Here is a 57671-nt window from a genome sequence, read left to right as displayed (position 1 = left end):
GAACAGCATCAGGATCATGCCCAGGGCGCGATAAACGCAGGCAAAACGGCTCATGACCAGCGGGTTCACAGGAAGTGGAAGCCGACCTGGAACAGCTTTTCGACCTTCTTCACCAGTTTCTTGCGCGTACAGAAGATGATCACGTGGTCGTCCGGCTCGATCACCGTGTCGTGGTGGGCGATCACTACCTCGCCGTAGCGGGTGATCGCCGTCCAGTCGTCGGTCTGACCGACGACGATCGGCTCTTCGAAATTGCGCACCAAGGCAGCGACGGTGACGCCGCGCGGCCATTCGATCTCGTCGATGCGGCGGCCGACCACCTTGGACGTGTTGCGGTCGCCGTGGGCGACGATTTCCAGCGCCTCGGCGGCACCGCGGCGCAGCGAATGGACTTCGGCAACGTCGCCCTGGCGGACGTAGGCGAGCAGCGTGCCGATCGAGACCTGGGCCGGCGAGATGCCGATGTCGATCGGTCCGCCCTCGATCATCTCGGCGTAGGCGCGGCGGTTGATCAGGGCGACGACGCGCTTGCAGCCGAGCCGCTTGGCCAGGCTGCCGGCCATGATGTTGTCTTCGTCGTCGTTGGTCATGGCGAGGAAGAGGTCCATCTCGCCGATGTTTTCCTGTTCCAGCAATTCCTCGTCGGTGGCGTCGCCGCACAGCACCAGCGTGTCGTTGAGTTCGTTGGCGAGCAGTTCGGCGCGCGGCCGGCGGCCTTCGATCAGCTTGACCTCGTAATGCCCTTCCAGCGACTTGGCCAGACGCAGGCCGATGTTGCCGCCGCCGGCGATCATGATCCGTTCGACCCGGCTGACTTCGCGCCGCAACTGGTTGAGCACCGGGTGGATGTTCTCGGTGGCGGCGAGCAGGAAGACCTCGTCGCCGCTCTTGACGACGGTGTCGCCCTCCGGGAAGACCGGCTGGTTGTCGCGGAAGATGGCGGCGATGCGGGCGTCGATCTCCGGCGGCAGGAGGTCGCGCATCGCCTTGATCGGCTTGCCGACGAGCAGGCCGCCGTCGTAGGCGCGAACCGCCACCAGGCAGACCCGGGCGCGGGCGAAGTTGAGCACCTGCAGGGCGCGCGGGAACTCGATCAGGCGCCGGATGTAGTCGGTGATCACCTGTTCCGGGCAAAGTGCGAAATCGACCGCGAAGTTCTCGTCGGAGAGCAGCACCTCATCCTGGAGAAAATCGCGCGAACGCAGGCGGGCAACACGCGTCGGGATGTTGAAGACGGATTGCGCCAGCTTGCAGGCGACCAGGTTGGACTGGTCGCTCTGGGTGACGGCGATCACCATGTCGGCATCCTCGGCGCCGGCACTGCGCAGCACCGACGGCGTCGCCGCGTCGCCAACGACGGTGCGCAGGTCGAGGCGGTCCTGCAACTGGGCGAGACGTTGCGGGTCCTGGTTGACGATGGTGATGTCGTTCTCTTCCGAGACCAGGCCCTCGGCAACGCTGGCGCCGACCTGGCCGGCGCCGAGAATGACGATCTTCATGGCGCCGCCCCCATCCTCATTCGTCGTTGCGTTTGCCGAGCCGGATGTCGAGCTGCTTCAGCTTGCGGTACAGGTGCGTGCGTTCGAGCCCGGAACGTTCCGCCAGCCGGGTCATGTTGCCGCCCTCCTGGCGCAGGTGGTGCTCGAAATAGAGCTTCTCGAAGGCGTCGCGCGCTTCGCGCAGCGGCTGCTCGAACAAGGGCAGGAAGGAAGGCGCGGTGCCCGTGTCCTCGTCCTGCTCGGGCATCACCCGAGCCACGTCGTCGGCGTCGATCTCCTCGTCGAGCGCGGTCAGCGCCAGATTGCGCACCAACCCGTAGAGGACGTTCCAACTGGCGTCGGCGTGGCGCTTCCAGGGCAGCGTGCGCAGCGCGTTGAGCGCCGCGGTCGAGAACCGCCGGTGCGGCACTTCGCCGCGCTCGACAAAATTGCCGAGCAGCAGGCTGGCGATTTCCGGCAGATCGTCAACGTGACCGGCCAGCGCCGGCAGGGCAACCCAGATTTCGCCGAGCCGGGCGATCAGCTTGCTGTCCCAGCCGTGCTCGGCGAGCACGGAAAGCGGCGTGGTGCTGGCGGCGATCAACTGCAGGTTGAGTTTGTCGGCGCGATCGACGGCAAAGGCCAGGTTCATCTGCTGCATCTTGCCCAAGGCGGCAAGATCGGGAACGAAGAGGATGCCGCCACTGGTCTTTTCCAGCACTTCCTGAGTCAACGCGCTGCTCGTCATCGACAGGTCGAGCCACGGCGCGCGCGGCGCCAGCAGCGTGCGCGCGGCAATCTCCGCCATGCCGGCGGTGGCGCCCTTGATCAGCACGACCGAGGCCTTGGCCGCCGCCTGCTCCAGCCGGCGGCGGAATTCCTTGACGAAGGACAGCCGCGAAAAAGCTTCCAGCGTCAGCGGCGGGCGCGCCGGCGGGGCGTCGTGCTTGAGCGCCTTCTGCACGCTGCCGAGCAGTTTCTGCAGGGCAATCGGCTTCTCCAGGAAATCGAAAGCGCCGAAGCGCGTCGCCTCGACCGCGGTATCGATCGTCCCGTGACCGGACATCATCACCACCGGCATGTTGAGGTGACCGCCGGCATGCCACTCCTTGAGCAGCGAAATGCCGTCGGTGTCCGGCATCCAGATGTCGAGCAGCACCAGGTCCGGGCGCAGCTCGCCACGCACGCGGCGTGCCGCCGTGGCGTTCTCGGCAAGGCGCACGTCGTAGCCCTCGTCGATCAGGATTTCTGAAAGCAGTTCGCGGATGCCGACTTCGTCATCAACGACCAGAATGATTGCCATGCTTGGCCTCCTTGTCCCGTACCAGCGGCAGGCGGATTTCGATCCGCGCACCGCCGGCCGGCGCATTGCTGATTTCTATACTACCCTGATGCTCATCGACGATCTTCCTGACGATGGGCAGGCCGAGCCCGGTACCCCGGGCCTTGGTCGTCACATAGGGTTCGAAGATGCGCGGCAGCAACTCGACCGGGAACCCCGGACCGTTGTCGGTGATGCGCAGGCGGACGCAGCGCCCGGCCTGTTCGGTGACGATCTCGACCCGACCGTCGCTGCGCGCTTCGAGCGCATCCTCGGCGTTGCGCAGCAGGTTGTGGATGATCTGCCGCAACTGCGTCGCATCGCCGCATACCGGCGGCAGATCCTCACCCAGCCGAGTGTCGAAGCGCACCGACGAGCTTTCGTACAGCCCGAGTACTTCGCGCAGCAGACCGTTGAGGTCGAGCGGCGCAACTTCCAGCACCGGCTTGCGCGCGTAGTCGCGGAAATCGTCGACCATGCGTTTCATCGCCTGCACCTGGGCGATGATCGTCTGCGTGCCGCGCGAGAGCATCTCGGCGTCGCCGTTGCTCAGGCGGTCGGCCAGCTTGAACTGCAGGCGCTCGGCGGAAAGCTGGATCGGCGTCAGCGGATTCTTGATTTCGTGCGCCAGACGCCGCGCCACTTCGCCCCAGGCGGCAGTGCGCTGGGCGGCGATCAGGTTGGTGACGTCATCGAAGACGACGACATCGCCACCGCCGCTGCTCTCCGGCAGGCGCGAGGCGCGCAGCAACAGCACCTGCGGCGCGCTGTTCAGGCGCTCGATTTCCAGTTGCGCCCGCCACTCCGGTTCGTCGGTAGCGGCGAAATGCTGCTCGATGAAGGCAGCGAGAACCTGCTGGCGCGGCCAGTCGGCGGGGGCCAGGCCGATCAGGCCGGAGAAATCGTCGGCCAGGATGCTGACCGCGCCGCCATTGACCGTGCGCAGCAGGAAATCGCGATCGAAAACCAGCACCCCCGCCGACAGATTGGCGAGGATCGACTCCAGGTAGGCACGGTGACGGTCGTTTTCGCGGCGGACGTCGGCCAGTTGGCGGGTCATCCGGTTGAACGACTGGGTCAGCACACCGAGTTCGTCGCCGCTGTAGATCGCCTGGCGTTGCGAGAAATCGCCCTGCGCCACGGCCTGCGTGCCCTCGGCCAGGATGTGCATCGGCGCCACCAGGCGGCGGGCCATCCAGAACGCCAGCGCAAAGGCGCTGAACAGCGCGACGAGCACGGTCAGGGTCAGGGTCAGCGCATAAATCCTGGTCAGGCCCTGGCGCGCCAGTTGCAATTCCTGGTAGTCGCGATAGACCTCCTGGACCGCTTCGGCATCGAGCGCCAGGGTTGCCGGCACCCGTTGAGTCACCTGCAGGATGCGCGGCTCGGCAAAGAGTTCAAGCGAAGTCACCGGCACCAGCACGCGCATGAACATCCGCTCGTTCTCCCCTTCGACTCCGCTCAGGCCCTGCGCCGCGCGGGCCTGGCGCAGTTGGGTCTGAGTCGGCGAATTCGGCAGCTGGTTGCCGAGATCGCCGGTGGCGCTGGACAGCAATTGTCCGCCGAGGGAGAAAAGGGCCGCCGTATGGACGCCCCGTTCCTCGCGCAGGCGGAACAACGCTGAACGCTGCGCGGTTTCCGGCACCACCGATAATTCGTCGGCCATATCCCGCGCACCTTGGGAGAGGTTTTCCAGCAACGATTCAAGCGAGGAGCGCCCGAGCTGCAGCCCGGATTCAAGCGCTTTCTCGACCCGCACGTCGAACCAGCTTTCGATCGAACGCGTCACGAACTGCACCGACACGCCATACACCAGCGCCCCCGGCAGCACCGCGATGACACCGAACATCAGCATCAGGCGCAGCTTGAGGCGGGCGCCGAAGACCTGCGCCCGGTAATCGCGCCACAAGGTGCTCAATTGCCAGCCGACCAGGGCCAGCATGGCCAGCGCCAGCACGACGTTGAGCCCGACCAGCAGCGGATAGTTGCGCGAAAAGACGACCGTGTCGGCTTCCGTCGCCATCAGCAGCAAGAGCCAGAGAATGCCGCCAACGGCAGCAGCCAGCGCGCCAGCGGCAGCGAGGAATCGCTTCACTTGTCCTCCGGCGCGGGCAGGGTCGGCAAGGTCGCCGACCAGATTTTCCAGTCCGAGTCGAGATTCCAGTCCTTGCTGCCGAGCGCGCTGATCTGGAACGGACGCGGCAGCTGGGCGATGTCCAGCCGCAGGCGCAATGCCGCCTGATAGCTGCTGCCGGGGAGCACCGCCGGATCGTTGCGCTCGATCACCTGCCAGTTGCGCAAGCGGCGCAACATGCCCAGGGCCTCGCCGAGCGTCGCGAATGACTGGTGCAGGCCGCCGGTGCTCAGGCGGTACTGGCGAGTCAGCGCGTGGTAGGAGAGACGGTAGGTCTGCTGCTTGCTCACCAGCTTCTGATCGAACCAGTACCAGCGCTCGCGAGCAAGCTCGAACTCGGCGAGGAAATAGAGGACGACGCCGCGATTGACCGCTTCCTCAAGCCGGGAATTCAGCTCGAAACGAAAATCGGCGGACAGCACGTAAGCGTCCTCACCCGCCGCCAGACGCGGATCGCGCACCTCGATCTCCGCCGCCCAGCCCAACAACGGCAGGAAAAGCAGCAGCAGCAGCCAGGCACGGCAGCGCTCAAGGACGCTTTTCGAGCAGGCAGTAGAAAAAGCCATCGCGCTCCGCATCGGGAATTAGCTGTTCTTCTTGAATGACCCTCGCAGCCGCTTGGCGGGCGAGGAACCCCCTGATCTGCTGCTGGTTTTCCCGGGGGAATACCGAGCAGGTCGCATAAAGCAGTTTACCGCCCGGCCTGAGTACCTGCCACAAAGCATCGAGAATCCGCGACTGCGTTGCAGCAAAGCTGGCGATGTCCTCCGGACGGCGCAACCATTTGGCATCCGGATTGCGGCGGACGACACCACTGGCGGTACAGGGGACGTCGGCCAGCACGGCATCGAACGGAAGGCCGTCCCACCATTGCTCAAGCCGCGTGCAGTCGGCGGCGAGCACCTTCGCCGACAGGTGCAGGCGGCCGAGACCGTCCTCGATGCGGCGGCAGCGCGCTGGTTTGAGATCGAGCGCCAACAGGTCGAGATCGGCACGCTCCAGCAGATGCGCCGTCTTGCCACCGGGCGCCGCGCAGGCATCAAGCACCCGGCTACCCGGTTGCGGTGCCAGCAGTTCGGCAGCGCGCTGCGCGCCGGGGTCCTGGACCGATACCAGGCCATCGAAGAAGCCGGGCAGGCGATCGACCGGCACCGCTTGCGCCAGCGTCAGCCCATCCTCGCCGAGCGGACCGGCGGCAATCCCCGCCGCCGCCAGTTGCGCCTGGTAGTCGGCGCGGCTGCAACGCCGGCGATTGACCCGCAACGCCATCGGCGGCGCCGTGTTGCCGGCGGCAACAATCGCCGGCCATTGTTCCGGCCAGGCCGCCTGCAACTCGCCCAGCCACCACGCCGGATGCTGGGCCAGAGCCACCGGATCGGCCTGCAGCGCCTCTTCCAGCGCCGGCCGCTGGCGCAGAAAACTGCGCAGCACACCATTGACCAGAGCGCGGAACTTGCCGTGGGCGATTTCACCGGCAGCCGAAACCGCCTGGTCGACGACCGTATGCGCAGCCTCCGGACGCGTCTCGAGCCGGTACAGGGCAACCAGCAGCAAGGCCCGCACCTCGTCCACCGCCAGCGGACGTTCGAGCAAGCGGGCAAGGAAGAAGTCGCCCCGGCCGTAGGCGCGCAGACTGCCGTAAACCAGGTCCTGGACGGCCGGGCGCGCCACCGCCTCGACCCGCCCGAGCAGGTTGTCGGCGAGGCTCTGGCCGGCAAAAACCGCAGCATCGATGCGGGCAGCCTGACGCAGGGCGTAGGCCAGTGAATTGAAAGGCAAACGTGACATGGCCGGGATTATCGCACGGGGCATAATTCCGGCATGCGTCCTTTGATTATCTTCCTGCTTGCCGTTTTCGCCAGCGCCGATGCGCTCGCCTGGAACGCCGCCGGCCACCGCCTGAGCGCCATCGTCGCCTGGCAACGGATGGAGCCGGAGACCCGCAGCTTCGTCGCCGAGGCGCTGCGCCGTCACCCCGACCATGGCCGCTGGCTTGAGAAAGCCGGCGCCGACGATGCGGCGCTGATCTTCGCCGAGGCCAGCACCTGGCCCGACAGCATCCGCCGCGATCCGCGCTTTGCCGATAACGCCGCCTCTCCGCTGCCGGGCTTTCCCGACATGCAAAGACACGGCGACTGGCATTACGTCGATTTCGACCGCCGGGAAAAACGCGGCCGCGGACAACTCGACCGCCAGATCGTCGCCTTGAGCGAAACCCTGAAAACGACGACCGACGTCGAGCGGGCCGCCTGGGCCCTGCCCTGGCTGGCGCATCTGGTGGCCGACCTGCACCAGCCCTTCCATGCCGGTTATCCGGAAGACGGCGGCGGCAACAGCCTGCTGGTGGAAGACCCCGACGACACGCGCCGCCCCTTCGTCAACCTGCACACATGGTGGGACGACCTGCCCGGCAAATCCGGACTGCGCGGCAAGCGCCTGCGGCAAAAGGCCGGCGCCCTGCTCGCCAGTCAGCCACCACCGCGCCAGGGCGATGAACAGCTATGGCTGCGCGAGAGCCGAGGCCTGCTGAGCACGCTCACCCCGGAGCGCGCAGGCAGCGTTACGCTGCTGATCGACGCCGAATACCGGGAGCGAGCCAGAAACATCGCCGAACGACGGATCGGCGATGCCGGCTGGCGACTCGGCGGCCTGCTCGACACCATCCGCCGGCAACGGGTTTCACATGGAACGGCGATGGAATTCAGGCGGCAGGACTGAAGAAGTCGCCCACGCGCAGCGGATTCCCAGCCAGGAACTGCTGTACCGGCAGGCGCTTGCCGCCGGCCTTCTGCAGCTCCCGGATCGCCAGTGCCCCTTCGCCGCAGGCAACAACCAGGGTCTGGCGGTCGATCGCCAGGATCTCGCCGGGGCGACCGCTGGCAGCAAACGGGCTGGCCGCCCACAGCTTCACGGTCTGTCCGGCCAGTTGGGCCTGGGCGCCGGGAAAAGGGTTGAAAGCACGGATGTGGCGATCCAGTTCGGCGGCCGGCTTCGTCCAGTCGATCGCGGCTTCCGCCTTTTCGATCTTGTGCGCATAGGTGACACCGTCTTCCGGCTGCGGCGTTGCCGGCAAGGGCAGACGGCCGAGCGCCTCGACGACCAGCCGGGCGCCACAGTCGGCCAGCTTGTCGTGCAGGGTCGCCGTGGTGTCGTCGCCGGCAATCGGGAAAGCTTCGCGCAGCAGGACCGGCCCGGTGTCCAGACCGGCCTCCATCTGCATGATGCAGACCCCGGTCTGCACATCGCCTGCCAGCAGGGCGCGCTGAATCGGCGCCGCGCCGCGCCAGCGCGGCAACAACGAGGCATGAATGTTGAGGCAACCGTAGCGCGGCAGGTCGAGCACCGCCTGCGGCAGAATCAGCCCGTAGGCCGCGACGACCATCGCCTCCGCTCCGCACGCCGCCAGCCGTGCCTGAGCGTCAGCATCCTTCAGCGTCGCCGGCTGGAAAACCTCGATGCCATGCGCCAGCGCCACCTGTTTCACCGCCGACGGCTGCAAGGCCATGCCGCGACCGGCGGGCCGATCGGGCTGGGTAAGCACCAGGAGCACCTGATGCCCGGCGGCTACGATTGCCTGCAAGGCCTGTGCCGCGAAGTCCGGCGTCCCGGCGAAGATCAGCCTCATGCCGTGACGCGCGCCTGCTTGGCAAGCTTGCTCTTGATTCGGGCCTGCTTGAGTTGGGAAAGATGATCGACGAAAACCTTGCCATCCAGATGATCGATTTCGTGCTGAATGCAAACCGCAAGCAGGCCTTCGGCGGTCAACACCTGAACCTTGCCCTCGAGGTCCAGATAGCGGACCCGCACCCGCTCGGCACGCTCGACCTTGTCGTAGATCCCCGGTACCGAAAGACAGCCCTCCTCGCCAAGCGTGAAGCCTTCCACACTTTCGATCTCGGGATTGACGAAAACCTGCAACTGGCTCTTGTCTTCGGAAATATCGATCACCACCAGCCGTTTATGGATGTTGACCTGTGTCGCGGCCAGACCGATGCCCGGTGCCTCATACATGGTCTCCGCCATGTCGGCAGCAAGTCGGCGGATGCGATCGTCAATTTTCGTGACCGGTGCCGCGACTTTTCGCAAGCGGGAATCGGGAAAACGCAAAATGGGTAAGAGTGCCATGGAAAACAGGGTGAAAATGCTTGCTTGCTTAGAGGATTACATGCAGAATCTAAAGCAATTCTCGAGATATGAACGTGACTTACAGACGTCAGTTGGACCGACGATTCTGCGGCACGTTCCACCGGTACGTGAGGGATTACCCATGCTTCGCATTATATCCGCGCTGATCCTGGCTGTAACAGCTATCTGTGCCACGGCCGCCGAGCCGCTGGAACTGGTTGCCAACCCGCCGGACCGCCATGTTGTCGTCAAGGGCGACACGCTCTGGCACATTTCGGGAAAATTCCTGAAAAAACCCTGGCGCTGGCCCGAAATCTGGCGCCTCAACAAGGACCAGATCAAGAACCCGCACCTGATTTATCCCGGCGACATCGTTTGGCTTGACATGTCCGACGGCAATCCGCGACTGCGCCTGGGCAAGCCGCATTCCGGCCGTCTCCAGCCCAAGGTTTACGAAAGCGCGGCGACCGGCAACATCTCCAGCATTCCGGCAAACGCCATCGAGCCCTTCATCTCGCAACCGCTGATCATCTCGGAAGAGGACGAAAAGTCCGCTGCCCGCATCGTCGCCACCGAGGAGGACCGCGTCGTGCTGGGCAACGGCGATACCGCCTACGTCAGCGGCATCCCCGACGCCAGCATCGAGAAATGGCATGTCTTCCGTCCGGGCAAGCCGCTCACCGATCCGGAAACCGGCAAGGTCGTCGCCCACGAAGCCTTCTTCCTCGGCAACGCACGCCTGGTTCGCCCAGGAGAGCCGGCAACGCTGCGCATCACCATGGCCAAGGAAGAAGTCACGCGCGGCGACTGGCTGAAGCCGGCACCCGAGCAGAACATCGTCGCCTACGTACCGCACTCGCCGGAAGTCGAAGTGCGCGCCCAGATCATGTCGATCTACGGCGCCGTCAACGAGGGCGGCGCCGGCTCGGTGATCACGCTCAACCGTGGCGAAGCCGACGGCATCGAACACGGTCATGTCGTTGCCCTGTATCGCAAGCGCACCGCGATGCACCTGGATGAAGACATCAAACGCCAGGAAACGACGATTCCGGAAGAACGTTATGGCCTCGCCTTTGTCTTCCGTACTTTCGATCGTGTCGCCTACGCTTTGGTCATCGAATCGTCGAAGTCGGTGATCGTCGGCGACGCCGCCCGCAATCCGTGATTGACCCTCAGGGATTGGCCGCCTGGTTGCGGCTGACCCTGATTCCAGGCATCGGCGGCGAGACGCAACGCAAGCTTCTCGCCGCTTTCGGTTTACCCGAAGCCATCTTCGCCGCCAGCCCGAACAGCCTGCGCGGCCTCATCGGCAACAAGGCCGACCTGCTTCTGGATTTCCCGCTTGGCGACGCCATCGAACGCCACCTCGACTGGGCCGGACTGCCGAATCACCACATCCTGACCCTGGCCGACCCTGGCTACCCCAAAAACCTGCTCAACATTGCCGACCCGCCGACCCTGCTCTTCGTGCGCGGCAACCCGGCCCTGCTCCAACGCCCCGCCTTGGGCATCGTCGGCAGCCGTAACGCAACCCCGCAGGGGCTGCGCAATGCGACGCAGTTTGCCGCTGCGCTGGCGGAAAACGGCCTGTGCATCGTCAGCGGGCTGGCCCTGGGCATCGATACCGCCGCCCACCGCGGCGCGCTGGCGGCGGACGGGGCCACCGTCGCCATCATCGGCACCGGTGCCGACCGGGTCTACCCGGCGCGCAATCGCGACCTGGCGCTGAGCATCGCCGAGCGCGGCGCCATCGTTTCCGAATTCCCGCTCGGAACACCGCCGATCGCCGCCAATTTTCCGCGCCGCAACCGCATCATCGCCGGCCTATCGCTCGGCGTTCTGGTCGTCGAAGCCGCCGTCGAGAGCGGTTCATTGATCACCGCCCGCCAGGCCGGCGAGCAGGGGCGCGAAGTCTTCGCCATCCCGGGGTCAATTCACGCGCCGCAGTCGCGCGGTTGCCATCGCCTGATCCGCGAAGGCGCCAAACTCGTCGAAACCGCCCGCGACATCCTCGAGGAACTGGGCGCCCCGCCCGGCGCAGCAGCAGCGCCGCTTGCCGACGAGGCGGCGCCGGCGCTGCTGGCAATGATCGGCCACGACCCCTGCAGCTTCGACCAATTGATCGAACGCAGCGCCCTGACGGCCGATGCATTGCACGGCGAACTGCTGGCGCTGGAACTCGCGGGGCGCATCGGCGTTCTGCCGGGCAATCGCTACCAGCGTCTTGACTGATCCGGCGTTGAATCGTAACCGCCCTTGCCAATCCGTCCGGCGCCCACTTATCATGCCCGGCACCTGACAGGCAGACCCCATGAGCAAAAAACTGATCATCGCCGAGAAACCCTCCGTCGCCAGCGACATCGCCAAGGCGCTCGGTGGTTTCACCAAGCACGACGAATACTTCGAAAACGACGAATACGTCGTCTCGTCGGCCGTCGGCCATTTGCTCGAACTGGCCTGTCCGGAAGAATTCGAGGTCAAGCGCGGCAAGTGGTCCTTCGCCCACCTGCCGGTGATTCCGCCGCACTTTGCGCTGAATCCGATCGAGAAAAGCGCGCCACGCCTCAGGGTGCTCAACAAACTGATCAAGCGCAAGGACGTCAGCGCCCTGATCAACGCCTGTGACGCGGGGCGCGAGGGCGAGCTGATCTTCAATTACATCGCCCAGCACGCCAAGGCCGGCAAGCCGGTACAACGCCTGTGGCTGCAGTCGATGACGCCGCAGGCGATCCGCGACGGCTTCGCACGGCTGCGCCCGGGCAGCGAAATGCAGGGCCTGGCCGATGCCGCCGTCTGCCGTTCCGAATCCGACTGGCTGGTCGGCATCAACGGCACCCGGGCGATGACCGCCTTCAATTCGAAGACCGGCGGCTTCCACCTGACCACGGTCGGCCGCGTGCAAACACCGACGCTGGCGATCGTCGTCGAGCGCGAACGCAGAATCCGCGACTTCAAGTCTCGCGATTACTGGGAAGTCGAGGCCGAATTCGCCGCCAAGGCCGGCAACTACACCGGCAAGTGGTTCGACGAAGGCTTCAAGGGCAAGCAGGACGACGAGCACGCCCGTGCCGACCGGCTGTGGGAAGTTGCCCGTGCCGAAGCGATCAAGGCCGCCACCTCGGGCAAGCCCGGCATCGTCAGCGAAGAAGCCAAGCCGGAAACCCGCCTGTCACCCCTGCTTTTCGACCTGACCAGCCTGCAGCGCGAAGCCAACGGCCGTTTCGGCTTCTCGGCCAAGACCACGCTCGGCCTGGCGCAGGCGCTCTATGAAAAGCACAAGGTGCTGACCTATCCGCGGACCGATTCGCGCTGCCTGCCGGAAGACTACATCGCCACGGTCAAGGAGACGATGCGCGTGCTCACCGGCGAAGGTGCCGGCAAGGGGCACGACGAAGTGCTGCTCGCCCGTTACTCGCCGTTCGCGCACCAGATCCTGGCGCGCAACTGGGTGATGCCGAACAAGCGCATCTTCAACAACGCGAAGGTGAGCGATCACTTCGCTATCATCCCCACGCCGCAGGCGCCGAAGAACCTCAACGAAGCCGAGCAGAAGCTCTATGACTTCGTCGTCCGCCGCTTCCTGTCGGTGTTCTTCCCGGCCGCCGAGTACCTGGTGACCACCCGCATCACCCGCGTCGAAAATCATCCGTTCAAGACCGAAGGCAAGGTCCTGGTCAATCCGGGCTGGCTGGCGGTACATGGCAAGGAAGGCCAGAGCGGCGACGAAGGCAATCTGGTGGCGGTCGACAAGGATGAAAAGGTAAAAACCGAGGAAGTCACGGTCAAGCCCAACGTCACCAAGCCGCCGCCGCGCTATTCTGAAGCCACCCTGCTCTCCGCGATGGAAGGCGCCGGCAAGATGGTCGACGACGAGGAACTGAAGGCGGCGATGGCCGGCCGCGGCCTCGGCACACCGGCGACGCGCGCCCAGATCATCGAGAACCTGATCGGCGAACAGTACATGTTGCGCGAAGGCCGCGAGCTGATCCCGACCGCCAAGGCCTTCAACCTGATGACGCTGTTGAACGGTCTCGGCGTCGAGGAACTGACCCAGCCGGAACTGACCGGCGACTGGGAATGGAAGCTCGGCCGCATCGAGAAGGGCGAATTCACGCGCGACGAGTTCATGCGCGAGATCGCCGAAATGACCCGCCACATCGTCGAGCGCGCCAAGTCCTACGACAGCGACACCATCCCCGGCGACTTCGGCGTTCTCAAGGCGCCCTGCCCCAAATGCGGCGGCGTCATCCGCGAAACGTACAAGAAATTCCAGTGCAGCGGCTGCGACTATTCGCTGTGGAAGATCGTCGCCGGCCGCCAGTACGAGCTGGCCGAAGTCGAAACCCTGCTCACCGAAGGCCAGGTCGGCCCGCTGACCGGCTTCCGCAACAAGATGGGTCGCAGCTTCGCGGCGGCCATCAAGCTCAACGCGGAAAACCAGCCGGAGTTCGACTTCGGCCAGGACAAGGCCGACGAAGCGGCCAGCGAGCCGGTCGATTTCTCGGGCCAGGAAAGCCTGGGCAAATGCCCGAAATGCGCGGCCGGCGTCTTCGACCACGGCAGCAGCTATGTCTGCGAAAAGTCGGTCGGTCCCGACAAGACCTGCGATTTCCGCTCCGGCAAGATCATCCTGCAGCAACCGGTCGAACCGGTGCAGATGAAAAAGATGCTGGAAGCCGGCAAGACCGATCTGCTGAAGGAGTTCGTCTCCAACCGGACGAAGCGCAAATTCTCGGCCTACCTGGTCGTCAATGACGGCAAGGTCGGTTTCGAATTCGAGAAGAAGGCGCCGTCAGCCAAGACCGCCGCGAAGAAGAAGGCCGCCAGCTGATCAGGCGGCCTGGCGCCCGCGGCGCAGCCACTCGAGAAGGGTTTCGTAGAGCAGGATGGGATCGACGGGCTTGGCGATGAAATCGACCATGCCCGCGGCACGGCAACGCGCCTGATCCTCGGCGAAGGCGTTCGCCGTCATGGCGATCACCGGCGTTGCAAACCCCGGCAGTTCGCGCAACTGCGCCATCGCCTCCAGCCCGCCGAGTTTTGGCATCTGCAGATCCATCAGGATCAGGGCGAACGGTTGCGCCGCCTGCCTGACCTTGTCCACCGCCACCTGGCCATCGGCCGCCAGTTCGACGATCAGCCCGACGTTGTCGAGTAGCTCTGCCGCCACCTCCTGATTGATCGGATCATCCTCGACCAACAGGATACGCGAGGCAGCAAAGGATTCCTGCAACAGACGCTCGGGCTGCTCGCCGCGCACCCTTTCCGGCGGATAGTGGAAGCCGTTTCCCCCCTCCCGCTGCAAGCGGGCGGTGAACCAGAAGCGGCTGCCCTCCCCCGGCACGCTGTCGACGCCGGCATCGCCGCCCATCAGCCGGGCCAGGCGCCGGGTGATCGCCAGCCCGAGGCCGGTGCCACCGTAACGCCGGGCAGTGGAATCATCGGCTTGCTGGAAAGGCGAAAACAGCTTGTCGATCACTTCCGGCGGAATGCCGATCCCGGTATCGCGCACCGAAAAGCGCACCAGCACGCCATCGGCATCTTCCGTCAGGCGCTCGACCAGCAACTCGACCTCACCCTCGCGCGTGAATTTGACCGCGTTGCCGGCCAGGTTCAGCAGGGCCTGGATCAAGCGCCCGGCATCGCCGCGCAGGGTTTCCGGGAAATCCGCGCAACGGTAGTTCACTTCCAGACCCTTGACCTGCGCCTGCTCGGTAATCATCGACACGACGCTGTCGAGCACCTGCAGGGGATGCAGGGGCTTGGCCTCGAGCTGCAGGCGGCCAGCCTCGATCTTCGAGAAATCGAGCAGGTCGTTGATGATGCCGAGCAGATGATCGGCCGAGGCGGTGATGCGGGAAAGCTTGTCGAGCAGCTCCGGAGAATCGAGCTTCTGCCGCAGCACGTGCGACATGCCGATGATGGCATTCATCGGCGTCCGGATCTCGTGGCTCATGTTGGCCAGGAAAGCGCTCTTCGCCCGATTGGCCGCCTCGGCCGCGTCGCGGGCCTGCGCCAGCTGGCGGGTCCGCTCGTCGACCAGTTCCTCGAGCTGATCCCGATAGTGCTGCAGTTCCTCTTCGGTCCGCTTCTTCTCGGTGATGTCGAAATTGACGCCGACGATGCGTTCCGCCACCCCCAGCGGAGAACGATGCACCTGCCCGCGCGAGGCGATCCAGCGCACCTCACCGTTGGGACGGACAATGCGGAAGGCGAAATCGAATGCTTCGTCGCGCTGCATGTACTCACCCACCGCCCGCAACACCGCGGAACGATCGTCGGGATGCACGCGCGCCAGCCAGCTTGCCTGACGACCATCGAAACTGCCGATGGCGATGCCGTACATCGCCTCGACTTCCGGCGACCAGTAGGTCACCCCTGCCAGCAGATCGACCTCCCAGATGCCGAGCGCGGCGCTCGACTGGGCGATGCGCAGTTTTTCCTCGCTCGCCCGCAGCGCATCCTCCGCCTGCCGGCGACTGGTGATCTCGCGGGCAATGCCGAGCACGCCGATAAGCTGGCCTTCGCTGTCGAGCATCGGCGTCTTGATGGTTTCGAACAACAGGCGCTCGCCGCCATCGGCAAAAGTCAGCCATTCCTCGTTGCTCACCGGCACACCGGCGTCAATCGCCTTCTGATCCCTGGCCCGGAAGAAATCGGCAGTTTCGCGATCGACGAAGTCGTAATCGGTATGGTCGACGATGGCCGATTCGGGATGTCCATACAGCTTTTCGAAACGCCGGTTGCAGGCCAGATAGACGCCTTTGGCATCCTTCAACCAGACGAGATCGGGAATGGTATCGACCAGCGTTGCCAGTTGGGCGCGCCGCATGTCCAGTTCGGCGGTACGTTGCCGCACCTGCCGATGCAAGCTGCGAACCCAAAGCACCAGCAGGCCACCGAGCAGCAGCAGACCGACGATCGCCAGGGTGAAATAGCGCGCGTACGGCGCCAGTGCCAGCGGCTGGCCCATCCACTTCTTGCGCAGCGCTTCGAGATCGGCCGGGTCGAGCGCCGCCATGCCGGCCTCGACCACCGCCAGCAATTCGCCCTCGCCCTTGCGCACCGCCCGGTGCATCTGCCCGCTGTAGAGCTGGAAGGTCTTCTGGAAACGCGCCTGCGCGTGCATCCGGTAGAGATAGAAATTGGCCGGCACCTCGTCGAGGCAGAACAACTTGACCTCATTGGCGATCGCCGCCTGGATCATCTGCGAATAGTCGCGATAGCGCTGCAGGCTGGTGATTCCCTGGCGTTCCAGCATTTCGATGCAGGCGTCGCCCTGTTCGACGCCAATCTGGAACCCCTTCAGCGTGTTCGGTCCGCTGATGCCGCTGATCGAGCGGTCGGCAAAGATGTAGATGTGCTGGGTCGAGTAGGGCCGGGAAAATTCATAGCTGCCCTCGCGCGCCGGCGTCCGGTAGATCGCCTCAATGACATCGGCCTCGCCGCGACCGATCATCGCCTGCGCCTCGGCCCAGGCCGTCGCCGTCAACTCGACGCGGATGCCGGTCTGTTTTTCCCAGAGCTTCCACAGATCGACCAGATAGCCCTCCGGCGCGCCATCGGCGCCGAGGAAGATGTAGGGCGGAAAATTCTCGTCGCTGACCACCCGCACCCGCTCGGGCGCGGCACTCGCGGACACGCTGCCGGCAATCCCGATCAGCATTGCCAGGAGAAGTCCGCGCAGTTTCATGTGAAACCTCAGCGTCTGGCGGTGGCGCCCGGCAACTGGCAGGACAAAACCGCCGCCCGCACGGCGTCGATCGCCTGCGAGCGCGGATAAGTCACCCGCCAGACCAGTCCGACAGTCCGTGACGGCGGCGTACCGACGAAGGGCAGGACACGCACCATCGGCTCCTTGTCCACCAGCGGGTCGGCGGCCGAACTGGGCATCACGGCAACGCCGGCGCCGCTCGCCACCATGTAGCGGATGGTCTCCAGCGAACTGCCTTCCAGCGAATGGGCCAGTACATCCTGGCCGTTGAGACGCGGGCAGGATTCCAGCACCTGGTCGCGGAAACAGTTGCCCTGGCCGAGCAGCAACAGGTTCTGGCCGTCGAGCTCCTCGGCATCGATTGCCTCGCGTCCGGCCCACGGATGGTTGGCCGGCACGACGACGCGGAAAGGTTCCTCGTAGACCGCCTGCGCCACCAGGCCCGGCTCGGCGAACGGCAGGGCGATAACGATGACATCGAGCTCGCCGGATTTCAACGCCGGAATCAGGTTGGCCGTGAAGTCCTCCTTGAGGAACAACGGCATGTTCGGCGCCTGCCGGCTGAGCGCTGGGATCAGTTGCGGCAGCAAATAGGGGGCAATGGTGTAGATGATGCCGACGCGCAACTGGCCGCTCATCGGATCACCGGTCGCCTCGGCGATCTCTTCCAGCTTGACTGCCTCGGCGAGCACGCGCGTCGCCTGCTCGACGATGCGCTCGCCCAGCGTGGTGATGCGGACATCGGTCGCGGTGCGCTCGAACAGCGCGGCACCGATCTGCCCCTCGACCTTCTTCAACGCCACCGACAGCGTCGGCTGGCTGACATGGCAGGCCTCGGCGGCTCGCCCGAAATGGCGTTCGCGGGCCAGGGCGACGATGTAGCGCATCTCGGTCAAGGTCATCGAGCAACTCCCAGTTTTCGGTAGTCCTCCGCCGTCAGCCAGCGCCACTGCCCGGGCGCCAGATCTTCCGGCAAGGCCAGTTCGGCGAGCGCCTCGCGGTGCAGCGCCTCGACCCGGTTGCCGACTGCGGCGACCATGCGCTTGACCTGGTGATACTTGCCTTCGGTCACCGTCAGACGCAGATGATGCTCATCGACGATTTCCGCGGCGGCAGCGGCCACCGGCTCCGGTTCGTCGTGCAGCAGCACGCCGGCAAGCAGTTGCCCGATCTGTCCGGCGTCGAGCGGATGCTTGACGGTCGCCAGGTAGACCTTGGGCACCTTGCGCTTGCCCGACGATAGCTGATGGTTCAGTTGGCCATCATCGGTGACCAGCAGCAGGCCGGTGGTGTCCTCGTCGAGACGGCCGATCGGCTGCACGCCGCGCTCGCGCAGCGGCAAAGGCAGCAGTTCGAGAACCGAAGGATGATGCAGCGGCTTGCGCGAACATTCATAACCGGCCGGCTTGTGCAGCAGGAGGCTGGCGAACTCGCAGAACGGCCAGTCGACGTCGTCGACCGTGAACACCAGTCCGTCGGTGGGGATGTCGGCAAAGGGGTCGTCCAGGCAGTTGCCGGCAATCGCTACCCGCTCGTCGCGGATCATTGCCCGGCAGGCCTTGCGCGTACCAAAGCCGTGCTTTTGCAGGATACGGTCAAGTTGCATGTGACGATGCTACCATCTGGGGATGAACTTCGAACACCTGATCGTCATCAACGATCCCGGCAATCCGCTGATCGTTCCGCTGAACCGCCGCCAGGTCTGGGAAGGACTGTTGCAACGGGTCTACCATCCGCTGCCCTTCCTGCCCGGCCTAGAATCCTGCACCCTGCTCCAGCGCGAAGAAGCCTTCCTGCACCGTGAACTCGATTTCGGCGCCGCCCGCATCCGCGACCGCGTCACCATGGCCATCGAGGAATGGGTGCATTTCGAGATCGAGCCCGGCGAACAACATCCCGGCGGCAGCCTGACCATCCGTATTGAGGAACCGGCGCCGGAGCAGTTGTGCCTGCGTTTCGTCTACGCCACGGCCTTCGCCGCTGAAGACCAGGCCTACAGCGAATACGTCAAATCGGCTTACCAGCAATCCGATATCGACTGCGTGCAGATCATTCGCACCCTGGCCGCCGACGGCCCCCGCCAGTAGCCCGCCCCCAGGAAGGCCCGTGCCGCCGCCCGCCCCCACCGCCTTCCATGCCCTGAGCGCCGCCCAGACGCTGACCGACACGCAGGCCACGAGCGCCGGCCTGGACGACGACGAGGCCGCCCGCCGACGCGCGGCGCACGGCCTCAACCGCCTGCCCAACCCGCCCCGCGACAGCCTCCTCAAGCGCTTCGGCAAACACTTCCGGGACATCCTGATCCTCATCCTGATCGGCGCCGCGGCGATCACCGCCGTGCTCGGCCACTGGGTCGACACCGGCGTCATCGTCGGCGTCGTCGTCATCAACGCGATCATCGGCTTCCTCCAGGAAGGCAAAGCGGAAGCGGCTCTGGCCGGTATCCGCAAGATGTTGTCGGCCAGCGCCCAGGTCCTGCGCCAGGGCAAATGGCAACAGATCGACGCCGCCGAACTGGTACCCGGCGACATCGTCCGCCTGCGTTCCGGCGACCGCGTCCCGGCCGACCTTCGCCTGCTCGAGGCGACCAACCTGCGCATCGAGGAATCGGCGCTGACCGGCGAATCGGAGCCGAGCGACAAGCGGGTCGACCCGGTCGCCGCCGATGCCGGCGTTGGCGATCGCTTCTGCATGGCCTATTCCGGCACCCTGGTCGCCGCCGGCCGGGGACTCGGCGTCGTCACCGCCACCGGAGCCAGCACCGAAATCGGTCGCATCAACCGCCTGATCGCCGAAGTGGAAACCCTGCAGACCCCGCTGACCCGGCAGATGGCGCAATTCGGCAAACAACTGTCGGTGCTCATCGTCGGCCTGGCCGGGCTGATGCTCGTGGTCGGCATCGGTCTCCACGGCCTCCCGCTCGGCGAGGTCCTGCTCGCTGCCATCGGCTTCGCCGTCGCCGCCATCCCCGAAGGGCTGCCGGCGATCCTGACCATCACGCTGGCGCTCGGCGTGCAGCGCATGGCGCAGCGCAACGCAATCACCCGCAAGCTGCCCGCGGTCGAGACGCTGGGCTCGGTCACCGTCGTCTGCTCGGACAAAACCGGCACGCTGACCAAGAACGAGATGACCGCCCGCCACGTCATCACCCGTGCCGGCAACTACCTGGTCAGCGGCAACGGCTACGCACCGCAGGGCGAAATCACGCTCGACGGGCAACTCGTCGAACTGGCCGAACACGCCCACCTGCATGCGCTGATCGAAGTCGTCGCAATCGCCAACGACACCCATGTCGCGGAAACCGACGGTCAGTGGTACGTCACCGGCGAACCGACCGAGGGCGCACTGCACACGCTGGCGCGCAAGGCCGGGTTTGCCAGCGACAGCCATACCCGACACGCGACGATCCCCTTCGAGTCGGCCAACAAGTTCATGGCCACACTGGCCAGCACGCCGGCCGGTCTGCGCCGCATCCTGCTCAAGGGCGCGCCCGACCGCCTGCTCGACCGCTGTGCCGAGGAACTCGGCGCCGACGGCCTACCCGTCGCCCTCGACCGCGCCTGGTGGGAACGCGAGGTCGACCGCCTCAGCCTGGAAGGCCTGCGCATCCTGGCCGCTGCCGCCCGTCGCGTCGAAGATGCACAGGACAACCTGGAGCTCGACGACCTCGATTCCGGCATGGTCTTCCTCGGCCTGGTCGGCATCATCGACCCGCCGCGCCCGGAAGCCGTGCAGGCGATCGCCTCCTGTCACGCCGCCGGCATCCGGGTCAAGATGATCACTGGCGACCACGCCGGCACCGCCCACGCCATCGGCATCGAGATGGGCATTGGCAGCGCGCAATCGCTCAAGGTGGTCAGCGGCGCCGAACTGGAAGCCGCCGACGACGAGCAACTGCGGCGCATCGTCGGCGACTGCGACATCTTTGCCCGCACCAGCCCCGAGCACAAGCTGCGCATCGTTACCGCACTGCAGGCCAACGGCGAGGTCGTCGCGATGACCGGCGACGGCGTCAACGACGCGCCGGCGCTGAAGCGCGCCGATGTCGGCGTGGCGATGGGCATCAAGGGCACCGAGGCGACCAAGGAAGCCGCCGATATCGTCCTCGCCGACGACAACTTCTCGTCGATCGAGCGCGCCATCGAGGAAGGCCGCACCATCTACGACAACCTGAAGAAAGCCATCCTGTTCATCCTGCCGACCAACGGCGGCCAGGGGTTCGTGATGCTGGCGGCGGTAGTCTTCGGCCTCACCCTGCCGCTGACCCCGGTGCAGATCCTGTGGGTGAACATGATCGTCGCCATCACCCTGGCGCTGGCGCTCGCCTTCGAACCGGCCGAGCCGGGCATCATGCAGCGCCCGCCGCGGCGGCCGGGAACGCCGATCCTCAACGCCGCCTTCCTGTGGCGCCTGGTCCTGGTCTCGCTGCTGATCGGCGGCGCCACCATCGCCATGTTCGAGAGCGAACTGGCGCTCGGCATGCCGCTCGACCTGGCGCGTACGGTAGCGGTCAATACGCTGGTCATCGCCCAGGCCTTCTACCTGTTCAACGCGCGTTTCCTGACCGCCTCCAGCCTGCGCCGCGACCTGCTGTTCACCAATCGCGCCGCCTGGCTGGCGGTCGGCGTGCTGTTGCTACTGCAACTGGGCTTCGTCTACCTGCCGTTCATGAACAACGCCTTCGCCACGACACCGCTCGCCCTGCGCCACTGGCTCGCCCCGCTGGCGATCGGCCTTTTCATCTTCCTCGGCATGGAACTGGAAAAGCGCTTCCAGTTGTCGCGGCGCCGGACCTGATCCTGCCGCCGCCGCGGCCTGTTGCTTGCCGGCGGCGAAACCCGGAATATGGTCGGATGAAGACCTCTCCGCGCGGCAACTGACGATGCCCACCCTGCGTTCCCCCAACAGCGCCATCTGGCTGCGGATGCTGCTCATCCTCCTCGGCGGCTGGCTGCTGGCCGGGGCCATCGAGTACATCGACCAGCGCCAGGGCGAACGGGCAGCCATGCGCGCCACCGAGGTCCGCCTGCAGGGCGCCGCGTTGCGCCTGGAGAAAACGCTCAAGCAGATTCTGCAGGTCAATTACGACTTCGCCGCCGCGCTGCCCGCCGATTATTCGATCGACGAAGCCCGCCTGCGGCCGCTCGCCGAAAGGCTGGTGGCCAGCCACCCACGGCTGATCAACATCACGCTGTCGCGCCAGATGGAAGTCGTCTTCGTCCATCCCTTTGCCGGCAACGAAGCCGTTTTCGGCATGAATTACGCCAACCGGCCGTACATCATGACCGGCGTCGAGCGGGCGCTGGCGACCCGCGACACCGTCCTCACCGGCCCGGTCAAGCTGGTCCAGAACCAGCGGCTCGGGCTGGTCGGCCGCACCCCCGTCTATTTCGCTGCGGGCGATGGCAAGGCGCAGGTATTTCAGGGCATCGTCTCCTGCGCCATCGATTTCGAGGGCGTCCTCGCCGACGCCGGCCTGCGCGACCCCGCTCCGGCGTTTTCCCTCGCCATCCGCGGCCGCGACGGGAGCGGCGCCCAGGGCGATCCCTTCTTCGGCGATCCCGCACTGTTCAAGCAACCGCACGTCGCGATCGACCTCGACCTGCCGGGCGGCCAGTGGCGGCTGGCCGCGGTGCCGGCGAGCGAGACCGACCCGCTCCGTAGCTGGACGATCCGCGGCATCATTGCCCTGCTCACGCTGCTCCTCGTCGTCCGCGCTGGCGCCGGTGCCGGCCGCCTGGCCGGCATCGCCATCCGGCTACCGGAAAAGCGCCAGATCGGACTGCGCGGCTTCCTGCTCGGTGCCCTCTTCCTGGTTCTCCTGCCGATCATCGGCATCAGCGGCTGGATCGCCTACCGCAACGCCGGCGACGCCGCCGACCAGTTCACCCGCACCGCCGCGGAAAGCCTGAGCCAGCGCGCCCACAACCGCGTCAACAACTTCTTCGAAGTCCCCCGGCGAGTCGTCGCCTTCAACGTCGAGCGAGCCCGCGCCGGGCTCCTCGATACCGGCGACCGGCCGCGGATGATGCAGGATTTCCTCCTGCAGATCCGGCAACAACCGCTCCTCACCTTCATTTCCGCCGGCATGCCGGACGGCGAGTACTACGCCGGCAGCCGGCCGCCGCTCGGCAACGACAAGGGCCTGCGCCTGCTCTACGCGCGTCAGGCCGAACAACGCATCATGCAGATTTACCGCGTCGACGACGCCGCCCGGCGCACCTCGCTGGTCGGCTACGGCAACGGCGAATTCGACGCCCGCAGCCGTCCCTGGTTCATCGCCGCCCGCGATTCCGGGCACATGGCCAGGTACCCCGCGTACCGTTACGTGATCAACGACCAGCAGGGCGCCTACGACACCATGGGCATCGGCATGTCGGCACCGCTCCACGATCCGACCGGCCGCTTCATCGGCGTTACCACCGCCGATGTCGCACTCTCCCAGCTCTCCACCCTGCTCCGCGAACTCACCGACGAAAGCGGCGGCATCGCCTTTCTCGTCGATGGCGAAAACCGCCTGCTCGCCAGTTCGACGCCGGCCGCCATCCACGATGCAAGCGAGCGTTTCCGTCTCGCCGACAGCGCCGACCCCCTGCAGCAGGCTGCCGGCACGCTGATGCAGGCAGGCAGCGGTCCGGAAGGGTCGCGCTTCTTCGCCAGCGACGGCGCCCGCCATCTGCTCGACTGGCATACCATCGTCCTGGAGAACGGCCCGGCCCTGAGCATCGGCGTCATCCTGCCGCAATCGCGTTTCGACATCCTGACCGCCGGCATGCTGCGCAACCTCGCCTATCTCGGCCTGGTCATCGGCGTCTTCGGCATCGTCGTCGGCCTGCTCGCCACCGACTGGGTTTCCCGCCCGCTCGCCCGCCTCGCCCGCAAGGCCTCGCGCATGGCCGCCGGTGACTGGCAGACGGAAATGCCGCCGGAAACGCCGATCCGCGAAGTGCGCACGCTGTCCTCGGCGCTGGCCGACATGGCCCGTCAGTTGCAGCGCCACACCGAACACCTCGAACGCCAGGCCGCCGAACTGCGCACCGGCAACGAACGCCTGCAGGCCGAGGTTGCCGAGCGGATGAAATCGGAAGCGCGCATCCAGGCGCTCAACGTCGACCTCGAGATCGCCAACCAGACCCTGCTCCTCGCCAAGGAAGCCGCCGACTCCGCGAGCAAGGCCAAGTCGGCCTTCCTCGCCAACATGAGCCACGAGCTGCGCACGCCGATGCACGGCATCATGGGCATGGTTTCGCTGGTCCGCGCCCGGGTCGCCGAGCCCAAGCTACAACACCAGCTCGACCGCGCGATGGAAGCCGCCAGCCGGCTGCTGCTGATCCTCAACGAAATCCTCGACCTGTCGAAGATCGAAGCCGACCGGCTGACCCTGGACCGGGTCGAATTCAAGCTGGCGCCGGTGCTCGACAACGTCGCCGCGCTGCTCGCCCACAAGGCTGCGGAAAAAGGGCTCCGTCTCGAAATCCGGCCGCTGCCCGCCGGCGCTGGCCAGACCTTCGTCGGCGACGCGCTGCGCCTCGGCCAGATTCTCATCAACCTGGCCGGCAACGCCGTCAAATTCACCGAACGCGGTTCCATCGACATTGCCGTCAACGTCGTCGGCGAGGGAAGCGACGATGCCTTGCTGCGCTTCACCATCCGCGATACCGGCATCGGCATCGCCCCGGAAATCCAGCAGCGCCTGTTCAACGCCTTCGAGCAGGCGGACAGTTCGACCACCCGCAAATACGGCGGCACCGGCCTCGGCCTCGCCATCTGCAAGCGGCTGGTCGCCATGATGGGCGGCGACATCGGCGTCGACAGCCAGCCCGGCGTCGGCAGCAGCTTCTGGTTCACCATCCGCCTCGGGCGGACGGCGCACGAAGCGCCGACGCTACCGGCAGCGGCCGGCGGCTGCGAAGTCCGGCTGCGCCAGTACCATGCCGGCGCCTGCATCCTGCTCGCCGAAGACGAACCGATCAACCAGGAAGTCACCCGGGAACTGCTGGAGCAGGTCGCCCTCGTCGTCGACCTCGCGGAAAACGGCGAAATGGCCGTCAGCATGGCCGGGGAACGACATTACGACCTGATCCTGATGGACATGCAGATGCCGTTATTGAACGGCCTCGACGCCACCCGGGCGATCCGCGCCGACGGCCCCAACCGGCGCACGCCGATCCTGGCAATGACCGCCAACGCCTTCAGCGAAGACCGCCAGCGCTGCCTGGAAGCCGGCATGAACGACCACGTCGGCAAGCCGGTCGACCCCGACCAGCTCTACCTTCACCTGCTGCACTGGCTGGAAGACGGCAAATCCGCCGCCTAACGCGCCAGTCCATAGTAGTCGTTGAAATAACGCACCAGCCGCGTCGTTTCCTCCGGCGTCAGCGGCGCGACGCCGCGCAACTGGCGGTAGGAATGCATGCGCGTCAGGCTCGGCGTCCAGTCGCTGCGCCGCGACAGCAGCAGACGGCGGGCGTCGTGGCAGACCAGGCATTTCTGTTCGACCAGCTTTTCCGTACCGGCGCCGTCGGCCTTGAAGCGGCCGCTGCGCACTTCCTCGGCCCGCTTTTTGTCCATCTCCGCCTTGCCGGCGATGCGCGCGGCGAATTGCACGTAGCAGACTTCGCCGTCGCGCACTTCGCGACTGCCCCGGCGTTCCTCGATATTGACCAGGTGTTCGACGTAGTCGCCGTTCTTCGTGCGGCGGTTGATGTTGTAGTTGTAGAACTCGGAGAACAGCACGTCGCCGTTGCGCAGCACCTTGATGGCCATGACCTGATCGTCGCCGGCGGGCCGTTCGGGCAGGTAGGCGACGGCGCCGTCCGTGGCGATGCGCCCGATACGGCCGCGTTCGTCGCCGGAAAACCACAGCACGCCGTCCGGCGCCGCCGACATTTGCTGGATGTAGGTGCCATCGGGCAGTTTCTGTTCGCTAAGTTTGCCATCGGCGGCGATGCGGCCCAGCGCGAAACGGCAATGGTCGGAGAAGGCGAGGCCGCCGGCGACCGGCGTCAGGTTGCTCGGGCAACTGTTTTCCCAGGCCGCCACCGTGGTCCACTGGCCATCGCGCGACAGCGTCGCCAGCTGCCCCCTGGGCTGGCCGCCGTTACGCCCCGGCACCAGGATCGTCACCCAGGCGCGGTCCTGGCGGTCGAAGGCCAGCGAAGTCGGCCAGCCTTCGCGCACGGGGAAATCGTGCATCCGGCCCTGGCGGTCGATACGGCCGACCTTGGCGAGCATCGCGCTGCCGTGGCCGGCGTGTTCGTCGCTGTCATTCTCGTGCCCGGACATCTGCGTGAACCACGCTTCGCCCCGGCGGTCGACGGCGACCATGCCGGGATGGCCGTCGCGCGTCGGAAATTCCCGGATGCGCCCATCCGGCGCCAGACGGCCGATCTTGCCGCCGCCCATTTCGACGAACCAGACGTTGCCCCGGCGATCCAGCGCCAGGGCGCTGGGTTCGGCGTTCTTCGTCGGCAGCGCATAGGCCTTGACGCTGCCGTCCGGCGCCAGGCGCGACACAGCGTTGTTGTCGCCCTCGGTAAACCAGATGCCGCCGGTTTTGTCTTCGACCAGTTGATAGGAGCCAAAAGGCCGGCAAGCCTGGGCCGACGTCGCCAGCAGCACGGCCAGACTGAAAAGAACAGAAAAAATCGCTTGTTTGCGCACGTAACACTCCTTGCCAGTCAAAAACGCAAAATGAATTCGCCGCGCAGGGTGCGCGGTTCGCCATGCCAGAAGAAACCGCTGACGTAGTCGCGGTCGAAGACGTTGTCGAGCGCCAGCGTCGCTTCCCAGCCTTTGGCCCGCCAGCTCGCCGCCAGGTCGAGCACGTCGTAGGCCGCTTTTTTCCAGCGGTAGCACTGGCTATCGACCACGGTATTGGCTTCGTCGGTGTAGGCGCTGCCGACCAGGCGCCATTTGGCGCGGGCGGAAAATCCTGCGGTCGACGCGTAATTCAACACCAGATTTGCCTTGTGCCGGGGCATGTCCGGCAAGGCATTGCCGACCAGTTGCGGCGCCGATTGGTCGCGGACGATGCGGGTGCGGGTGTAGGTGTAATTGGCGTCGAGCTGCCAACGCTCGGAAAGCGGCTGCGACCAGTGCGTTTCCAGCCCGTACGCTCGCACCTCGCCGACGTTTTGCGGCTGCTGCACCATCGGCGAGCCGTAATCGAGGATGCGTACGGCGATCTTGTCCTGCCAGCGTGTCGCAAACAAGGTGATGCCACCGTTGCCGCCGGCCAGCTTGCCGAGCAGGGCGAGGTCGGCGGTGGTCGAGCGTTCCGGCCTCAGCGCCGGGTTGGCCAGCGTCACCGAGCCGGCGCTGACAAAACCGTTGTACAACTGCGTCGCCTGCGGCGGCGAGAAGCCGCTGCCCAGGCTGCCGCGCAGGCGGGTGGTCTCGCCCAACGGCCAGGAAAGGGCAATCTTCGGACTGGTCGCCGCCTTGACCACGCCGCCGCCGCGCGTTTCCTGGCTGGGCGGGCCGGCATCGAGCACGCGCGACGACAGGTAACGTTGCCAGTCGCGGCGCAGTCCAAGTTCCAGACGACCGGCACCGAGCGGCAACTCGCCGGAAGCAAACAGCGCCTCCTTGCGGATCAGCGACTCGGCCTGCGTGCGCAAGGCACGGCTGGCATCATCGCTGGCGCTGAATTGTTCCGACAATTCGATCAGGCTACCGCCCAGCCGTCCCTGCCAGCCGCCATCCTGCCAGGCCAGCGCCGCCGAGGCCTCGCGCTGGCGACTATCCTGGGTCAGCCATTGGTCCGCTGCCAGACCGGCCGCGTCGATGCCGGTACCGCGATCCCGCACGCCGGCCGTGGCATTGCGGTCTTCACCCAGCGCGCCTTCCAGCGACCAGCGTTCGTTCACCTGCCAGGAAAACTGGCTGCGCACGGTATCGGTCTGCCAGTCGAAGGCCCAGTTCGGCCGGCCGAAAAAGGAATGGTTGTCCGAATGCTTGAGGTTCAGCGACGCGGCGAAATCGCGCCCGGTCCAGGCCAGCTTGCCGTCCACGGCAGTGCTGCGGCCGTGCTCGTCGGCCACCGTGATCTGGTAGGGAAAGGGCGAGCGCGGCACGGTACGGAAGCCCTTGTCCTCGCGGCTTTCTGCCAACAAGGCCCAGGCCAATTCGGCGCGCTCGCCGCTGCCACCCACTCGGGTATAGCTGCCGCCACGGGAATCCAGCCCCTGCGTCAGGTTGACCGCAGGATTCTGCCGGCCACCAGCCCGCCGCGTCGTCACCGCAATCGCCCCGCCCATCGCCTCGGCCCCGAAACGCGCCGACGCCGCGCCGCGCAACACTTCGATGCGCTCGACCTGCTCCGGGCGCAAGGCCGACAACTCGCTCACCGAAGACACGAAGCCATCGACCACCACGGCAATGCCGCGCACCCCGCGCATGCTGATGACGCTGTTGTTCTCGTCCAGCCCGACCCGCCGCTTCAGCATCTCCAGCAGACTGGCCGGCTTCTCGCGGGCGATGTCGGCGGCGGTGATCAGGGAGACGTCGGTTTCGGCCGCCTCTCCTCCCCAGGCCGGATTGGCCAACAGCATCAGCAGGACCGCCGTTCTAGAACCGCGCATTCAGCCCGAGCCAGGCGCTTCGACCATCGGCATACTCGTATTCCCAAACGGTGTATTTTTTATCGAACAAATTATTGACCGCCAGATAGGCATTCCAGCGAGCGTTGGCAAACGCAGGTAGTTCAACGACCAGCTTGGCATCGGCGACGAAGTACGCGTCGGCCTTACGGTCCGCGGTGTTGTTATCGGTAAAGTAGCGCTCACTCACGTAGCGTCCACCAAAACTGGCACTCCAGGCATCCGCCGGCGCATAGGTCACGCCGAAGTTGAACTTGTGCGGCGCGATACGCTGAACCCGCTTGCCGACTGTTTGCGGCGCGCTCGGATTTTCCTTGATGATGGAGCGGGTGTAAGCGTAGTTGGCGTAAGGACGCCAGCGGCCATCCAGATTCCCTTCGACGGCGAATTCGAAGCCGTTGACCTCCACCTTGCCTATATTCACGAACTTCCGCGGCCACGGGGTAGCCCCCACGGACATCGTCGAAATCATGTCCCGATAGTCCGTATGGAAGAGCGCGCTGCGGAGATCACCCCAAGCCGGCTTCAGATTGATCCCGATTTCGTAGGTGACCGATTTTTCCGGTTTTAGGCCAGGACTGTCCTGCCAGCGTGCCGACCCCCCATGAAATTTCATGTCCGCATTGGCCGGCAGGAACGCGCTACCGGCGGAAGCATACAGAGAAGCCATCGGCGTCAGTCGATAACGCAAACCCAGGCGGGGGCTGAAGACGTCTTCCTTGCTTCCCCGATGCACGGCCGCGCCGTCCGTATAAGAAGCCCCTTGGCTGAAGCGATCAAAACGCCCCCCCAGCACGGCGGTAAGATCGCCGAAACGGTGCTCGTCCTGCGCAAACACGCCGTACGAATCGGCAGTCGAGGTATCCCGATAGTTGTCGGAAACAGAAACCGTCTTGAAATCCGCGGATTGATAGAAAGCGCCGACAATTAAAGTGTTCTGCGCCGACAGCCGAAGGTCGAGTTGCGCATCAACGTTATCGCTGACGCTCTTGCGATAGCCAACGCCCATGCCCATATCGGAGTCGATCCAGTCCTGCAAGAGGTCGAGGTGGCGATATTTCAGCTTCAAGCTGGCTGTATCGGAGAAATCTTTCAGGTAAGACAGCGTGTAGGCGTCGCCTTCACGCCGTTCGCTGTTGATGAATACGTCGCCACCAACATAGTCCTGTTTGCTGCGATATTGCTGGTAGCTAAAGCCGATTTCCTGATCGTCGGTCGGCCGGAACGCCCCGTTGAGATTCCATTTCCTGTCTGTCCAGCCTCTTTTCCTGACATCCTGCCCACCCCACGGATCCGGTTTCGGCTTGGCCTTGAAACCATCCGATTGCGCGTCATACACCGACAGGCGAACGTCGAAACGATCATTCGCCGTACCGACCACGGCCCCCAGTTTCTGCGTATCGTGAGAACCGAATTCGGCATGCGCCTCGCCGCCGGTGTCACCCCGCCAACGGGCGGGAATGGCGTTGATCACCCCACCCATGACATTCGAGCCATAAAGCGCCGATGCCGGGCCGCGCACCACCTCGATGCGCTCGATATCCTGCGGGGCGAGAAAGTCGAGGCCTCCTCTACCGGCGATTCCGGATATTGCCGAGTCGGTGGCCATCCCATCGATGAGCACGGAAGAGGTCACCCCGGCATATGAGCCGCCGATACCACGCATCATCGGGGAACTACCGAAAGGAGAAGCGGCGCTGGTGTTGAAATCGATACCCTCGACCCGCTTCAAGGCATCCTCGACCCGATCCAGATGCAGGCGGCGCAGGTCTTCACCGGAAATCACGCTGACACTGGCCGGCACCTCATCCACGGCGCGTTCTGTCCGCGTTGCCGTGACCACCATTTCCGGCAGCACGTTTTCGCTGCGCCCGCCGCGCACGATGACATAGCTGCTGTCGCCGTCCTTGCGAAACTCCAGCCCGGTGCCGGCAAGCAGGCGGCGCAGGGCTTCTTCAACACTCATCTCGCCTTTGACTGCTGTCCCCCTCGCCTTGCCAACCACATCGCTGGCATGAACGATCTGTACCCCGGCCAGACCGGCTAATTGGCGCAAAGCCGGGGCAAGTTCTTGCTGGGCAATTTCAACACTGATATTCGGTCCGGCCAGCACCATGCCAGTCTGACTGGACAGCAATACGGCGATGGCAAGATATTTCCGGATGAACACCGGACGGACCGGCGTTTTTTTCTGAAGCATGTTTCCCCCTGATAAAAAATGGCAACGAAAATGCGCCGTCTTTTACCAAGACGAATACCGCAGCAACTTCCCTACCTGCTCCCCCCAACCCGCGACAACATGCCGCATGGAAATTGCCCGGCGAGGCCTTTAGCATTGCCGCATGTCCTTCACCCTTGCCCTGAAAGCTCCCAGCGAACTCGACTTGGCGCAGCTTTACCGCGAGCATTTCGACGATCTGCGGGACTATCTGGCGCGCCGGCTCAATTGCCCGGAAGCCGGCCGGGATGCCGCACAGGAGATTTTTCTTCGTCTGCTGCTCAAGCCGCCGGTCGATGTGATCTACAACCCGCGCGCCTTCCTGCTGCACTGCGGCCGCAATCTGCTGATCGATCTCGCCCGGCTGGCCAAAACCCGGCCGCTGCTGCTGCCGATTGAAGATTTTCAGGAGTCGCTCTCCGATCCGCTGGCCGACCCGCTGCGGATTACCGCGGCGCGGCAGCAGTTGATGGCCCTGGCGGCGGGCATCGAAACCCTGCCCCCCAAATGCCGGCAGGTCTTTTTCCTGCACCGTTTCGAAGCCCTGACCCAACGGCAGATCGCTGCGCAAATGGAGGTTTCGATCAAAACGGTGGAAAAGCATCTGGCCAACGCCATGCTGCTGTTGCGGCGCCTGCGTCCCCTGGAACCGATGCCATTTGCCGGCGCCGGCGTCGCTGACGGAAATCCGGCGCATGCCGCACACGCCTGATCCGTCGCCGGCCGCAAGCGCCGAGGAACGGGTTCAGGAAGCCGCCGCGGCCTGGTTCGCCCGGCTGCATGGCAAACCGGTTTCCGGGCGACAAAGGCAGGCCTTTGCCGGCTGGCTCGCTGAAAACCCGGCGCATGCCAGGGAATACGGGATACTCGAACAGATTTGGAACGAATCGGCACGTTTGCGGCAGCGACCTCGGCCTGCGCAGAAAAAACTGCGCCTCGGCGTCGCCTTGAGCGTGGCCCTGCTCTGCGGCTGGCTCAGTCTGAGCTGGCTCGATGGTCGGGTAAGCACCGATCCCGGCGAAATCCGCCACTTGACGCTCAGCGACGGCAGCCAGCTCGACATCGCCCCCGGCAGCCGCCTGCGCATCGAGATCGATGACGAACAGCGGCGCATCGAGCTGCTGGCCGGCGAAATCGCCGTCAAGGTCGCCGGCGACAGCCAGCGGCCGTTTAGCATCCAGACCGGCGGCTACACCATCCACGATATCGGTACCCGCTTCGGGGTTCGCAGCAGCCCGCAACACACCCGCGTCACGGTGGCCGAGGGCAGCGTCGAAATCCGCCCGGAAACGACCGCTCAAACGCCGCTACGACTCGATGCCGGGCAGGCGGTGGACATTGAAAACGGACAAATCGGCCCGCGCCAGCCGATCGAACGCCAGCTCGCGCTGGACTGGACCAGGGGACAACTCGCCTTCGACGCCGTTCCGCTGTTCCAGGTGGTCGCCGAGCTGAACCGTTTCCGCAAACAGCCGATCGTCGTCGAAGACGCCCGTCTGCGACAGATCCGCATCAGCGGCGTTTTCCTGATCGCCGACGAACAGGCAGCACCACGCGCGCTCGAACAACTGGCGCCGATGAAATTCATCGCCAGCGACGGCTATTTGCTGGCGCGTCGAAGCGATTAGCCAACGCAGCCAGCCGTCGCCGGCAGTCGCCGACATTGCCCGACCGGGAATGGCACAAGCATTCCCGGTGCGCCACCGCGGCAAAGCAGCGGCTTACTCGACGCCCAGCGAAGCCAGGTAATCCTCGTAGCCGCCGAGGTAGTCGACGATGCGGCCGTCGCCCTTGACCTCCAGCACGCGGGTAGCGAGCGAGGAGACGAACTCGCGGTCGTGGGAGACGAAGACCAGGGTGCCGCTGAATTTCTCCAGGCCGCTGTTGAGCGCCTCGATCGATTCCATGTCGAGGTGGTTGGTCGGTTCGTCGAGCACCAGCACGTTCGGCTTCTGCAGCATCAATCGACCGAACAGCATGCGGCCCTGCTCGCCGCCGGAAATCACGTTGACCGATTTCTTCTGCTCATCGCCGGAGAACAGCAGGCGGCCGAGGGTGCCGCGAACCAGGGTTTCCAGGTCGCCGCCTTCGTCGATCGAAGCGCGGGCGTAGCCGACGATCCAGTCGGTCAGGCTCTGGCCGCCGGCGAATTCGGCGCTGTGATCCTGCGCGTAGTAGCCGGGCTTGGCCTTTTCCGCCCATTTCAGCGTGCCGTAGGACGGCTGCAGTTCGCCCATCAACAGCTTGAGGAAGGTCGTCTTGCCGACGCCGTTCTCGCCGATCACCGCGATCTTCTCGCCGCCGTTGATGGTCAGCGTCAGGTTATCGACGATCTTGCGCGCGCTGCCTTCATAGGCAAACGTCAGGTTCTCGATTTCGACCGCCTGACGGTGCAGCTTCTGCTTCTCGTCGTAGTCGAAGCGGATCCACGGGTACTGGCGCGACGACGGCTTGACGTCTTCCGGCTTCAGCTTGTCGATCAGCTTGAGGCGGGAGGTCGCCTGCTTGGCCTTGGAGGCGTTGGCCGAGAAGCGGCGGACGAAGGTCTGCAGTTCGGCGATCCGTTCCTTGGCCTTGGCATTGGCGTTCGACTGGCGCTCGCGGGCCTGCTGCGCGGCTTCCATGAAATCGTCGTAGTTGCCGGCGTAGGTGGTGATCTTGCCGTAATCGAGGTCGGCCATGTGGGTGCAGACCTGGTTCAGGAAGTGGCGATCGTGGGAGATGATGATCATCGTCGAATCGCGGTTGTTGAGCACGTCTTCCAGCCAGCGGATGGTGTTGATGTCGAGGTTGTTGGTCGGCTCGTCGAGGAGCAGGATGTCCGGGTTGGCGAACAGCGCCTGGCAGAGCAGCACGCGCAGCTTCCAGCCGGGGGCGACCTCGCTCATCGGGCCGTTATGCTGGCTGGTCGGGATGCCGACGCCGAGCAGCAATTCGCCGGCGCGCGATTCGGCGGTGTAGCCGTCGTATTCGCCGACCTTGCCTTCGAGCTCGGCGGCACGCATGTAGTCGTCCTCGGTCGCCTCCGGGTTGGCGTAGATCGCGTCGCGTTCCTGGATCGCGTTCCACAGTTCCTCGTGACCCATCATGACGACGTCGAGGACGCGCATCTCTTCGTAAGCGAACTGGTCCTGGCGCAGGTAGGCCATGCGCTCGTGCACGTCCTTCGAGACGTTGCCGGCCGACGGCTCGAGCGCGCCGCACAGGATCTTCATGAAGGTCAACTTGCCGGCGCCGTTGGCGCCGATCAGGCCGTAACGATAGCCCTCGCCGAACTTGACGTTGACATTTTCGAAGAGGGGCTTGGCCCCGAATTGCATGGTGATGTTGGCAGCGACGAGCACGACGATTCCGATCCGGCAAGTATTTCAATAAAGGCGGGATTTTACCCTTTTTGCGCCGGCGGCCGCGGCTGCCGGCCCCATTTTTGTGCACCGCGGTGTAACATCGCGGCCGACAATAATGCGCAAGAACCCAGGAGACAGCCCATGGTCCCCCATCTCACCACGGCCCTGAGCGGCCCGCTGCTCGAACTGGAACACCGCTTCCTCGAAGCCAGTCCGCAGATCGAACAGTGGCTGCGCGCCCAGTGGCAGGAATCGACGCCGCCCTTCTATTCGTCGGTCGACCTGCGCAATTCCGGCTTCAAGCTGGCGCCGGTCGATACCAACCTGTTCCCCGGCGGCTTCAACAACCTCAACCCGGCCTTCCTGCCGCTCTGCGTGCAGGCGGCGATGAGCGCGATCGAGAAGTTCTGTCCGGAAGCCAAGCGCCTGCTGCTGATCCCCGAGAACCACACGCGCAACCAGTTCTACCTGCAGAACGTCGCCCAGATCGCCGCCGTCCTCAAGCAGACCGGGCTGGAAGTACGGATCGGCTCGCTGATCCCCGACCTCGCCGGACCGACCCCGGTCGACCTGCCGAACGGTCAGCAACTGCTGCTCGAACCGCTGCGCCGCGACGGCAACCGGATCGGCGTCGCCGGCTTCGAGCCCTGCGCGATCCTGCTCAACAACGACCTCTCGGCCGGCATTCCCGAGATCCTCAGCGGCCTCGACGAGCAGTACGTGCTGCCGCCGCTGCATGCCGGCTGGGCGGTGCGCCGCAAGTCCAACCATTTCGCCGCCTACGACCAGGTCGCCAACGATTTCGCCAGCGCCATCGGCATCGACCCCTGGCGCATCAACCCGGCCTTCTCGGTCTGCCGCTCGATCAACTTCCACGAACGCCAAGGCGAGGAATGCCTGGTCGCCAACGTCAGCGCGGTGCTCGACCTGGTGCGCGAGAAATACCGCGAATACGGCATCACCGAAACCCCCTACGTGGTCGTCAAGGCCGACGCCGGCACCTACGGCATGGGCGTCATGACGGTGCGCGACGCCGACGAGCTGATCGCCCTCAACCGCAAGCAGCGCAACAAGATGAGCGTGGTCAAGGAAGGCCTAGAAGTGTCCGAGGTGCTGATCCAGGAAGGCGTGCATTCCTTCGAGACGGTCAAGGACGCGGTCGCCGAGCCGGTGGTCTACATGATCGACCGCTACGTCGTCGGCGGTTTCTACCGGGTACACACCGGCCGCGGCAAGGACGAAAACCTCAACGCGCCGGGCATGCATTTCGAGCCGCTGGCCTTCGAAACCGGCTGCAACCTGCCCGACTACCGCTGCGGCAATCCCGACTCGCCGCCCAACCGCTTCTACGCCTACGGCGTCGTCGCCCGCCTGGCCTGTCTCGCCGCCGCCGTCGAACTCGAACGGACGGCACCGCCGGTCGACCTCCCGGCCTGACGCCGATGACCCAGCAGCTGCACTTCGAACGGCATCTGCTTGGCGGCAGCGAAAGACCGCTGCGACTGGCTTTCATCATCGATCCGCTGGATCGCCTGAAGGCCTGGAAGGACTCCTCGGTAGCCCTGATGCGCGCGGCGCAGAGCCATGGCCACGACGTGTACGCGGTCGAGGCGCCGACGCTCGGCTGGCGCAAGCCGGAGGCCGACCATCCGGGCGGCAGCTTCGGCGAGGCGATCCACCTCCATCTGCGCCCCGACGACCACGACTGGTACCGCGAAACACAGCGCGAATGGCTGCCGCTGAAGGCCTTCGACGCCGTGCTGATGCGCAAGGACCCGCCGGTCGATGGCGAATACCTCGCCGCCAGCAGCCTGCTCGAACGCGCCGAAGCCGACGGCGTGCGCGTCTTCAACCGGCCGCGGGCACTGCGCGAGCATCTCGCCAAGCTGGCGATCCTCGAATTCCCGCAGTTCATCCCATCCACCAAGGTCAGCCGCGACCTCGGCCGCCTACAGCAATTCATCGACGAACAGCGCGACGTCATCGTCAAGCCGCTCGACAGCAACAGCGGCAGCCGCATCTTCCGCCTGCACCGCAACGATCCCAACCGCAACGTCATCCTCGAGACGCTGACCGGCAACGGCCGCCATACCGTGATGGCGCAGCAGTACCTGCCGGCGATCGCCCACGGCGACAAGCGCATCCTGCTCATCGCCGGCAAGGCGGTGCCCTGGTGCCTGGCGCGCATCCCCAAGGCCGGCGAGACGCGCGGCAACCTGAGCGCCGGCGGCACCGGCGTCGTCCAGGAACTGACCCCCGGCGAACGCCACATCGCCGATGCGCTCGGTCCGCTACTGCTCAAGCGCGGCCTGCTGCTGGTCGGTCTCGACCTGATCGGCGAACGGCTGACCGGGATCAACGTCACCAGCCCCACCGGCATGGTCGAAATCCGCCAGCAGAGCGGCTTCGACGCCGCCGGCGCGACCATCACCGCGATCGAGCACGCATGCGCCGTCTCCTGATCCTCCTTTTCGCCACCCTCCTCGCCGCCTGCGGCAAGGCCCCGCTGCAGGAACAGCAGGCCTACGTCTTCGGCACCCGGGTCGAGGTCGTCGTCGTCGGCGAAAACCCGGATCTCGGCCGCCAGGCGATCGCCGCCGTGCTGCGCGAATTCGACCGCATGCACCGGACCTACCACGCCTGGCAGCCGTCCGAGCTGACCGCCGTGAACGAAGCCATCGCCGCCGGACGGAAGGCCACGGTGACGCCAGAAATGGCCGCTTTCATGGGCGAGGCGCAGGCGCTCTCGGCGCAGGGCGACCACCTGTTCGACCCCGGCATCGGCACCCTGATCAAGCTCTGGGGCTTCCACGCCGACGAATTCGCAGCCCGTCTGCCCGAGCCGCAGGCGCTCGCCGGCTGGCTCAAGGAGAAGCCGTCGATCGCCGACCTGGTCATCGACGGCACCACGGTTTCCAGCCGCAAGCGCGCCCTGGCCCTCGATTTCGGGGGCTACCTGAAGGGCGTCGCGCTCGACCGCGCCGCCGCCATCCTGCGCGGACAAGGCATCAACAACGCGCTGATCAACATCGGCGGCAACGTCATGGCGCTCGGCAGCAAGGAAGGCCGCAAGTGGCGGGTCGGCATCCAGCACCCGCGCCAGCCCGGCCCGCTGGCCACCGTACAGCTCGACGACGGCGAGGCGATCGGCACTTCCGGCGACTACCAGCGCTACTTCGAACTCGACGGCCGCCGCTATTCGCACCTGATCGACCCGCGCACCGCCACCCCGGTTGAGCACACGCAGGCGGTCACCGTCCTCATCCCGGCCGGGCCGAAGGCCGGCACGCTGTCCGACGCCGCATCGAAGCCGATCTTCATCGCCGGCCCGGACGGCTGGCGGGCGATGGCCGACCAGATGGGCACGCCGCTCGTCCTGCGCGTCGCCGGCGACGGCCAGATCTTCGTCAGCGCAGCCCTCGACCGCCGCCTGGAATACCTCGGCGACCGCGCAAATATCCGCATCGTGCCTTGATCGCCCCGACCCGCTTGGCTATGCTGACGGGGAGTTGCCGCAACTAGAACGGCCGGGCACCAGCCATCGAACAAAAGCAGGTCGGGGGAAAACGCCGTGGGCGGTATTTCTTTGGGAAAATCGGGCTTCGCCCACAGCCTGGTGCTGCGCACCGGGCTGCTCATCCTGCTTGCCCTGGCCGCCTTCACGCTCGGCATCGTCCGCCTGATCGGCGAGCCGACCGTCGACCGCCTGGCCAACTCGCAACTGCACCTCGCGGCCGAACAGCTCGAAGCGCGTTACACCCGGCTTCTCGACTCGGTCGAGATCACCCTGCGCAACAGCCACGCCTGGGGCGCCAACGGCAGCTTCGATCACAGCGACCTGCTGCGCTTCAACGAATTCTTCTTCCCGGTGCTGGCCAACAACACCGAGATCAACTCGGTGATCTACGCCCACGAATCGGGACGCGAGTTCTTCCTGCTGCTCGACAAGGACGGCGGCTGGACCAACCGCATCAGCTTCCCCGCCGAATGGGGCCGCCTCAGCTACTGGATCACCTGGGACGCCGAGCGCCGCATCACCGGCGTCAGCGTCCGCGAGAGCGATTACGACCCGCGCCAGCGGCCCTGGTTCAAGGGTGCCATGGCGCTCACCGACAACCGGCTGATCCACTGGACGCAACCCTACATCTTCTTCACCAACAAGGCGCCCGGGCTGACCGCGGCGATGCGCTGGCGCGGGCGCGACGGCGCTTACCACGTGATTGCCCACGACGTCCGCCTGCGCGACATCGGCGAGGCCACCACCGGCAAGAGCATCGGTCGCGACGGCCAGGCCAGCCTGCTGCTCGACGACGGCCGCCTGCTGGCGCCGCCCGGCCTGCCCCGTTTCGCCAGCCCGGAGGCCAGCCAGCAGGCGATGCTGAAAACCGCCGAGGAACTCGAACTCGACGAACTCGCCCAGGCCCGCCGCCAGTGGCTGGAAAATCCCATGCCGAGCGCCGGCATCGATACCCTGGAGCGTCCCGACGGGCGCTGGTACAGCCTGTTCCGCCAGCTCGACGCCGGCCGCACCGGCATCTGGCTGGCCTTGCTCGCCCCGCACCGCGATTTCGTGCCGGTTTCCGGCAACGATCTGCTGGTTCTTGCCGCCATCCTGCTTGCCGCGCTCGGGCTCGGCGTCGGCGTCGCCTTCCGCATGGCCCGCCAGTTCGGCGAGCCGCTCGCCGAACTGACCGAGGAAAGCCGCCGCATCGGCCGCCTCGACCTCGACACGCCGGTCATCTCCACCGCGCCCTGGCAGGAGGTGCAGGAGCTCGCCGGCGCCCTCGAAAACATGCGCCAGCAATTGCAGAGCGGTCGCCAGGCCATGCAGGAAATCAACGCCGACCTCGAACAGACGGTGGCCATGCGCACCGGCGCCCTGCGCCAGAGCCAGGAAGCGCTGCGCCAGCGCGAAGCCTTCTTCCGCGCCGTCTTCGACAATGCCGCGGTCGGCATCGTCAGCCTCGAACCCGGCGGCCAGCCGAGCGAAATCAACCGCGCCTTCGCCAGCTTCGTCGCCCGTAGCGAAGACAGCCTGCGCCAGGAACACGGGCTCTGCCTGGCGGGCGCCGACACCGAGCGCATGCAGCAGATGCTCAGGCGGGTGGCCGGCGGCGGCGAGGAGAGCCTGCGCAACGAACTCGAATTCGTCGACGCCGACGGCAACCGCCGCTGGGGCGACGTCCAGGTCAGCGCCATGCGCGACGAGCAGGGCAAGCTCACCTCGCTGCTCCTTACCGTGCTCGACATTTCCGACCGCCGCGAGATCGAGCGCGAACTGATCCGCCAGTTCGCCTTCCTGCGCGCCCTGCTCGACACCATCCCCAACCCGATCTTCTACAAGGGCGAACACACCCGCTTCCTCGGCTGCAACCGCGCCTACGAAGAGTTCTTCGGCATCGACCGCGGCCATTTCATCGGCAAGCGCGTGCTCGACCTCGACTACCTGCCGGAAGACGAGCGGCGCGCCTACCAGGAAGAGGACGAGCGGGTGATCGCCGAATGCAGCCGCCACAGCCGCGTCGTCACCCTGCGCCGGGCCGACGGCAGCCTGCGCGACACGCTCTACGCGGTGAGCGGCTTCCGTTCGCCGGACGGCGCGCCGGGCGGCCTGATCGGCGTCATCGTCAACATCACCGCCCAGAAGGACGCCGAACGCGAAGCGGAAAAGGCGCGTGCCGCCGCCGAATCCGCCGCCGCGGCGAAAGCCGATTTCCTGGCCAACATGAGCCACGAGATCCGCACCCCGATGAACGCCATCATCGGCATGACCCACCTGGCGCTGCAGACACCGCTCGACGTCCGCCAGCGCAACTACCTGAACAAGGTCAACGCCGCCGCCAAGGGCCTGCTCGGCATCATCAACGACATCCTCGACCTGTCGAAGATCGAGGCCGGCATGATGCGCTTCGAGCGCACGCCGTTCAGCCTCGACGCGACGCTGCAGCATCTCGGCGACCTGAGCGCGCTGCGCGCCCGCGAACGCGGGCTGGAACTGCTCTTCGACCTCGCCCCCGAGGTGCCCGACCGCCTGCTCGGCGACCCGCTGCGCCTTGGCCAGGTGCTGCTCAACCTGGTCGGCAACGCCATCAAATTCACCGAGCAGGGCGAAGTCCGCGTCGAAGTCCGCCTGCTCGAAAGCGACGCCGACAAGGCGCGCATCCGCTTCGAAGTCCGCGACACCGGCATCGGCATGACGCCGGAACAACTCGCCAGCCTGTTCACCGCCTTCACCCAGGCCGACAGCTCGACCACCCGCAAATACGGCGGCACCGGCCTCGGCCTGTCGATCTGCAAGCGCATCGTCAACCAGCTCGGCGGCCGTATCGGCGCCAGCAGCCAGCCCGGCATCGGCAGCAGCTTCGTCTTCGAGCTGCCCTTCGAACTCGCCGGCCGCGACGCGGAAACGCCGCGCCGCCTGGGTCTGCCCGAACACCTGCGGACCCTGGTCGTCGATGACAGCCCCGGCGCCCGCGAAATCTTCGCCCACATGCTGGCCGGGCTCGGCATCGAGAGCCGCGCCGTCGGCAGCGGCAACGACGCGCTGGTCGAACTGCAGGCCGCGCGCAACGCCGGTCAGCCCTACCAGCTGCTGCTGCTCGACTGGAAGATGCCGGGCATGGACGGCGCCGAACTGCTCGCCGCCGTGCGCCGCGACTTCCCCGGCGAACAGGCGCCGGCGGTGGTGATGATCACCGCCTTCGACCAGGACGAACTGCACGAACTGCTCGAACCGTACAGCGTCAGCGCCATCCTCGGCAAACCGGTGACGCCGTCGTCGCTGTTCGACAGCATCATGCTCGCCCTGCACCGCGCGCCCAGCGTTCCCGAACTGCCTTCCGCCGCGGCAGCCAGCACCATCCCGAGCGGCCGCCAGGTGCTGCTGGTCGAGGACAACGAAGTCAATCGCGAGCTGGCCGAGGAAATGCTGCGCAACTTCGGGCTCGTCGTCAGCTCCGCCGAAAACGGCGCGGTCGCCGTCGAACGTGTCCGCGACGGCGCTTTCGATCTGGTCCTGATGGACTGCCAGATGCCGGTCATGGACGGCTACGAAGCCACCCGCCGCATCCGTGAAGAACTCGGGCGCAAGGATCTGCCGGTGATCGCCATGACCGCCAACGCGCTCGCCCCCGACCGCGAACGTTGCCTGGCCGCCGGCATGGACGACCACGTCGCCAAGCCGATCGACGTCGCCCATCTCCAGGCCACCCTCGCCCACTGGCTGAGCGGCCTGCCGGCGCAGCCGATCGTTACTGCCGACAGCGGCGCGCGAGCCGCCGCCGGCGAACTCGACGAAGCCACGGCACTCGCCCGCCTGGGCGGCAACCGGCAGCTCTACCAGCGCTTGCTCAGACGTTTCGGCGAAGACCAGGCCGATTTCCCGGAACGCCTGCGCGCCGCCCGCACCGCGCACGACGATGCCCAGGCAATCCTGCTCGTCCATACCCTGCGCGGCCTCGCCGGCAATATCGGTGCCGGCCACCTGGTCAGCCTCGCCGCCGAGCTCGAACATTGCCTGCGCCAGACGCCGGAGGACGGCAACCGGATCGACGGCTTGGTCGCCCGCGTCATCGAAGCACTGAGCAGCGTCCTGGCCACAACCGGCAACGAAACCGATGCGGCCGCCCCGGCCAGCCTCTGGACGCCGCTGCCGGCGGAAAGCCTGAGCCAGTTGCGGCAATTGCTGGCCGACGACGATGCCGCCGCCGTGCGCGTCTTCGAGGACATCGAAGACGCCTTGCGGCAGCGCCTCGAAGCCAACGCCTTCGATCCGCTGGCCCGCGCCATCGCCACCTACGATTTCGAAACCGCCATCGACATCCTCGACCGGCTCGCCGACACCCTTCACCAGTGAGTCCCCCCACCATGGTTCCCCTGCTGCCCAAGCAAAGCATCCTCGTCGTCGACGACACGCCGGAAAACATCGACGTGCTGCGCAACGTCCTGGCCGGGGACTATCGGCTGCGGGTCGCCACCAGCGGCGAGAAGGCGCTCAAGATCATCTATTCCGACGAACCGCCCGACCTGATCCTGCTCGACATCATGATGCCCGGCCTCTCCGGCCTGGAAATCTGCCGCCGCCTCAAGGCCAACCCGGACCGCCGCCGTATCCCGGTGATCTTCGTCACCGCGATGAGCAGCATCGAGGACGAAGAGCTCGGCCTGGCGCTCGGCGCCGTCGACTACATCACCAAGCCGATCAGCCCGCCGATCGTCAAGGCGCGCGTGCGCACCCACCTTGCCCTCTACGACCAGACACGCGAACTCGAACGGATGGTCCGCCAGCGCACGCACGAACTGCTCACCACGCGCCAGCAGATCATCCGCCGCCTCGGCCGCGCCGCCGAATTCAAGGACAACGAGACCGGCAACCACGTCCTGCGCATGAGCCATTACGCCCGACTGATCGCCGAAGCCCACGGCCTCGGCGCGGAGGCCGCCGGCATCATCTTCCAGACGGCGCCGATGCACGACATCGGCAAGATCGGCATCCCCGACGCCATCCTGCTCAAACCCGGCAAGCTCGACGCCGAAGAATGGAAGGTCATGCACCAGCACCCGGTGATGGGCGCCGAGATCATCGGCAAGCACGACAACGAGCTGCTCGAAACCTCCCGCATCATCGCCCTCAGCCACCACGAGAAGTGGGACGGCAGTGGCTACCCGCACGGCTTGCGCGGCACCGACATCCCGCTCGAAGGGCGCATCGTCGCCATCGCCGACGTCTTCGACGCGCTGGTCTCGCTCCGTCCGTACAAGCCCGCCTTCCCGCTCGACGAGGCGCTGCGCCTGATGGAGCAGCAGACCGCCAGCCATTTCGATCCGCAACTGATGCAGGCCTTCCGCCAGGCCCTGCCCGACATCCTGCGCATCCGCGAAATCTACGCCGACGAAAACGGCGCCCTGACCGACCTCGAATTCCATATCCAGGAAATCTACGACCAGCGCAACGATTCCTGAAACCGGGGACGCAGCGCAGCGATTCCGCGAGCATATCCGGGGCAAGCTCGGGTACAGTAACGGCCTTGGAAAAACCCTCGGGAGAACAAGGTGAGTGGCACACTGGAATTCGAATTCCGTTTCGGCAAAGTGAACAAAGGCGCGCCATCCCGGCCGTCGTTCCGCATCCTGGTGCTGGCCGACCTGGCCGGCGAAGCGGCCCGGCGTCCGCCGCTGGCGCAACGCACGCCGCAGGCGGTCGACATCGACAACTTCGCGGCGACGCTGGCCGCCTTCGCCCCGACCCTGACGCTGCCCGTCAGTGGCGCCCCTGGCGCCCCGGCCGGCACCCTGCGCTTCAGCCACCGCGACGACTTCCATCCCGACGCCATCTACGGCATGCCGGCCTTTGCCGACCTGCGCGCCAGCCGCGACGCCCTCGCCGACCCGCAACGCTGCGCGATGACCGCCGCCGACCTCGGTCTCTCGGTCGAACCACCGCCGCGTCCGGAAAGCGACACCGACACCCTGAACCGCCTGCTCGGCGGCAGCGCGACGCGGGCGCGGCCGGTCACCGCCGACATCGTCAACCGCCTGGTGCGCGACGTCGTCGCCCAGCATGTCAGCAGCGACGAGCGGGCGCTGCACCAGCGCGCGCTGGCCGAATTCGACCAGCGCATCGCCCGGTACATGCGCGGCATCCTGCGCGACCCGGCCTTCCGGCGCCTCGAATCGGCGTGGCGCGGCATCGCGCACCTGGTCAGCGAACTGGCCGGCGACGACGGGATTCAGGTCGATCTGCTCGATCTTTCGCGTGACGAACTGCAAGCCGACCTGCTCGCCGGCGGCAACGGCCTGCGCGCCGCGCTCGCCGATAGCGTCGGTGAGGACGGCCCGCTGTCGCTGCTCGTCGCCGATTTTTCCTTCACCGCCGAGGCGGCCGACCTCGACACGCTCGACGCACTGGCCCGCCTGGCGATGGCCGCCGACGCCCCCTGCCTGGCCGCCGCCCAGCCCGGACTGCTCGGCTGCGCCTCGGTCGACGAACTCGCCGACCCCGGCCAATGGCAGCCGCTAGCGCCGGCGCTCGCCGAACGCTGGCAGGCATTGCGCCGGAGCCAGGCCGCCGCCTGGCTGGGGCTGACGCTACCGCGCCTGCTCGGTCGCCTGCCCTACGGCCGCAGTACCGACCCGGTCAGCGCCTTCGCCTTCGAGGAACTGGCCGACGGCGCGGCGCACGAGGATTTCGCCTGGGAAAACCCGGTCTACGCGCAAGCCCGCCTGCTCGGCGAAGCCTACGCCGAGGACGGCGACGAGATGGATATCTCGGCTTACGTGGAAATCGACGCGCTGCCCAGCTACATCGTCCGCGACGCGCGCGGCGACGCCCGGCAACAACCCGGCGCCGAAGTCCTGCTCGGCGAAACGGCGGCCAACGCCATGCTGGCGCGCGGCCTGATGCCGCTGCTCAGCTACCGCAACCGCGACGCGGTGCGCCTCCTGCGCTGGCAGTCGGTGGCCTCACCGGCGCGGCCGCTGGCCGGCGTCTTCGCCACCTGAGCCCGGCTATTCCGGCTGGCGCGAATCGATGGCCAGCGTCACCGGACCGTCGTTGACCAGCGCCACTTCCATGTCGGCGCCGAAAACGCCGGTCGGCACCGGCTTGCCCAGCGCCGCCGCCAATTGATCGACGAAGGCGGCGAACAGCGGACCGGACACGTCGCCGCGCGCCGCCCGCCCCCAGGAGGGCCGGTTGCCCTTCTTCACCGAGGCGTAAAGCGTGAATTGCGACACCGCCAGGATTTCGCCGCCGGCCTCGACGACGCTGCGGTTCATCACCCCGGCGGCATCCGCAAACAAGCGCAGGCGGACCAGCTTGCCGGCCATCCAGGCGAGGTCGGCCGGCGTGTCGCCATCCTCGAAACCGGCCAGGACCAGCAGGCCGCCGCCGATCTCCCCGGTCACCGCGCCGTCGACGCTCACCGCCGCCGACTTCACCCGTTGCACGACGACCCGCATGCTCAGGCCGCCAGCGCCTGGCGCAACTGCGCCGCACAGGCTTCGAGTACCTCGCGCGGCGGGTCCTTGCGCGGCCAGAGCAGGCCGACGCCGTCGTCGGCGTGGCGCGGCACGACGTGGATGTGGAAATGGCCAACCGTCTGCCCGCCCGCCTCGCCGTTGCATTGCAACAGCGTCAGGCCGGCCGGCGCGAAGGCAGCCTGCGCCGCCTGCGCCACGCGGTGCGCGGTGCGCATCGCCGCCGCCGCCTCGTCCGGCGTCAGGTCGAGCAGGGTCGCCGCGTGGCGCTTCACCGCCACCAGCGTATGCCCCGGATTGAGCTGGCCGAGGTCGAGGAAGGCGATCGTCTGCGCATCCTCGAACACCACGGACGCCGGAATCTCGCCGGCGATCAGGCGGCAGAAGATGCACTGCCCGGCGGCTGAAGTATCGACGAACATCGGCACGGCAAACTCCTCGCGGCAAAAGCCGGCATTGTATGCGAGAGGCTGGCGCGCGCCGGCGATAGCGGCTAACTTAGCGGCAACACCCGCCCGGAACTCCCATGCAAGCCACCGCAACCTTCAATCCTCCGTCCCTGCGCTGGCGGTGCCGGCCATGAACACCACCGGCCGCATCCTGATCCTGCACACCGGCGGCACCATCGGCATGGCCGCCGCCGCCGACGGCTACCGGCCGCTCGCCGGCTTTCCCGAGCGCCTGCGGCAACGCCTGACAAACGCCACGGCCGACTACGACATCGTCGAACTGCCGCCGATCGACAGCGCCGACCTGCGCCCCGGCCACTGGCCGGCCATCGCCGACGCCCTGCTCGCGCACTGGGACAGTCATGCCGGTTTCGTCGTCCTGCACGGTACCGACACCATGGCCTGGAGCGCCTCGGCACTTTCCTTCATGCTGCGCGGCTGCGCCAAGCCGGTGATCTTCACCGGCGCCCAGATCCCACTCGACGAAACGGGCAGCGACGCCCTCGACAACGTCCGCGGCGCGCTGCATTTCGCCGCCAGCCCGGCACTGCGCGAAGTGAGCATCTACTTCGGCGGGCGCCTGCTGCGCGGCAACCGCAGCCGCAAGCTCGCCGCCACCCGCCTCGCCGCCTTCGACTCGCCCAATTACCCGCCGCTAGGCGAGGCCGGCGCCGGCTTCGTCCTCCACCACAACCGTCTGCTCACCGCCAGCGAGCGCCATTACTGCGTTCCCAGCTACGACGACCAGGCGGTCGCCGTCCTCACCCTCCACCCCGGCATCGCCGCCGGCCTGGTCGATGCGCTGAGCGCCAACCCGCGGCTGCGCGGCATCGTCCTCCAGACCTACGGCGTCGGCAACGCGCCGCAGGGCGACCGGGAACTGATGGCCGCGCTCGAACGCGCCGCCGCCCGCGGCATTGTCCTGCTCAACACCACGCAGTGCCTGTACGGCAGCGTCAGCCAGGAAACCTACGCCAGCGGCAGCGCCCTCGCCCGCCTCGGCGTCGTTGCCGGCGGCGACCTGACGCCGGAAGCCGCCTTCGCCAAGCTGCATCTGCTGCTCGCCGCCAGCGACGACCCGGCGGCGGTGCGGCGCGGACTGCAGGAAAACTGGTGCGGCGAAATGACCTGAAAGCGCTCCCGTTTCACATGAAACGGAACGACCCGCGCGGCGCAACGATGCTCGCCCGCCGGCAATGACAGCGGTGGCGCCCGGCGCATTGCACGGCCCCGGATTGCGCTACACTTTTCCCGAAACAGCAGCGCAACCAACAAGGGGGGACAATTGCAGACCGCAACCTACCGCTATGCCAGCAGCAACGGCTGGGACCAACCGCCGGACGCAGCCCTCGATTCCCCCGCCACCCTGCTCCTGGTCTTCGGCCCGACCGACTTGGGTAGCCTGGCCCCCGTCCTCGACGCATTGCGCGCCAGCTTCCCGAACTCGGTCTGGGGCGGCGCCTCGACGGCCGGCGAGATCGCCGGCCGTTCGATCGAAGACAACACGCTGACCGTCGCCCTGGTCCGCTTCGCCGAAACCCGCCTGCGCAGCATCACCCATCGCTTCGAACGAACCGCGCAATCCTTCGCTGCCGGCCGGGAAATCGCCCAATCCCTCAGCACCGACGGCCTGCGCGGCATCCTGGTCTTCGCCGACGGTCTCAACGTCAATGGCTCGGAACTGGCGCGCGGCTTCTCCTCGGCCTTGCCCGCCGGCATCGTCGTCACCGGCGGCCTGGCCGGCGACGGCAACCGCTTCCACCAGACCTGGGTGCTCGGCGACAGCGGGCCGCAGGACCACGCCATCGTCGCCATTGGCTTCTACGGCGAGAAGATCGGCCTCGCCCATGGCAGCGGCAGCGGCTGGGACATCCTCGGCGTCGATCGCAAGGTCACCCGCGCCAGCGGCAACGTCCTCTACGAACTCGACCACCAGCCGGCGCTGCCGTTGTACAAGAAATACCTCGGCGAACGCGCCGCCGAACTCCCCGCCAGCGCCCTGCTCTTCCCACTCGCCATCCACAGCGACGGCAACCGCGACGAGGAAACGGTGCGCACCATCCTCGGCATCGACGAGGCAGAGCAGTCGATCACCTTTGCCGGCGACATCCCGGAAGGCGCCACGGTACAACTGATGCGGGCCAACTTCGAACGCGTCATCGACGGCGCCGCGCAGGCCGCCGAACGCACCGGCATGACCGCTTACGCCGGCGGCCCGCTGCTGGCGCTCGCCGTCAGTTGCGTCGGCCGCCGCCTGGTCCTCAGCGAACGCAGCGAGGAGGAACTCGACGCGGTACTCGACACCCTGCCGGCGCAAACCACCATGGTCGGCTTCTACTCCTACGGCGAACTGTCGCCGCTCACCGGCAGTTGTTGCGACCTGCACAACCAGACGATGACTCTCACCCTGCTCTGGGAAAACGCCGCGTGACCGGCCACCGCCTGCTCTCCCGCCAGTTGCGCAAGCTCGGCCTGAGCGCCGGGCAGCCGCCCGACGCGGCAAGCTGGCAGGCCCTGCTGGAAGTCGTCGAGCGCACCTACAACGGTTTCGACCAGGACCGCTACACCCTGGAGCGCTCGCTCGAGATCACCTCGGAGGAAATGCGGGCGCTGCACCAGCGCGAGCGCACCGCCTACGACGCCCAGTTGAAGACCATTTTCCACGCGCTGCACGACCTGATCTGGCTGAAGGACCCGGACGGCATCTACCTCGCCTGCAACCCGGAGTTCGAGCGCTTCTTCGGCGCCAGCGAAGCGCAGATCATCGGCAAGAGCGACTACGACTTCGTCGACCGCGAGCTGGCCGACTTCTTCCGCGCCAACGACCGCCGGGCGATGGCCAACGGCGGCCCGGTGAGCAACGAGGAATGGGTGACCTACGCCAGCGACGGCCGGCACGTCCTGCTGGAAACCGTCAAGACGCCGATCGTCGATGGCGACGGCCAGTTGCTCGGCGTGCTCGGCATCGCCACCGACATCACCGAGCGCAAGCAGGCCGAACGCCAGTTGCAGCAGGCGGCCAGCGTCTTCCGTCATGCCAACGAGGCGATCATCCTGACCAGCGCCGACGGCACCATCCTCGACGTCAATCCGGCCTTCACCGAAATCACCGGCTACGAACGCGCCGAGGTGCTCGGCCACAACCCGCGCCTGCTCAAGTCGCACCTGCAGTCCGCCGATTTTTACGCCGGCCTGTGGCGGGCGATCACCCAGGAAGGCCGCTGGAGCGGCGAAATCTGGAACCGGCGCAAGAACGGCGAACTCTTCGTCGCCCGCCAGACGATCAGCGGCATCCGCAACGAAGCCGGCGAAGTCCAGCGCTACGTCGGGCTCTTTTCCGACTACACGGCGCTCAAGGAACAGCAATTGACACTCGAGTGCCTGGTGGAAAGCCGCACCCAGGACCTGCAGGTGGCCAAGGACGCCGCCGAAGCCGCCAACCGGGCGAAGAGCACCTTCCTCGCCAACATGAGCCACGAACTGCGCACGCCGATGAACGGCGTCCTCGGCATGATCGGCCTCGCCCGCCGCCGGGTCAGCGATCCGCTGGTCACCGACCAGCTCGGCAAGGCCGAGCAATCGGCCCAGCACCTGCTCGCCCTGCTCAACGACATCCTCGACCTGTCGAAGATCGAAGCGGAACGCCTGACGCTGGAGAACGTCCCGCTGACGCTGGAACAACTCAACGCCAACCTGCTCACCCTGTTCGCCCACAAGGCCCGGAGCAAGGGCCTCAGCCTGCGCCTCGAACAGGATGCCGGGATCGTCCACCGCCGCTTCCTGGGCGATCCGCTGCGCCTTGGGCAGATCCTGATCAACCTGGTCGGCAACGCGATCAAGTTCAGCGAACACGGCGAAATCCGCGTCAGCGTTCGCCAGCTCGAAGACGGCCGCGACGACTGCCGGCTGCGCTTCGAGGTCGCCGACCAGGGAATCGGCATCGACACCGCAAGCCGCTCGCGCCTGTTCGCCGCCTTCGAACAGGCCGACGGGTCGATGACCCGGAAATACGGCGGCACCGGCCTCGGCCTCGCGATCAGCAAGCGGCTCGTCGAAATGATGGGCGGCAGCATCGGCGTCGACAGCCAGCCCGGCCTCGGCAGCACCTTCTGGTTCACCGTCCGGCTGCGGCACGACCACAGTCAGCCGCACGCCCCCCTCCCGGAGCCGGCGCAGATTCCCGACGAGGCGCAACTGCGCACGCGCCATGCCGGCGCCCGCCTGCTGCTGGCCGAAGACGAGAACATCTGCCGCGAGGTCATGCTCGGCCTGATCGACGACCTCGGTTTCTCGATCGATACCGCCGTCGATGGCGAACAGGCCGTTGCCCTCGCCCGCCAGAAACGCTACGACCTGATCCTGATGGACATGCAGATGCCCCGCCGCAACGGCCTCGACGCCACCCGCGCCATCCGCGGCGACTCGCTCAACCGGCAGACGCCGATCCTGGCAATGACCGCCAACGTCTTCGAACAGGATCGCCAGGCCTGCCTCGACGCCGGCATGAACGAACACCTGGCCAAACCGGTCGTCCCCGAAATGCTATACGCCAGCCTGCTCAAGTGGCTCGCGCAGTCCAGAGAATGTACACCCGACTTGGCGGAAAATGACGCCGACCAGACCTAATAGGTCCAATCCTCGTGCCGAACCGGCAAGCGGTTCAGCGCATCCCGCACCAACCGCCAATGCGGCAGGAAGCCCTCCATCAGGCTGGCGAAGCGGGCGTTATGGGTCGGTTCGAGCAGGTGCGTCAGCTCATGGACGACGATGTACTCCAGGCATTCCGGCGGTTTCTTGGCGAGATCCGTATTCAGGCGGACATGACCGGAAACCGGATTGCAACTACCCCAACGGGTACGCATGCGCTGCACGAATATCTTCCCTGCCCGCACGCCGATCAGCGGCTGCCATTTTTCCAGCAGGGCCGGCACGGCCTGCCTGATCTGCTCGCGGTACCAAGCATCGAGGATTTCCTGGCGCCGCGCCGCGTCACACCCCGGCCGAAGCTGTAACAACAAACTGCTGTGGCCAAGCTCGACGGCAGGCGCCGCCTCCTTTTCGACAACCTTCAGCAGGTAACGCTGGCCCCAGACGTAATGGCTTTCCCGGTCGAGGAATTCGCGCGGCGTCTCGCGCTCCTGGGCGAGGATCTTCCGCTGCTGGCGCCTGATCCAGGCCAGCTTGGCGATGGCGAAGAGACGGATGGTTTCCAGTTCCATGCCCGCCGGTGCGGCTATCCGCACCCGCCCATCCGGTGGATAGACGCTCAGATGCACATGCTTGATGGCCTTGCGCACGACTTCCGCGTGGAAATCGCCGAGGTCTAGCGTCGCCTTCATCAGTACTCGGCCTGCGCCTTGACGATCAGGAAGACGCGTTCGACCAGCTCGATGTCGTTCAGCACCGCGTACAAGGCCTGCTTGATAATGTTTTCCTTCGGCACGCTGCCCCGCCAGCCGTCCGGCCGGTGCTGCCTGACCGCCTCGTCCAGGCGCAGGACCAGGGCCAGCGCCGGCTCTGTCTCGCCGTAGCCAGCCGGTTGTTCGGCAAGCGCCTGTGCCGGCACGAAATCCTTCAGATTGTTGTACAGGGCGCGCTTGCCCGGCGTGTCCAGCCTGGCCGGCAGATCGCCGGCATTGCCCTGATGCACGCGGGCGGCGAGTTCGGCGATGCGCTTCAGGTAGTCCTCGTACTCGACGGCCTTTTCCCGGCGCAGGCGGATGATCTCGTCGAGCAGCGCCGACATCCGGGCGAAGTAGGCCGGATCGGTCAGGCTTTCCTTGATGATCTTGCTGCGCACGTTGTTCTCGATGGTCTCGGCCACCGCGTCACGGTTGCCCTTGAGCCCGCCGAGTTCGTCGGCAATGGTGGCGGCGATGCCGCTGCGGACGATCAGGTCGAGCAAGCCCAGGCCGTCGAAGGGCGAAATCTTGCGCGGTTCGTCGGCCTGGATGTAGGTGTCGATCAGGTGGCGCATGTCGGCCTCGTAAGGCTTCAGGTCCAGCGTCTCGCCACTTGCCTTGCGGATGATCTCGCGCAGGTCCACGTAATCCTTGACCTGGCGCTGGATGTTGCCGGCCTGCGCCGGCGTGTAGCCGGCGCCTTCCATCTCGTCGCCGATGTTGGCGTAGGCGCGCAGCAGCGCCACCACCGCCTTGTAGAGCTGCACCCGGCGCGGCTCGTACGCCTTCAGGTCGCCGGCCACTTCGGTATTGCCGCAGAAGTAATGGATGTATTGCAGCGTCTCGCGCGGCGGTGGCACCGGTTCACAGAGCAGGGCCAGCGCTTCCAGCGCGTCGTCCAGGGTTTCCCGCCCGAGCTTCAGGCGGTCCTTGAGCAGCACCTGCGGATCGGCACCGCCGGCGCTGCGGTCCAGCTCCGACGAATAGACGGCGATGGCGTTCTCCACCTTCTTGAACAAATCCTTGTAATCGACGATGTAGCCGAAATCCTTGTCCTCGCCGTCGAGCCGGTTGGTACGGCAGATCGCCTGGAAGAGGCCGTGATCCTGCATCGATTTGTCGATGTAGAGATAGGTGCAGGGCGGCGCGTCGAAGCCGGTGAGCAGCTTGTCCACCACCACCAGCAGCTTCATGCTCGCCGGTTCCCTGACGAACAGCGCCTTGGCCCGTTCCTCGTAGGTTTCGGTCTTGTTCAGGCCGGGCTTGGCCACGACGTCGGCGAGCAACGCGTTATAGGTGTTGTAGATGAACTGGCGGTCGGTCTCGGAATTGGCGCCGGTTTCCTCCAGCGTCACATCCTTCGCCTGCGGGTTGTACGAGGTGATCACCGCGCAGCGGCCCTTGAACGGCGTCTTCTCGAACAGCGTGAAATACTTGCAGGCCTCGTGGATGCTCGCCGCCACCAGGATGGCGTTGCCGCGTTCGCTGGACAGGCGCGGCTTGACGCTGAAATCGAAGATGATGTCGGCAACCACCCGCTCCATGCGCGAGCGCGAACTCAACACCCGCTGCATGGTGCCCCAGGTTTTCTTCAGTTCGTCCTTCTGCCAGTCGTTGAGCCCCTTGGTCCGCGCCTCGAACCACTGGTCGATGCGCTCGCTCGAACTCAGGCGCTGGTCGATGTCGCGCGCCTCATAGACCAGATCGAGCACGACGCCGTCGTCCACCGCCTCGCTGAACTTGTAGGTGTGGATATAGCCGCCGAAGACCTCCAGGCTGGTCGCCTTGTCCTGCTTCAGCAATGGCGTGCCGGTAAAGCCGATGAACAGCGCGTTCGGCAGCAGCGCCTTCATCACCCGGTGCAGCTTACCGCTCTGCGTGCGATGGCATTCGTCGACGAAAACGAACAGCTCGCCTACCGCCGGGCTCGGCTGGGCCTCCAGTTCCTTGATGAAGCCCTCGAAGTCGTCCACATCCTTGCGTCCGAACTTGTGCACCAGGGAGCAGAGCAGGCGCGGCCTAACCTGCCCGAGCTGGGTCATCAGGTCACGGCCGCTGCTGCTGCGGTGGATGGTCTCGCCGGCCTCGGTGAATACCCGCTGAATCTGCTTGTCCAGTTCGTCGCGGTCGGTGACGATGACCACCCGCGCCTGCGGCTTGTTTTCCAGCAGCCACTTGGCCAGCAGCACCATCAGGATGCTCTTGCCGGCGCCCTGGGTGTGCCAGATGATGCCGCCCTGCCGGCGCCCGACCTGCGCCTGCGCCGCCTTGATGCCGAAATACTGGTGCACCCGTGGCAGCTTCTTGATGCCGCCGTCGAAAAGCACGAAATCGTGGATCAGTTCGAGCAGCCGGCGCCGCTCGCAGAGTTTGAGCAGGTACTTGTCGAGCTTGAAACGGCGGTTGTCGTCCTCGTCTTCCTTCCATGTCAGGAAATACTTTTCCTCGGTGCCGACGCTGCCGTACTGCAGCCCTTCCGAATCGTTGCCGGCAAAGACGAACTGCACCGTGCTGAAGAACCAGGCGTTGAACTCGGGCAACTGGTTGGAAAGGTTCTGGCGGATGCCGTCGCCGATGCTGACCCGGCTGTTCTTCAATTCCAGCACGGCGATGGCCAGCCCGTTCAGGTAAAGCACCAGGTCCGGCCGCCGCTCGTGGCCACCCTTCAGCGTCACCTCCTCGGCCAGCGCGAAATCGTTGTTCTCCGGCTTCGCCCAATCGACCAGATGCACCGTCTCGGTGACCCGGCCGGCCTCCACCTTGACCGGCACGCCATAGCGCAGCAACTGGTACACCGCCTCGTTGTTGGCGTAGAGCGTGCGATTGGGATTGCCGGCCTCGCTGCGCAGCCTGTGCAACGCGGCGCTGATCTGCGCCGGCGTGTTGCCGCGACGGCCCAGCCAGTCGCTCAGCAGGCCCTCCTCGACATTGCTGTTACCGGCCCGCTCGCTCCAGTCGCCCAGGAAACGGTAGCCCAGCTCTTCCGCGAAGAGCCTGATGACGCGTTCCTGCGTCGCGCGTTCCGGTTTGCCGATGCCGGTCATTTTTTGCGCCCTCAGTTCTTGTCGGCGACAACTTCACCAAACGACAGATCGTTCTGCGGGCTGCGTGGCGGCCAGTCGCCCGCTGCCTTGCGCTCCTCGAACCAGCGGTGCATGGCGGCATCCTCAACCGCATATTCGCCCCGCGCCGATTTCCAGACCAAGGCCGGCATCCGCTCACGCAGCGATTCCAGGGCCTTCTGCGCCTTTGCCGGACTCACCGTTTCTCCGGTCTGCGCCCGGTAGAACTTCAGCGCCTCGGCGTCGTAGGGACGAAAGCGTGGCCCCTGTTCCAGCATGCGCCAGAGTACCGCCTGCTCCAGCGGCCGGAGCCCGAGGAAATCCGATTCCATCTGAAGCTGATCATCCCGCTGGCGCTGCAAGGCGGCTTCCAGCATGGCCAGTTCAAAACGTCCCTCATATCGGGAAAGAGGACTCAAGGCTTGCCCCAGTGCTTCCATGAAAAATTGCGGGCGGTTGCCGAAACCCTCAAAGGCACGGTATAGCGCCCCTCGATCCACCGGTCGCAAATCTGGCCGCTGAGTCTCGATCCGCTCGGCAATGAAATCGATGAAGGCCTGATCGAGCAAGGGCATGCGCTGTATCTGCGAACCGTAGAACGGGGCCCCGTTGGAATTGACCAGCCGCAACAATTTGTCCCGGTCCGAACCCGACATCACCAGCATGAGGTTAACCGCCGCTGGTGCATTCAATTGGTCGCGTGCCGACTTCAGGGCCATCATCGCGTTCTCGCCGGCCTCGCTGGTCAGCGCATGCTGGGCTTCATCAATGACCAGCGCCACCGGTTTTTCTGCGGTTTCGTGCAAGGCGCGCAAGGCGTCCACCAGGGTCAGACCATCGATCTTGCCAATGCGGCTGGTGTTGACCTGCAACCAGCCCGCCAGATTCAGCTTTTCCACCCCCGCTTCCTTGGCCAGCCGGGCCACCCTGCCCAGATGCGGCTGCAAGGCGCGCCCGATCGCCTCGGCGATCAATGCCCCCGGATCCCGGGCCAGATCGGCCCACAAATCGACATAGACGGGCACGATCCCCGCCCGTTCCAAAGCCGGCAACAGGTCTCCGCGCAGAAAAGTGGTCTTGCCGGTACGCCGCGGTGCCGCCAGAAAAAGCCCATTGTGCGCATCGCTGAAAACCGCCTTGCCTTGCAGTGTGCTGACCAGTTCATCCGCCAGAGCGGTGCGCGGGAAGGAGACCAGGCTCATGATTATCCTCTTTTATCTTCGTAAAGATAATTTATCCATTTGCGGATAATAGACGATAAAATTCTGTTGGCAAATCAAATGTTCGGACCTCGACCGCCATTTGTTCGGAGTTCACCTTGCACTCCAGGCAAAGTACAACTCAAGCCTCCCCGAACAAGTCCACGCTGCGCGCCATAGCCTGCGCGATGTGATCGTCCGAGAAAATCTCGCGTTCCAGCTTCTTCCGCCACTCCGGATCGGCCGCGATCAACTGCCTGACCGCGTCCACGCTGACCTGCCGACCCGCGCGCCGGATTTCGACCATGGCCATGTCCACCGTCGCCAGCAGTTCCAGCGCTTCGGTTTTCTCGTAATGGAACTGCGCCAGCCAGGTGCGCAATTCCGGGCCGTGCCACTTTTCCACATAGGCCTCGGCTTCCGCCAGCTTGGCGCCGGCCATCAAGCCCTCGTACTGGCCGTTGTGGACACTGCGCACGTAGCCCTGCTTCAAGGCGATACCCTCGCCGCCTTCGTAGCGCGTCTTCGGGTTGTACGGGCCGGCGGCCTTCTTCAGGTAGCCCTCGGCGATGCCTTCGTTACGGCGATGCAGCAGGTAGAGCAGCTTGGTCCGCCGCACCCGCGCCAGCGGGAACTTCTCGCTGCCGAACATGCCGGCCAGCATCCCGAGCAATGCCGCTTCCTCGAACTGCACATTGTGCGGCCGGGCTGGCGGCGGCGGTTGGACCGGTGTCGCGGGAAAATGCAGCACCGTCGCCGACGGCGGCACCAGGCGAATCCGCCCGGTCAGCAGTTCCTGCATCAGGCCCTGCTTGATGGCACGGGCCTTGGTCAATCGGGTTTCGACGGCGGCGATGTCAGCGTCCATGTCGGAGAGGACTTGGGCGATAGCGGTTTGTTCAGCTATCGATGGTAGCCAGACACTAAAGGATTTCAGCCACCTGAACTCAACACTCTCAACGGTAGTACCAGACTTGAGACACCGGGCAAGAATGCGATTTCCATTTTCAATCAATACCTGGAGCAAATAATCAGCCGACACAATTTCTGACGGGACAAGAGCCTTTACATCTTGATTGACGGCCATCGATACCATATTCATCGCTACTGGAAAATAGGTACGAAGAATCCCACTACGCACCACAACAATGATCGATTTTTCAGGAATTAGGGTGGTTGCCTTATCTTTAACCGCTGTTTCTGAAACCGAATAGCCAGTTGAATACAACCTTGTCGATTTAACGTCACCAGACGATATCCACGGAATGACGCCATTTTCCCAGTAGATACTGTTTTGCATCGATGGCGTCATCCCGCCCACCCAACGTCCCAATTCTTCCAATCGCTTCTTTTCCCAACTCCCCGAAAACCCCGGCAGGCGGCGTTGGGCGGTGAGGAGTTCCTGCATCGCGCCTTGCTTGATCTGGCGCTTCTTGGCGAGCAGTTGTTCCAGCGATTCGATCAGCGCATCGGCGTCGCTCAGGGCAGTGGCTATGGCTTGTTGTTCATTCAGTTTGCCAGGAACGGCAAACTTGATCTGCCGAACCGTTGCCAGGTTCATTCCAGCCTTGGCGCCGGAATCCGTGAGAGAACGAAACAGCTTCTGCACCTGCTCTGATGCCAAATAGTAAGCAAGGTACCGCGAATTGATCTTTGCAGGACCAAGTCGAACCAAGGCTATGTGCTGGTTAATGTACGCTGGTTGCGGTATTGCGGAAGTGATGTAACCAACGATTCCAATATCCGCCGTAATTGAAACAAGGACATCGCCTTCCTGAAGTTGTGTTCTCTTTCCCTCGCTATTTGAGGAGGGTAGATTCACAAACCGAACATCCTCCAAGTCGAGATATATACGCTCTCGCGTGAGATTCGTTATCCGAACAAACAACGAACCGTGCTGGCTATAGAAGTTAGCCCAGCCCCGAGAACCACTGGTCAAGAATGGAAGATAGTCACCGATCTCCTTAATCTCCCAATCTTCCGGAATCAGCCCAACTTCAGTCTGCTTGAACGCAGCCCCCGCCAGATACTTCGCGCTCGGCTCCCTCACTTCCATGCGAACCCCATCTTTTCCAGATGCGCAGCGACGCGGGCTTCGAGTTCGTCGGCGCGGGCGTTCAGCGCCGGCAGCGGGGTGGCGTAGCGCTCGGCCAGTTCGCGCAGGCGTTGGCTCAGGGCCTGGCTGACGCGTTCGATTTCGGCGTGCAGGATGGCTTCCAGCGTCGCCAGCCATTTGCGGTCCACAACCAGGGTCTGGATTTCGGCGGCGCTCAGTTGCGGGTAGCGGGCGTAAGCGGCGGCGTCGAGGGCGGCGGCGGCTTCCTTGCTGCGCTTTTTCAGCTCGCTTTCGTCGGCGGCGAGCTTGAGCCAGGTTTTCAGCACTTTCAGCTCGTCGACCGCAGACTTTTCCTCGCCGCTGTCCCGGATCTCGCGGATGCGGTCACGGACAGCGGCGGCGTTGATCTTGTCGAAGCCGGCAAAGACCTCGTCCTCGCCGGCGTGTTCTTCTTCCAGTTCGGCGAGCTGGCCGGCGATGCCTTCCAGCTCGGCATCGAGCGCGTCGAGGGCGGCCTGCTCGGCGGCGAGGTATTCGGCGACGATCAACGGCTTGGGCAGCAAGTCGCAGGCCCAGCCCTTGTCCT

Annotated in this window: 40 protein-coding genes and 1 pseudogene (2 of these 41 cut by a window edge); 19 read left to right on the top strand and 22 right to left on the bottom strand. The window is 65.6% G+C overall.

The annotated features are described in order from the left end of the window. The 6 genes in view from AC0KWY_RS14240 to rsmB are tightly spaced (at most 16 nt apart) and all read right to left on the bottom strand, a layout consistent with a single transcriptional unit that may run on beyond the window. Positions 1-54, bottom strand: the beginning of a protein-coding gene (locus AC0KWY_RS14240) for a TrkH family potassium uptake protein (protein ID WP_474026153.1). Its footprint begins 1401 nt before the window's first position; only the first 54 of its 1455 coding nucleotides appear in the window; the start codon lies at positions 52-54; its stop codon lies beyond the left edge, outside the window. A gap of 11 nt (positions 55-65) precedes the next feature. Further along, entirely contained in the window at positions 66-1499 is a 1434-nt protein-coding gene (trkA, locus tag AC0KWY_RS14235; protein ID WP_474026152.1) for a Trk system potassium transporter TrkA, read from the bottom strand. Positions 1500-1515: 16 nt separating this feature from the next. After that, positions 1516-2781 (bottom strand): sigma-54-dependent transcriptional regulator, encoded by a 1266-nt coding sequence (locus AC0KWY_RS14230; RefSeq protein WP_474026151.1) that lies wholly within the window; start codon positions 2779-2781, stop codon positions 1516-1518. Next, on the bottom strand, positions 2759-4894 hold the full coding sequence (locus AC0KWY_RS14225; RefSeq protein WP_474026150.1) for a sensor histidine kinase: 2136 nt from the start codon (positions 4892-4894) through the stop codon (positions 2759-2761). Before AC0KWY_RS14225 ends, AC0KWY_RS14230 begins: the two co-directional genes overlap by 23 nt. After that, complete coding sequence (locus tag AC0KWY_RS14220) at positions 4891-5499, bottom strand: DUF4390 domain-containing protein (RefSeq protein ID WP_474026149.1); 609 nt, start codon at positions 5497-5499, stop codon at positions 4891-4893. Before AC0KWY_RS14220 ends, AC0KWY_RS14225 begins: the two co-directional genes overlap by 4 nt. Further along, complete coding sequence (gene rsmB / locus AC0KWY_RS14215) at positions 5462-6721, bottom strand: 16S rRNA (cytosine(967)-C(5))-methyltransferase RsmB (protein ID WP_474026148.1); 1260 nt, start codon at positions 6719-6721, stop codon at positions 5462-5464. Before rsmB ends, AC0KWY_RS14220 begins: the two co-directional genes overlap by 38 nt. A 33-nt stretch (positions 6722-6754) precedes the next feature. Here rsmB and AC0KWY_RS14210 point away from each other — a divergent pair, with 33 nt between their 5' ends. Next, positions 6755-7651, top strand: coding sequence for a S1/P1 nuclease (locus AC0KWY_RS14210; protein WP_474026147.1), 897 nt, complete (start codon positions 6755-6757; stop codon positions 7649-7651). Here AC0KWY_RS14210 and fmt read toward each other — a convergent pair. Both fmt and def read right to left on the bottom strand, forming a co-directional pair. Beyond that, positions 7635-8558, bottom strand: a complete 924-nt coding sequence (gene fmt, locus AC0KWY_RS14205) for a methionyl-tRNA formyltransferase (RefSeq protein ID WP_474026146.1) — start codon at positions 8556-8558, stop codon at positions 7635-7637. The two genes, AC0KWY_RS14210 and fmt, sit on opposite strands and share 17 nt — an antisense overlap. Continuing rightward, positions 8555-9058, bottom strand: coding sequence for a peptide deformylase (gene def / locus AC0KWY_RS14200; protein WP_474026145.1), 504 nt, complete (start codon positions 9056-9058; stop codon positions 8555-8557). Before def ends, fmt begins: the two co-directional genes overlap by 4 nt. Before the next feature lie 142 nt (positions 9059-9200). Here def and AC0KWY_RS14195 point away from each other — a divergent pair, with 142 nt between their 5' ends. The 3 genes from AC0KWY_RS14195 to AC0KWY_RS14185 all read left to right on the top strand — a co-directional run bounded on the left by AC0KWY_RS14195 (position 9201) and on the right by AC0KWY_RS14185 (position 13889). Next, positions 9201-10223, top strand: coding sequence for a LysM peptidoglycan-binding domain-containing protein (locus tag AC0KWY_RS14195; RefSeq protein WP_474026144.1), 1023 nt, complete (start codon positions 9201-9203; stop codon positions 10221-10223). Then, entirely contained in the window at positions 10220-11290 is a 1071-nt protein-coding gene (gene dprA / locus AC0KWY_RS14190) for a DNA-processing protein DprA (protein WP_474026143.1), read from the top strand. The genes AC0KWY_RS14195 and dprA overlap by 4 nt, the downstream gene beginning before the upstream one ends. A gap of 79 nt (positions 11291-11369) precedes the next feature. Continuing rightward, on the top strand, positions 11370-13889 hold the full coding sequence (locus tag AC0KWY_RS14185) for a DNA topoisomerase III (RefSeq protein ID WP_474026142.1): 2520 nt from the start codon (positions 11370-11372) through the stop codon (positions 13887-13889). Here the strand turns inward: AC0KWY_RS14185 and AC0KWY_RS14180 are convergent, their stop codons facing one another. From AC0KWY_RS14180 to AC0KWY_RS14170, 3 genes are read right to left on the bottom strand one after another with little or no spacing between them, the layout of a single operon-like run. Continuing rightward, positions 13890-16751, bottom strand: coding sequence for a PAS domain S-box protein (locus tag AC0KWY_RS14180; RefSeq protein ID WP_474026141.1), 2862 nt, complete (start codon positions 16749-16751; stop codon positions 13890-13892). A gap of 8 nt (positions 16752-16759) precedes the next feature. Further along, positions 16760-17674: a LysR substrate-binding domain-containing protein gene (locus AC0KWY_RS14175; RefSeq protein WP_474026140.1), complete on the bottom strand. Its 915-nt coding sequence runs from the start codon at positions 17672-17674 to the stop codon at positions 16760-16762. Then, positions 17671-18378, bottom strand: a complete 708-nt coding sequence (locus AC0KWY_RS14170; RefSeq protein WP_474026139.1) for a 16S rRNA pseudouridine(516) synthase — start codon at positions 18376-18378, stop codon at positions 17671-17673. The genes AC0KWY_RS14175 and AC0KWY_RS14170 overlap by 4 nt, the downstream gene beginning before the upstream one ends. 22 nt (positions 18379-18400) lie before the next feature. Here AC0KWY_RS14170 and AC0KWY_RS14165 point away from each other — a divergent pair, with 22 nt between their 5' ends. The 3 genes from AC0KWY_RS14165 to AC0KWY_RS14155 all read left to right on the top strand — a co-directional run bounded on the left by AC0KWY_RS14165 (position 18401) and on the right by AC0KWY_RS14155 (position 25089). Further along, positions 18401-18859, top strand: coding sequence for an SRPBCC family protein (locus AC0KWY_RS14165; RefSeq protein WP_474026138.1), 459 nt, complete (start codon positions 18401-18403; stop codon positions 18857-18859). Between the two features lie 52 nt (positions 18860-18911). Continuing rightward, positions 18912-21569 (top strand): cation-transporting P-type ATPase, encoded by a 2658-nt coding sequence (locus AC0KWY_RS14160; protein ID WP_474029734.1) that lies wholly within the window; start codon positions 18912-18914, stop codon positions 21567-21569. Between the two features lie 85 nt (positions 21570-21654). Beyond that, positions 21655-25089: an ATP-binding protein gene (locus tag AC0KWY_RS14155; RefSeq protein ID WP_474026137.1), complete on the top strand. Its 3435-nt coding sequence runs from the start codon at positions 21655-21657 to the stop codon at positions 25087-25089. On the opposite strand, the gene AC0KWY_RS14150 is transcribed toward AC0KWY_RS14155, so the two are convergent. From AC0KWY_RS14150 to AC0KWY_RS14140, 3 genes are read right to left on the bottom strand one after another with little or no spacing between them, the layout of a single operon-like run. Beyond that, positions 25086-26435, bottom strand: coding sequence for a virginiamycin B lyase family protein (locus tag AC0KWY_RS14150; RefSeq protein ID WP_474026136.1), 1350 nt, complete (start codon positions 26433-26435; stop codon positions 25086-25088). The genes AC0KWY_RS14155 and AC0KWY_RS14150 overlap by 4 nt on opposite strands. A gap of 17 nt (positions 26436-26452) precedes the next feature. Next, on the bottom strand, positions 26453-28357 hold the full coding sequence (locus tag AC0KWY_RS14145) for a TonB-dependent receptor (protein WP_474026135.1): 1905 nt from the start codon (positions 28355-28357) through the stop codon (positions 26453-26455). Next, complete coding sequence (locus tag AC0KWY_RS14140; RefSeq protein WP_474026134.1) at positions 28344-30575, bottom strand: TonB-dependent receptor; 2232 nt, start codon at positions 30573-30575, stop codon at positions 28344-28346. Before AC0KWY_RS14140 ends, AC0KWY_RS14145 begins: the two co-directional genes overlap by 14 nt. A 142-nt stretch (positions 30576-30717) precedes the next feature. Between AC0KWY_RS14140 and AC0KWY_RS14135 the strand changes: the two genes are divergently transcribed. Next, positions 30718-31305: an RNA polymerase sigma factor gene (locus AC0KWY_RS14135; protein WP_474026133.1), complete on the top strand. Its 588-nt coding sequence runs from the start codon at positions 30718-30720 to the stop codon at positions 31303-31305. Then, complete coding sequence (locus AC0KWY_RS14130; protein ID WP_474026132.1) at positions 31289-32221, top strand: FecR family protein; 933 nt, start codon at positions 31289-31291, stop codon at positions 32219-32221. Before AC0KWY_RS14135 ends, AC0KWY_RS14130 begins: the two co-directional genes overlap by 17 nt. Positions 32222-32314: 93 nt before the next feature. Here the strand turns inward: AC0KWY_RS14130 and AC0KWY_RS14125 are convergent, their stop codons facing one another. Then, complete coding sequence (locus AC0KWY_RS14125) at positions 32315-33937, bottom strand: ABC-F family ATPase (protein ID WP_474026131.1); 1623 nt, start codon at positions 33935-33937, stop codon at positions 32315-32317. Positions 33938-34081: 144 nt separating this feature from the next. Between AC0KWY_RS14125 and gshA the strand changes: the two genes are divergently transcribed. The 6 genes from gshA to AC0KWY_RS14095 all read left to right on the top strand — a co-directional run bounded on the left by gshA (position 34082) and on the right by AC0KWY_RS14095 (position 44440). Next, a complete protein-coding gene (gene gshA, locus AC0KWY_RS14120) occupies positions 34082-35377 on the top strand; it encodes a glutamate--cysteine ligase (protein ID WP_474026130.1) in 1296 nt (431 codons plus the stop codon). A 5-nt stretch (positions 35378-35382) separates the two neighbouring features. Further along, on the top strand, positions 35383-36402 hold the full coding sequence (gene gshB / locus AC0KWY_RS14115) for a glutathione synthase (protein WP_474026129.1): 1020 nt from the start codon (positions 35383-35385) through the stop codon (positions 36400-36402). Next, complete coding sequence (locus AC0KWY_RS14110; RefSeq protein WP_474026128.1) at positions 36387-37415, top strand: FAD:protein FMN transferase; 1029 nt, start codon at positions 36387-36389, stop codon at positions 37413-37415. The genes gshB and AC0KWY_RS14110 overlap by 16 nt, the downstream gene beginning before the upstream one ends. A 96-nt stretch (positions 37416-37511) precedes the next feature. Then, positions 37512-41795: a response regulator gene (locus AC0KWY_RS14105; protein ID WP_474026127.1), complete on the top strand. Its 4284-nt coding sequence runs from the start codon at positions 37512-37514 to the stop codon at positions 41793-41795. A gap of 11 nt (positions 41796-41806) precedes the next feature. Continuing rightward, a complete protein-coding gene (locus AC0KWY_RS14100; RefSeq protein ID WP_474026126.1) occupies positions 41807-42901 on the top strand; it encodes an HD-GYP domain-containing protein in 1095 nt (364 codons plus the stop codon). A gap of 90 nt (positions 42902-42991) precedes the next feature. Further along, a complete protein-coding gene (locus AC0KWY_RS14095) occupies positions 42992-44440 on the top strand; it encodes a type VI secretion system contractile sheath domain-containing protein (RefSeq protein ID WP_474026125.1) in 1449 nt (482 codons plus the stop codon). 6 nt (positions 44441-44446) lie between these two features. Here the strand turns inward: AC0KWY_RS14095 and dtd are convergent, their stop codons facing one another. Together dtd and AC0KWY_RS14085 are read right to left on the bottom strand one after the other, a co-directional pair. Further along, positions 44447-44899, bottom strand: a complete 453-nt coding sequence (gene dtd, locus AC0KWY_RS14090; protein ID WP_474026124.1) for a D-aminoacyl-tRNA deacylase — start codon at positions 44897-44899, stop codon at positions 44447-44449. Between the two features lie 2 nt (positions 44900-44901). Continuing rightward, a complete protein-coding gene (locus AC0KWY_RS14085) occupies positions 44902-45339 on the bottom strand; it encodes an HIT family protein (RefSeq protein WP_474029733.1) in 438 nt (145 codons plus the stop codon). Positions 45340-45496: 157 nt separating this feature from the next. Between AC0KWY_RS14085 and AC0KWY_RS14080 the strand changes: the two genes are divergently transcribed. The 4 genes and pseudogenes from AC0KWY_RS14080 (at position 45497) to AC0KWY_RS14065 (ending at position 49992) form a co-directional block, all read left to right on the top strand. Continuing rightward, positions 45497-46498, top strand: coding sequence for an asparaginase (locus tag AC0KWY_RS14080; RefSeq protein ID WP_474026123.1), 1002 nt, complete (start codon positions 45497-45499; stop codon positions 46496-46498). 177 nt (positions 46499-46675) lie between these two features. After that, positions 46676-47242, top strand: a pseudogene (locus AC0KWY_RS14075) (FIST N-terminal domain-containing protein); the annotation flags it as partial. Positions 47243-47314: 72 nt separating this feature from the next. Further along, positions 47315-47797: an FIST signal transduction protein gene (locus AC0KWY_RS14070; RefSeq protein ID WP_474029732.1), complete on the top strand. Its 483-nt coding sequence runs from the start codon at positions 47315-47317 to the stop codon at positions 47795-47797. Then, positions 47794-49992 (top strand): hybrid sensor histidine kinase/response regulator, encoded by a 2199-nt coding sequence (locus tag AC0KWY_RS14065; RefSeq protein WP_474026122.1) that lies wholly within the window; start codon positions 47794-47796, stop codon positions 49990-49992. The genes AC0KWY_RS14070 and AC0KWY_RS14065 overlap by 4 nt, the downstream gene beginning before the upstream one ends. Here the strand turns inward: AC0KWY_RS14065 and AC0KWY_RS14060 are convergent. The 5 genes from AC0KWY_RS14060 to AC0KWY_RS14040 all read right to left on the bottom strand — a co-directional run. Next, complete coding sequence (locus AC0KWY_RS14060; RefSeq protein WP_474026121.1) at positions 49989-50705, bottom strand: M48 family metallopeptidase; 717 nt, start codon at positions 50703-50705, stop codon at positions 49989-49991. The genes AC0KWY_RS14065 and AC0KWY_RS14060 overlap by 4 nt on opposite strands. Further along, positions 50705-53812 carry a type I restriction endonuclease subunit R gene (locus tag AC0KWY_RS14055; protein WP_474026120.1) on the bottom strand — a complete coding sequence of 1036 codons (3108 nt, stop codon included), beginning with the start codon at positions 53810-53812 and terminating at the stop codon, positions 50705-50707. The genes AC0KWY_RS14060 and AC0KWY_RS14055 overlap by 1 nt, the downstream gene beginning before the upstream one ends. An 11-nt stretch (positions 53813-53823) precedes the next feature. After that, positions 53824-55032: an ATP-binding protein gene (locus AC0KWY_RS14050; protein ID WP_474026119.1), complete on the bottom strand. Its 1209-nt coding sequence runs from the start codon at positions 55030-55032 to the stop codon at positions 53824-53826. 139 nt (positions 55033-55171) lie between these two features. Beyond that, a complete protein-coding gene (locus AC0KWY_RS14045; protein WP_474026118.1) occupies positions 55172-57085 on the bottom strand; it encodes a restriction endonuclease subunit S in 1914 nt (637 codons plus the stop codon). Beyond that, on the bottom strand, positions 57076-57671 hold the 3' portion of the coding sequence (locus tag AC0KWY_RS14040) for a type I restriction-modification system subunit M (protein ID WP_474026117.1). Its footprint extends 1825 nt past the window's final position; 596 of the gene's 2421 nt are visible here — the last part of the coding sequence; its start codon lies off the right edge, out of view — the gene reads right to left on this strand; its stop codon occupies positions 57076-57078. Before AC0KWY_RS14040 ends, AC0KWY_RS14045 begins: the two co-directional genes overlap by 10 nt.

This window comes from Azonexus sp. MM2026_4 (genome assembly GCF_055901855.1).
Note: the sequence above shows the minus strand (reverse complement) of the source record. Positions and strands in the feature narration are given on the sequence as shown.

What these genes read in the sequence shown, in the direction of transcription:
- trkA (WP_474026152.1), bottom strand. Translation starts at nt 1,499, where the DNA reads ATGAAGATCGTCATTCTCGGCGCCGGCCAGGTCGGCGCCAGCGTTGCC.
- AC0KWY_RS14230 (WP_474026151.1), bottom strand. Translation starts at nt 2,781, where the DNA reads ATGGCAATCATTCTGGTCGTTGATGACGAAGTCGGCATCCGCGAACTG.
- AC0KWY_RS14220 (WP_474026149.1), bottom strand. Translation starts at nt 5,499, where the DNA reads ATGGCTTTTTCTACTGCCTGCTCGAAAAGCGTCCTTGAGCGCTGCCGT.
- rsmB (WP_474026148.1), bottom strand. Translation starts at nt 6,721, where the DNA reads ATGTCACGTTTGCCTTTCAATTCACTGGCCTACGCCCTGCGTCAGGCT.
- AC0KWY_RS14210 (WP_474026147.1), top strand. Translation starts at nt 6,755, where the DNA reads ATGCGTCCTTTGATTATCTTCCTGCTTGCCGTTTTCGCCAGCGCCGAT.
- fmt (WP_474026146.1), bottom strand. Translation starts at nt 8,558, where the DNA reads ATGAGGCTGATCTTCGCCGGGACGCCGGACTTCGCGGCACAGGCCTTG.
- def (WP_474026145.1), bottom strand. Translation starts at nt 9,058, where the DNA reads ATGGCACTCTTACCCATTTTGCGTTTTCCCGATTCCCGCTTGCGAAAA.
- AC0KWY_RS14195 (WP_474026144.1), top strand. Translation starts at nt 9,201, where the DNA reads ATGCTTCGCATTATATCCGCGCTGATCCTGGCTGTAACAGCTATCTGT.
- AC0KWY_RS14185 (WP_474026142.1), top strand. Translation starts at nt 11,370, where the DNA reads ATGAGCAAAAAACTGATCATCGCCGAGAAACCCTCCGTCGCCAGCGAC.
- AC0KWY_RS14180 (WP_474026141.1), bottom strand. Translation starts at nt 16,751, where the DNA reads ATGAAACTGCGCGGACTTCTCCTGGCAATGCTGATCGGGATTGCCGGC.
- AC0KWY_RS14175 (WP_474026140.1), bottom strand. Translation starts at nt 17,674, where the DNA reads ATGACCTTGACCGAGATGCGCTACATCGTCGCCCTGGCCCGCGAACGC.
- AC0KWY_RS14170 (WP_474026139.1), bottom strand. Translation starts at nt 18,378, where the DNA reads ATGCAACTTGACCGTATCCTGCAAAAGCACGGCTTTGGTACGCGCAAG.
- AC0KWY_RS14165 (WP_474026138.1), top strand. Translation starts at nt 18,401, where the DNA reads ATGAACTTCGAACACCTGATCGTCATCAACGATCCCGGCAATCCGCTG.
- AC0KWY_RS14155 (WP_474026137.1), top strand. Translation starts at nt 21,655, where the DNA reads ATGCCCACCCTGCGTTCCCCCAACAGCGCCATCTGGCTGCGGATGCTG.
- AC0KWY_RS14145 (WP_474026135.1), bottom strand. Translation starts at nt 28,357, where the DNA reads ATGCGCGGTTCTAGAACGGCGGTCCTGCTGATGCTGTTGGCCAATCCG.
- AC0KWY_RS14140 (WP_474026134.1), bottom strand. Translation starts at nt 30,575, where the DNA reads ATGCTTCAGAAAAAAACGCCGGTCCGTCCGGTGTTCATCCGGAAATAT.
- AC0KWY_RS14135 (WP_474026133.1), top strand. Translation starts at nt 30,718, where the DNA reads ATGTCCTTCACCCTTGCCCTGAAAGCTCCCAGCGAACTCGACTTGGCG.
- AC0KWY_RS14130 (WP_474026132.1), top strand. Translation starts at nt 31,289, where the DNA reads ATGCCGCACACGCCTGATCCGTCGCCGGCCGCAAGCGCCGAGGAACGG.
- gshA (WP_474026130.1), top strand. Translation starts at nt 34,082, where the DNA reads ATGGTCCCCCATCTCACCACGGCCCTGAGCGGCCCGCTGCTCGAACTG.
- gshB (WP_474026129.1), top strand. Translation starts at nt 35,383, where the DNA reads ATGACCCAGCAGCTGCACTTCGAACGGCATCTGCTTGGCGGCAGCGAA.
- AC0KWY_RS14110 (WP_474026128.1), top strand. Translation starts at nt 36,387, where the DNA reads ATGCGCCGTCTCCTGATCCTCCTTTTCGCCACCCTCCTCGCCGCCTGC.
- AC0KWY_RS14100 (WP_474026126.1), top strand. Translation starts at nt 41,807, where the DNA reads ATGGTTCCCCTGCTGCCCAAGCAAAGCATCCTCGTCGTCGACGACACG.
- dtd (WP_474026124.1), bottom strand. Translation starts at nt 44,899, where the DNA reads ATGCGGGTCGTCGTGCAACGGGTGAAGTCGGCGGCGGTGAGCGTCGAC.
- AC0KWY_RS14085 (WP_474029733.1), bottom strand. Translation starts at nt 45,339, where the DNA reads ATGTTCGTCGATACTTCAGCCGCCGGGCAGTGCATCTTCTGCCGCCTG.
- AC0KWY_RS14080 (WP_474026123.1), top strand. Translation starts at nt 45,497, where the DNA reads ATGAACACCACCGGCCGCATCCTGATCCTGCACACCGGCGGCACCATC.
- AC0KWY_RS14060 (WP_474026121.1), bottom strand. Translation starts at nt 50,705, where the DNA reads ATGAAGGCGACGCTAGACCTCGGCGATTTCCACGCGGAAGTCGTGCGC.
- AC0KWY_RS14055 (WP_474026120.1), bottom strand. Translation starts at nt 53,812, where the DNA reads ATGACCGGCATCGGCAAACCGGAACGCGCGACGCAGGAACGCGTCATC.
- AC0KWY_RS14050 (WP_474026119.1), bottom strand. Translation starts at nt 55,032, where the DNA reads ATGAGCCTGGTCTCCTTCCCGCGCACCGCTCTGGCGGATGAACTGGTC.
- AC0KWY_RS14045 (WP_474026118.1), bottom strand. Translation starts at nt 57,085, where the DNA reads ATGGAAGTGAGGGAGCCGAGCGCGAAGTATCTGGCGGGGGCTGCGTTC.